The sequence below is a fragment of the Streptomyces sp. NC-S4 genome, assembly GCF_054353315.1.
The window spans coordinates 8158313-8212610 of record NZ_CM135937.1; the positions used below are offsets into that span (position 1 = coordinate 8158313).

The 54298-nt window shown below is 73.0% G+C and carries 57 protein-coding genes and 1 riboswitch (2 of these 58 cut by a window edge); of the genes, 30 read left to right on the forward strand and 27 right to left on the reverse strand.

Annotated features, from left to right (window positions below; genetic code table 11):
* The 12 genes from ACXNSR_RS36480 to ACXNSR_RS36535 all read right to left on the reverse strand — a co-directional run.
* A protein-coding gene (locus ACXNSR_RS36480) for an MAB_1171c family putative transporter (RefSeq protein ID WP_458639616.1) crosses the window boundary here: on the reverse strand, positions 1-187 show its 5' end (the start). Its footprint begins 965 nt before the window's first position; the window shows 187 of its 1152 coding nt (coding positions 1-187); it begins with the start codon at positions 185-187; the stop codon falls past the left edge of the window.
* A gap of 40 nt (positions 188-227) precedes the next feature.
* Complete coding sequence (locus ACXNSR_RS36485) at positions 228-959, reverse strand: TetR-like C-terminal domain-containing protein (protein ID WP_458639617.1); 732 nt, start codon at positions 957-959, stop codon at positions 228-230.
* Between the two features lie 127 nt (positions 960-1086).
* Positions 1087-1806: an LmeA family phospholipid-binding protein gene (locus tag ACXNSR_RS36490; protein WP_458639618.1), complete on the reverse strand. Its 720-nt coding sequence runs from the start codon at positions 1804-1806 to the stop codon at positions 1087-1089.
* Positions 1803-4070 carry an MMPL family transporter gene (locus ACXNSR_RS36495; protein ID WP_458639619.1) on the reverse strand — a complete coding sequence of 756 codons (2268 nt, stop codon included), beginning with the start codon at positions 4068-4070 and terminating at the stop codon, positions 1803-1805. The genes ACXNSR_RS36490 and ACXNSR_RS36495 overlap by 4 nt, the downstream gene beginning before the upstream one ends.
* Before the next feature lie 84 nt (positions 4071-4154).
* Positions 4155-5543: a HAMP domain-containing sensor histidine kinase gene (locus ACXNSR_RS36500; protein WP_458639620.1), complete on the reverse strand. Its 1389-nt coding sequence runs from the start codon at positions 5541-5543 to the stop codon at positions 4155-4157.
* On the reverse strand, positions 5540-6226 hold the full coding sequence (locus ACXNSR_RS36505) for a response regulator transcription factor (protein WP_458639621.1): 687 nt from the start codon (positions 6224-6226) through the stop codon (positions 5540-5542). The genes ACXNSR_RS36500 and ACXNSR_RS36505 overlap by 4 nt, the downstream gene beginning before the upstream one ends.
* 152 nt (positions 6227-6378) lie before the next feature.
* On the reverse strand, positions 6379-7152 hold the full coding sequence (locus ACXNSR_RS36510) for an enoyl-CoA hydratase (RefSeq protein WP_458639622.1): 774 nt from the start codon (positions 7150-7152) through the stop codon (positions 6379-6381).
* On the reverse strand, positions 7149-8051 hold the full coding sequence (gene mmsB / locus ACXNSR_RS36515) for a 3-hydroxyisobutyrate dehydrogenase (protein WP_458639623.1): 903 nt from the start codon (positions 8049-8051) through the stop codon (positions 7149-7151). Before mmsB ends, ACXNSR_RS36510 begins: the two co-directional genes overlap by 4 nt.
* On the reverse strand, positions 8048-9145 hold the full coding sequence (locus ACXNSR_RS36520; RefSeq protein ID WP_458639624.1) for an enoyl-CoA hydratase/isomerase family protein: 1098 nt from the start codon (positions 9143-9145) through the stop codon (positions 8048-8050). The genes mmsB and ACXNSR_RS36520 overlap by 4 nt, the downstream gene beginning before the upstream one ends.
* The gene (locus tag ACXNSR_RS36525; RefSeq protein ID WP_458639625.1) at positions 9142-10296 is read right to left on the reverse strand and encodes an acyl-CoA dehydrogenase family protein; all 1155 of its coding nucleotides are present in this window, start codon (positions 10294-10296) and stop codon (positions 9142-9144) included. Before ACXNSR_RS36525 ends, ACXNSR_RS36520 begins: the two co-directional genes overlap by 4 nt.
* Positions 10293-11792: a CoA-acylating methylmalonate-semialdehyde dehydrogenase gene (locus ACXNSR_RS36530; RefSeq protein WP_458639626.1), complete on the reverse strand. Its 1500-nt coding sequence runs from the start codon at positions 11790-11792 to the stop codon at positions 10293-10295. Before ACXNSR_RS36530 ends, ACXNSR_RS36525 begins: the two co-directional genes overlap by 4 nt.
* Before the next feature lie 205 nt (positions 11793-11997).
* A riboswitch (cobalamin riboswitch) is annotated at positions 11998-12168 on the reverse strand.
* Between the two features lie 101 nt (positions 12169-12269).
* Positions 12270-13685 (reverse strand): short-chain fatty acyl-CoA regulator family protein, encoded by a 1416-nt coding sequence (locus tag ACXNSR_RS36535; protein WP_458639627.1) that lies wholly within the window; start codon positions 13683-13685, stop codon positions 12270-12272.
* Positions 13686-14073: 388 nt separating this feature from the next.
* Between ACXNSR_RS36535 and aceA the strand changes: the two genes are divergently transcribed.
* The 3 genes from aceA (at position 14074) to ACXNSR_RS36550 (ending at position 17938) form a co-directional block, all read left to right on the forward strand.
* On the forward strand, positions 14074-15360 hold the full coding sequence (aceA, locus tag ACXNSR_RS36540; RefSeq protein WP_458639628.1) for an isocitrate lyase: 1287 nt from the start codon (positions 14074-14076) through the stop codon (positions 15358-15360).
* Between the two features lie 101 nt (positions 15361-15461).
* Positions 15462-17054, forward strand: a complete 1593-nt coding sequence (aceB, locus tag ACXNSR_RS36545; RefSeq protein ID WP_458639629.1) for a malate synthase A — start codon at positions 15462-15464, stop codon at positions 17052-17054.
* Positions 17051-17938, forward strand: coding sequence for a 3-hydroxybutyryl-CoA dehydrogenase (locus ACXNSR_RS36550; RefSeq protein ID WP_458639630.1), 888 nt, complete (start codon positions 17051-17053; stop codon positions 17936-17938). The genes aceB and ACXNSR_RS36550 overlap by 4 nt, the downstream gene beginning before the upstream one ends.
* Positions 17939-18063: 125 nt before the next feature.
* Here the strand turns inward: ACXNSR_RS36550 and ACXNSR_RS36555 are convergent, their stop codons facing one another.
* Complete coding sequence (locus tag ACXNSR_RS36555; protein WP_458639631.1) at positions 18064-18996, reverse strand: aminoglycoside phosphotransferase family protein; 933 nt, start codon at positions 18994-18996, stop codon at positions 18064-18066.
* A gap of 90 nt (positions 18997-19086) precedes the next feature.
* Here ACXNSR_RS36555 and ACXNSR_RS36560 point away from each other — a divergent pair, with 90 nt between their 5' ends.
* Positions 19087-20577, forward strand: coding sequence for a S1 RNA-binding domain-containing protein (locus ACXNSR_RS36560; protein WP_458639632.1), 1491 nt, complete (start codon positions 19087-19089; stop codon positions 20575-20577).
* Positions 20578-20598: 21 nt separating this feature from the next.
* Here the strand turns inward: ACXNSR_RS36560 and ACXNSR_RS36565 are convergent, their stop codons facing one another.
* The gene (locus ACXNSR_RS36565) at positions 20599-21318 is read right to left on the reverse strand and encodes a ZIP family metal transporter (protein ID WP_458639633.1); all 720 of its coding nucleotides are present in this window, start codon (positions 21316-21318) and stop codon (positions 20599-20601) included.
* A 180-nt stretch (positions 21319-21498) separates the two neighbouring features.
* On the opposite strand from ACXNSR_RS36565, the gene ACXNSR_RS36570 reads away from it, so the two are divergent.
* From ACXNSR_RS36570 to ACXNSR_RS36580, 3 genes are all read left to right on the forward strand, one after another.
* On the forward strand, positions 21499-24165 hold the full coding sequence (locus ACXNSR_RS36570) for a LuxR C-terminal-related transcriptional regulator (RefSeq protein ID WP_458643489.1): 2667 nt from the start codon (positions 21499-21501) through the stop codon (positions 24163-24165).
* Positions 24166-24358: 193 nt separating this feature from the next.
* Positions 24359-24556: a hypothetical protein gene (locus tag ACXNSR_RS36575; RefSeq protein WP_356791108.1), complete on the forward strand. Its 198-nt coding sequence runs from the start codon at positions 24359-24361 to the stop codon at positions 24554-24556.
* A gap of 180 nt (positions 24557-24736) precedes the next feature.
* Positions 24737-25201: a DUF7144 family membrane protein gene (locus tag ACXNSR_RS36580; protein ID WP_327739411.1), complete on the forward strand. Its 465-nt coding sequence runs from the start codon at positions 24737-24739 to the stop codon at positions 25199-25201.
* Positions 25202-25265: 64 nt separating this feature from the next.
* Here ACXNSR_RS36580 and ACXNSR_RS36585 read toward each other — a convergent pair whose 3' ends face one another.
* The 3 genes from ACXNSR_RS36585 to ACXNSR_RS36595 form a co-directional block, all read right to left on the reverse strand.
* Positions 25266-25997, reverse strand: a complete 732-nt coding sequence (locus ACXNSR_RS36585) for a class F sortase (protein WP_458639634.1) — start codon at positions 25995-25997, stop codon at positions 25266-25268.
* Positions 25994-26818: a hypothetical protein gene (locus ACXNSR_RS36590; RefSeq protein WP_458639635.1), complete on the reverse strand. Its 825-nt coding sequence runs from the start codon at positions 26816-26818 to the stop codon at positions 25994-25996. Before ACXNSR_RS36590 ends, ACXNSR_RS36585 begins: the two co-directional genes overlap by 4 nt.
* Before the next feature lie 687 nt (positions 26819-27505).
* Positions 27506-28102, reverse strand: a complete 597-nt coding sequence (locus ACXNSR_RS36595; protein WP_458639636.1) for an HD domain-containing protein — start codon at positions 28100-28102, stop codon at positions 27506-27508.
* Positions 28103-28287: 185 nt separating this feature from the next.
* Between ACXNSR_RS36595 and ACXNSR_RS36600 the strand changes: the two genes are divergently transcribed.
* From ACXNSR_RS36600 to ACXNSR_RS36620, 5 genes are all read left to right on the forward strand, one after another.
* Positions 28288-28464 carry a hypothetical protein gene (locus ACXNSR_RS36600; protein ID WP_458639637.1) on the forward strand — a complete coding sequence of 59 codons (177 nt, stop codon included), beginning with the start codon at positions 28288-28290 and terminating at the stop codon, positions 28462-28464.
* A 38-nt stretch (positions 28465-28502) separates the two neighbouring features.
* Positions 28503-29102: an SMI1/KNR4 family protein gene (locus ACXNSR_RS36605; protein ID WP_458639638.1), complete on the forward strand. Its 600-nt coding sequence runs from the start codon at positions 28503-28505 to the stop codon at positions 29100-29102.
* An 83-nt stretch (positions 29103-29185) separates the two neighbouring features.
* Positions 29186-29746, forward strand: a complete 561-nt coding sequence (locus ACXNSR_RS36610) for a hypothetical protein (protein WP_458639639.1) — start codon at positions 29186-29188, stop codon at positions 29744-29746.
* 232 nt (positions 29747-29978) lie between these two features.
* Positions 29979-30218: a chaplin gene (locus ACXNSR_RS36615; protein WP_458639640.1), complete on the forward strand. Its 240-nt coding sequence runs from the start codon at positions 29979-29981 to the stop codon at positions 30216-30218.
* 180 nt (positions 30219-30398) lie between these two features.
* Positions 30399-31049, forward strand: coding sequence for a hypothetical protein (locus tag ACXNSR_RS36620; protein WP_458639641.1), 651 nt, complete (start codon positions 30399-30401; stop codon positions 31047-31049).
* Between the two features lie 187 nt (positions 31050-31236).
* Here the strand turns inward: ACXNSR_RS36620 and ACXNSR_RS36625 are convergent, their stop codons facing one another.
* The 5 genes from ACXNSR_RS36625 to ACXNSR_RS36645 form a co-directional block, all read right to left on the reverse strand.
* Positions 31237-32727, reverse strand: coding sequence for a cellulose binding domain-containing protein (locus ACXNSR_RS36625; protein ID WP_458639642.1), 1491 nt, complete (start codon positions 32725-32727; stop codon positions 31237-31239).
* Between the two features lie 151 nt (positions 32728-32878).
* Positions 32879-33319, reverse strand: coding sequence for a hypothetical protein (locus ACXNSR_RS36630; RefSeq protein ID WP_458639643.1), 441 nt, complete (start codon positions 33317-33319; stop codon positions 32879-32881).
* A 117-nt stretch (positions 33320-33436) separates the two neighbouring features.
* Positions 33437-33808: a VOC family protein gene (locus ACXNSR_RS36635; protein WP_458639644.1), complete on the reverse strand. Its 372-nt coding sequence runs from the start codon at positions 33806-33808 to the stop codon at positions 33437-33439.
* 26 nt (positions 33809-33834) lie between these two features.
* A complete protein-coding gene (locus ACXNSR_RS36640) occupies positions 33835-34944 on the reverse strand; it encodes a PP2C family protein-serine/threonine phosphatase (protein ID WP_458639645.1) in 1110 nt (369 codons plus the stop codon).
* A gap of 88 nt (positions 34945-35032) precedes the next feature.
* Complete coding sequence (locus tag ACXNSR_RS36645; RefSeq protein ID WP_458639646.1) at positions 35033-35845, reverse strand: LysR substrate-binding domain-containing protein; 813 nt, start codon at positions 35843-35845, stop codon at positions 35033-35035.
* Between the two features lie 58 nt (positions 35846-35903).
* Here ACXNSR_RS36645 and ACXNSR_RS36650 point away from each other — a divergent pair, with 58 nt between their 5' ends.
* Positions 35904-36344, forward strand: a complete 441-nt coding sequence (locus tag ACXNSR_RS36650; protein WP_458639647.1) for a DUF5997 family protein — start codon at positions 35904-35906, stop codon at positions 36342-36344.
* Positions 36345-36459: 115 nt separating this feature from the next.
* Here the strand turns inward: ACXNSR_RS36650 and ACXNSR_RS36655 are convergent, their stop codons facing one another.
* Positions 36460-37038: a YdeI/OmpD-associated family protein gene (locus tag ACXNSR_RS36655; RefSeq protein WP_458639648.1), complete on the reverse strand. Its 579-nt coding sequence runs from the start codon at positions 37036-37038 to the stop codon at positions 36460-36462.
* Between the two features lie 243 nt (positions 37039-37281).
* Here ACXNSR_RS36655 and ACXNSR_RS36660 point away from each other — a divergent pair, with 243 nt between their 5' ends.
* Both ACXNSR_RS36660 and ACXNSR_RS36665 read left to right on the forward strand, forming a co-directional pair.
* Positions 37282-38499: a sensor histidine kinase gene (locus ACXNSR_RS36660; RefSeq protein ID WP_458639649.1), complete on the forward strand. Its 1218-nt coding sequence runs from the start codon at positions 37282-37284 to the stop codon at positions 38497-38499.
* Positions 38496-39260 carry a response regulator gene (locus ACXNSR_RS36665; RefSeq protein ID WP_458639650.1) on the forward strand — a complete coding sequence of 255 codons (765 nt, stop codon included), beginning with the start codon at positions 38496-38498 and terminating at the stop codon, positions 39258-39260. The genes ACXNSR_RS36660 and ACXNSR_RS36665 overlap by 4 nt, the downstream gene beginning before the upstream one ends.
* 32 nt (positions 39261-39292) lie before the next feature.
* Here ACXNSR_RS36665 and ACXNSR_RS36670 read toward each other — a convergent pair whose 3' ends face one another.
* The gene (locus ACXNSR_RS36670; protein ID WP_458639651.1) at positions 39293-39748 is read right to left on the reverse strand and encodes a DoxX family protein; all 456 of its coding nucleotides are present in this window, start codon (positions 39746-39748) and stop codon (positions 39293-39295) included.
* Positions 39749-40163: 415 nt separating this feature from the next.
* Between ACXNSR_RS36670 and ACXNSR_RS36675 the strand changes: the two genes are divergently transcribed.
* From ACXNSR_RS36675 to ACXNSR_RS36705, 7 genes are all read left to right on the forward strand, one after another.
* The gene (locus tag ACXNSR_RS36675) at positions 40164-41120 is read left to right on the forward strand and encodes a tellurite resistance/C4-dicarboxylate transporter family protein (RefSeq protein WP_458639652.1); all 957 of its coding nucleotides are present in this window, start codon (positions 40164-40166) and stop codon (positions 41118-41120) included.
* 63 nt (positions 41121-41183) lie between these two features.
* On the forward strand, positions 41184-41618 hold the full coding sequence (locus ACXNSR_RS36680) for a VOC family protein (protein ID WP_458639653.1): 435 nt from the start codon (positions 41184-41186) through the stop codon (positions 41616-41618).
* A gap of 100 nt (positions 41619-41718) precedes the next feature.
* Positions 41719-42351, forward strand: coding sequence for a GNAT family N-acetyltransferase (locus ACXNSR_RS36685; RefSeq protein ID WP_458639654.1), 633 nt, complete (start codon positions 41719-41721; stop codon positions 42349-42351).
* A 72-nt stretch (positions 42352-42423) separates the two neighbouring features.
* A complete protein-coding gene (locus ACXNSR_RS36690; RefSeq protein ID WP_458639655.1) occupies positions 42424-43110 on the forward strand; it encodes a Rossmann-fold NAD(P)-binding domain-containing protein in 687 nt (228 codons plus the stop codon).
* A 57-nt stretch (positions 43111-43167) separates the two neighbouring features.
* Positions 43168-44376, forward strand: a complete 1209-nt coding sequence (locus ACXNSR_RS36695) for an RNA ligase (protein ID WP_458639656.1) — start codon at positions 43168-43170, stop codon at positions 44374-44376.
* A 3-nt stretch (positions 44377-44379) separates the two neighbouring features.
* Positions 44380-45390, forward strand: coding sequence for a phosphatase domain-containing protein (locus ACXNSR_RS36700; RefSeq protein WP_458639657.1), 1011 nt, complete (start codon positions 44380-44382; stop codon positions 45388-45390).
* Positions 45391-45412: 22 nt separating this feature from the next.
* Entirely contained in the window at positions 45413-45781 is a 369-nt protein-coding gene (locus ACXNSR_RS36705) for an NTP pyrophosphohydrolase (protein WP_458639658.1), read from the forward strand.
* Positions 45782-45827: 46 nt separating this feature from the next.
* Here ACXNSR_RS36705 and ACXNSR_RS36710 read toward each other — a convergent pair whose 3' ends face one another.
* On the reverse strand, positions 45828-46274 hold the full coding sequence (locus ACXNSR_RS36710) for an SH3 domain-containing protein (protein ID WP_458639659.1): 447 nt from the start codon (positions 46272-46274) through the stop codon (positions 45828-45830).
* Between the two features lie 529 nt (positions 46275-46803).
* On the opposite strand from ACXNSR_RS36710, the gene ACXNSR_RS36715 reads away from it, so the two are divergent.
* Positions 46804-47178 (forward strand): YbjQ family protein, encoded by a 375-nt coding sequence (locus ACXNSR_RS36715; protein WP_150261200.1) that lies wholly within the window; start codon positions 46804-46806, stop codon positions 47176-47178.
* Between the two features lie 49 nt (positions 47179-47227).
* Positions 47228-47761, forward strand: coding sequence for a GNAT family N-acetyltransferase (locus ACXNSR_RS36720; protein ID WP_458639660.1), 534 nt, complete (start codon positions 47228-47230; stop codon positions 47759-47761).
* Here the strand turns inward: ACXNSR_RS36720 and ACXNSR_RS36725 are convergent.
* Positions 47733-49529 (reverse strand): serine/threonine protein kinase, encoded by a 1797-nt coding sequence (locus ACXNSR_RS36725; RefSeq protein WP_458639661.1) that lies wholly within the window; start codon positions 49527-49529, stop codon positions 47733-47735. The genes ACXNSR_RS36720 and ACXNSR_RS36725 overlap by 29 nt on opposite strands.
* Positions 49530-49631: 102 nt before the next feature.
* On the opposite strand from ACXNSR_RS36725, the gene ACXNSR_RS36730 reads away from it, so the two are divergent.
* Together ACXNSR_RS36730 and ACXNSR_RS36735 are read left to right on the forward strand one after the other, a co-directional pair.
* Positions 49632-50261 carry a class I SAM-dependent methyltransferase gene (locus ACXNSR_RS36730; RefSeq protein ID WP_458639662.1) on the forward strand — a complete coding sequence of 210 codons (630 nt, stop codon included), beginning with the start codon at positions 49632-49634 and terminating at the stop codon, positions 50259-50261.
* A 116-nt stretch (positions 50262-50377) separates the two neighbouring features.
* Positions 50378-50536: a hypothetical protein gene (locus ACXNSR_RS36735; RefSeq protein ID WP_458639663.1), complete on the forward strand. Its 159-nt coding sequence runs from the start codon at positions 50378-50380 to the stop codon at positions 50534-50536.
* Between the two features lie 9 nt (positions 50537-50545).
* Here ACXNSR_RS36735 and ACXNSR_RS36740 read toward each other — a convergent pair whose 3' ends face one another.
* Positions 50546-51508, reverse strand: a complete 963-nt coding sequence (locus ACXNSR_RS36740; protein ID WP_458639664.1) for a DMT family transporter — start codon at positions 51506-51508, stop codon at positions 50546-50548.
* A 29-nt stretch (positions 51509-51537) separates the two neighbouring features.
* On the opposite strand from ACXNSR_RS36740, the gene pdxR reads away from it, so the two are divergent.
* The 4 genes in view from pdxR to ACXNSR_RS36760 are tightly spaced (at most 44 nt apart) and all read left to right on the forward strand, a layout consistent with a single transcriptional unit that may run on beyond the window.
* Positions 51538-53067, forward strand: coding sequence for a MocR-like pyridoxine biosynthesis transcription factor PdxR (gene pdxR / locus ACXNSR_RS36745; protein WP_458639665.1), 1530 nt, complete (start codon positions 51538-51540; stop codon positions 53065-53067).
* A 44-nt stretch (positions 53068-53111) separates the two neighbouring features.
* On the forward strand, positions 53112-53564 hold the full coding sequence (locus ACXNSR_RS36750) for an LAETG motif-containing sortase-dependent surface protein (RefSeq protein ID WP_458639666.1): 453 nt from the start codon (positions 53112-53114) through the stop codon (positions 53562-53564).
* 8 nt (positions 53565-53572) lie between these two features.
* Positions 53573-54247, forward strand: a complete 675-nt coding sequence (locus tag ACXNSR_RS36755; RefSeq protein WP_458639667.1) for an RNA polymerase sigma factor — start codon at positions 53573-53575, stop codon at positions 54245-54247.
* Positions 54244-54298 carry the start of a hypothetical protein gene (locus tag ACXNSR_RS36760; protein WP_458639668.1) on the forward strand. It continues 449 nt past the right edge of the window, so the window shows 55 of its 504 coding nt (coding positions 1-55); its start codon is at positions 54244-54246; the stop codon falls past the right edge of the window. The genes ACXNSR_RS36755 and ACXNSR_RS36760 overlap by 4 nt, the downstream gene beginning before the upstream one ends.

Here is a 54298-nt window from a genome sequence, read left to right on the forward strand (position 1 = left end):
GGAGGGGCGCGCCCCCCATGGCCAGGGCCCCCATGGTGAAGGTGAGGCACTGGAGCAGCAGGGTGGCGATCAGCGTGCGGTACGCGCCGTCCTTCCAGCTGCGGCGCGCCTGGAACAGCCGGTAGACGAGCGCCGCGTACGAGGAGAGCGCCGCGATGACGAAGCAGAGGGTTCTGGTGGTGTTCACGTCCTGGTTTCCTGCCGGTGCCGCGCGGGCGGTGGACGGGTCAGTCGGTGCTCTCGGCCGGGGGGACCACCAGGCCGATGCTCTCGGCGGCCACGGCGATGGCGTAGTCGAAGAACGCGGCCTCGTCCCGGACGCTGTCGTGGGTACGGCTGAAGACCTGGAACACCAGGAGGCCGATCAGGCTGCTCCACAGGACGATGCCGCGCTCGACGATGTCCGAGAACGGGGCCCCGGGCGCGCCGCCGAAGAGCTGCAGGGCCTCGGGCCGGAGCAGCGGCGGGCCGGGCACCGGCCGCCGGGGCGGGGTGAGTTCACCGGCCTCGAGCGCGGAGCGCACGATGGCGGCGAGGACCGCGGGGGTGCGCGACGCAGGCGGGACCGTGTCCTGCGGGGCGTGGTAGCCGGGTACGGGAGAGCCGTAGATCAGGGTGAACTCGGCCGGGTTGGCGAAGGACCACCGCCGCAGTGCGCGGGTGACCGCCAGCAGCCGTGCGCCCCCGGACCCGCCGGCCGCCGCGGCGGCGCCGTCGGCCTGCTCCATCGCCTCGCCGGACGCGTCGTAGGCGTCGATGACCAGGGCGGTGAGCAGGTCGTCGCGGTGCGGGAAGGCGGCTTCGACATCGGCGACGGGAAGGCCGCTGTCGCGCGCCACGGCATCCAGGGACAGCCCGGCGGCGCCCGCCTCCACCAGCTGCTGACGCGCGATGTCCTTGATCACCGCAGCCCGGGTGATGTCGTCTTCCTCGGTTGGACTGATTGCGGAAACATCCATGCCGGAACCGTACCCGCCGGCAACTGCGGCCGTGCGTACGGTCTTTCGAACGCCCTGGTCATGCGCTGTGATCCGGCCACCGGGCGGGTACGGAACGTTCCGGGCGAATGCGGCCCGGCGGCGGGCGTCAGCCCTCGGGCAGCGTGCTCGGGCCGCCGGTCAAGGAGACGTGCAGGCCGTCCGGCCGGACCTCGGCGGAGGTGGCGGCGAGCCCGAGCGGGTACTCCTTCGGCTCGCCCGACTGCGGGCCGAAACCGCCGCCGGCGATGCCGAGCCGCTCGGTGGGGACGGAGCGGCCGAAGAGGGTGAGCCCGTCGACGGCGAGCGTGACCTTGCCGTCCGCGAGCACCGGACGCAGCGTCAGCCGCCCGAGGCCGCCCGGGCCGACGTCCGCGAGGACCGTCCCCTTCGCCGGGTCGGTGGTGACCGCGGCCACCGCCACGGCCGGGACGGCGCCGCGGATCGCGGCGGCGAGGGACTGTGTGGAGACCGTCACGTCGGCGCGGGCGGCGCCGACCGTGGTCGTCCCGCCGAGGCGGACGTCGTCCAGCCGGGCCCGGACGCGGACCTGGGAGAGCCGCCCGACCCGGGCGTCGTCGCTGCTGATGTCGAGCCGGGGGATGCTCTCGTGCGCCAGGTCCCACAGGGCGGAGCCGCCCGCGACACCGACCGTCACGTCGTCGCCGAGGCCCGGAGCCGCTTTCGCGACACGGCTCTGGATGTGGTGGCGGACCGTGTACTCGGCCGCGCCGGTGGCGGCGACGGCCGGCAGGAGCACGGCGGCCGTGACCGTGAGGACGGGACGGCGGCGCAGGGCGGCCCGGATCCGTGCCAGGGGGCGCTTCATCGCCGTTCTCCTCGGGCGGGTGCGAGATCGGGGGCGGTGCCGGACGCGGTGGCGGGATCGGCAGCGGGATCCGCTGCCGTATCCGGTGCGGCGGGGGGCCCTTCCGGGTCGAGATGCGGAAGCAACCGGTCCAGCCAGCCGGGAAGCCACCAGTTGGCGCGTCCGAGGAGGTACATGGACGCGGGCACCAGGAGCAGGCGGACCACGGTGGCGTCGATGATGACACTGACGCCGAGGCCCAGCGCGAGCATCTTGACGGCGACGTTCGTGGAGAGCAGGAAGGCCAGGAACACGCTGGTCATGATCAGCGCCGCGCAGGTGATGACGCGGGCGGTGGCGGCGAGGCCGGTCGCGACGGCCAGGTGGTTGTCCTCGTGCTGCAGCCAGGACTCGCGGATCCGGGAGAGCAGGAAGACCTCGTAGTCCATGGAGAGCCCGAAGACGATCGCGAACATCATCATCGGTACGTAGGACTCGACGGGCACCTTCTCGGTGACGCCGAACAGCGCGCCGCCCCAGCCCCACTGGAAGACCGCCACGACCACGCCGTAGGCGGCGGCGATGGAGAAGAGATTGAGCACGGCGGCCTTGAGCGCCACCAGCGGGCTGCGGAAGACGGTGAGCAGCAGCAGGAACGCGGCGGTGACCACCACCGTGATGATGAGGGGCAGTTTGGCGGTGAGGGTGTCGGTGAAGGTCTGGGCGGCGGCGGCCGTACCCGTGACGTAGCCGGTGGTTCCGCTGCCCGACAGCGTTCGCGGCACCGTCTCGTCCTGCAAGGTGTGGATCAGGTCGGCGGTGGCCGCGTCCTGCGGGCCGGTGGTGGGCACGACCGTGGTGATGAGCAGGGCGTGGTCGGGGCTGGGCACCGGGGGAGTGACGGAGGCGACGCCCGGTACGGCGGCCAGCTCGCGCCGGAGCGAGGCCGCGAGGTCCTGGCGCAGGCCCTCGCTCTCGACGTGGCGGCTGTCGAGGTGGGTGACGACGGTGAGCGGGCCGTTGGCACCCGGGCCGAAGCCCTCGGTGATCAGATCGTAGGCGCGGCGGTCGGTCCTGCTGGTGGCCTGGGCGCCGGCGTCGACATGGCCGAGCTGCATGGACGCGACGGGGACCGCGAGCACGCCGAGCACGAGCAGGCCGCCGACCAGGAAGAGCCACGGGCGGCGGCTCACCCGGACGGCCCAGCGGTGCCAGACGTCCGCCTCGCCGGTGGGTTCCGCGACCGGCCGGCGGACGTGGAAGCGGTCGATGCGGCGGCCGAGCAGACCGAGGAGGGCAGGAGTCAGGGTCACGGACGCGGCGGCGGCCACGAGGACGCTGAGTCCGGCGGCGACACCGAGGGCGCCGATGAATCCCACGCCGGAGGCGCACAGCCCGCCCAGCGCCATGGCCACCGTGGCGGCGGCGACCAGCACGGCCCGGCCGCTGGTGGCGACCGTACGGCCGACCGCCTCGGCGGGTTCGGCCCCCGCGTGCAGCAGGGCCCGGTAGCGGGTGGCCAGGAAGAGCGCGTAGTCGATGCCGACGCCGAGGCCCATCATCGCGGCCAGGGTAGGGGCGGCCTGGGCGAAGTCGAACCGCCCGGCGAGCAGTCCGAGCCCGGCCAGGCTCACGGACAGCCCGAGCACGGCCGTCACCAGGGGCAGGCCGGTGGCGGCGACGCTGCCGAAACCGATCAGCAGCACGAGCACGGCGACGGCCAGACCGATCGCCTCCGAGGCGCGGTCGGCGGACTTGGGCGTGGCCAGCTGGCCGAGCGGGGCACCGTACTCGACGGTGACGCCGTCGGCGCGCAGCGGCTCGACGGCGGTGTCCACCCCGGCGAGGTAGGCGGGGTCGAAGCCCGCCGGGTTGCCGTCGAAGCGGACGGTCACCTGGGCGGTCGCGCCGTCCGCCGAGACCGCCCCGGGGGTGGTCAGCGGGTCGCTGACCGACAGGACGTCCGGGAGCCGGCCCAGGTCGGCGACGGCCGCCTCGATCGCCGCCCGGTGCTCGGTGACCGCACCCGCGTCGGAGGTGAGCACGAGGGCGGAGGCCGTGCCGCCGGACCCGGTGGTGTGGGCCGTCAGCAGGTCGGCACCGGTCTGGGTGCTGGTGCCGGGGAGGGAGAAGCTGTCCGCGTAGGTCCCGCCCCAGGTGTGGTTGGCGAGCCCGAGGCCGACCAGTGCCAGTACCCACAGGGCGACGACCCGCCAGGCGTGCCGGGCGCACCAGCGTCCGCTCCGGTGGAGGAGTCCCGGCCGCCGGGCCGATTCAGTGTTCATGGGGCCACTGTGCGCGGTGTGTGTAAGGGAGGCGTGGGCGCATTGTTCGGGGAAGGTAAGGGAGCCGCCGCGGCACCCGGGTGCTCAGGCGGCGGGGGCCGGCGGGAGGGTGACGGTGAAGCAGGCACCGCCTTCCGGGCCGTGTCCCTCGACGCGGATGACGGCGCCGAGCCGGCCGGTCAGGCGGTGGGCGATGGCCAGCCCCAGCCCGCTGCCGACCGGGCGGGTGCCCCGGTAGCGCTCGTGGAGGGCGCCGTGGTCGAAGGCGACGCGTACGTCGTCGTCGGTCAGGCCCGGCCCGCCGTCGCGGACCTGCAGCTCGGCCCCGCCGCCCGCGGCGGCCGGGCGGACGGCGAGGACCAGGGGAGCGCCCCCGGGCGTCACGCGCAGCGCGTTCTGCACCAGGCCGTCGATCAGCTGCCGGACCCGGAAGGCGTCCGTCGCGACGACGACGGGCGCCTGCGGCCGTTCGAGCCGCAGATCGACACCGTGGCGTGCGCACAGGCCGGTCCAGAACGCGGCGGCCTCCGAGACCAGCGCGCGCAGGTCCGCCGGGGCCACGTCGAGGCGGAAGTCGTCGGCCTCCAGCCGGGCCAGGTCCAGCAGGTCCCCCAGGAACCGGTCCAGACGCCGGGTCTCGTCGGCCAGGATGCCGCCGACCTCGGACACCCGGTCCGGTTCGATCAGGCCGTCGGCGAGCGCCTCGGCGTAGCCCTGCAGCGCGGTCAGCGGGGTGCGCAGATCGTGGGAGACCGAGAGCAGGAACTCCCGCTGGCGGTTCTCGCTGTGGGCCAGCGCCGCGTCCAGGACGTTCAGGGCGCGCCCGATGTCGGCGGTCTCCCGGGGCCCGTCGACCGGGGCCGGTACGCCGCGTTCGCCGTCGGCGAGCCGGTGCGCGATCTGCGCGGCCGTCACCAGCGGACGGGCGATCCGGCGGGCGAGGAGCGCTCCGGCCAGGGCCGCGCCGAGCATGCCGAAGACCAGCGGGACGATCACGTTGCGGCGGATCCGGCTCGTGTTCTCGGTGACGACCGCGTACGGCTCGGTCAGCACGACGGCGCCGCCGCGTACGCCGGGCTGCCCCACCAGCAGTACCTCCTGACCGCCGAGGATGCCGGTGGTGGAGACCGGATCCCCGGCCAGCAGGGCCGACCTGGACCTCCGGTCGACGGCCGGGCCGGCGGTTCCGCGCACGGTGCCGTCCGCGGTGATGACCGCGAGCTGCACCTCGTTGGGCCCCGCCAGGACCTGGGCGCCGGTGAACAGCGCCTCGGACACGGCAGGCAGCCGGCTGAGGACCTTCGCCTGCCGGGTCAGCTGGTCGCGTTCGCGCTGTTCGGCGCCGTGCGCGGCGGTCTGCCAGGCGATCAGCCCGGTCAGGGCCACCGCGAGCGCGGCCACCACGGTGGTCAGCACCACGATCTTGCGGGCGAGGGAGCCGCGGTGCGGCCCGGTGCGGGGGGCGCCGTTCACGGGCCGGGGGCCGTCGCGCTGTACCCCACGCCGCGGACCGTACGGATCGGGCTCGCGTCGCCGAGCTTGGCGCGGACCTGCGAGACGAAGACGTCGACCATGCGGGTGTCGCGGTACCCGGCGTACCCCCACACCTGGGCGAGCAGTTGTTCACGGGTGAAGACCTGGCCCGCGTGCCGGAGCAGGTGGGCGAGCAGATTGAACTCGGTCGCGGTGAGCTCGACGGGCTCGCCGTCGCGGCGCACGGTGCGGCTGACCGGGTCCACACTGAGCCGGCCGCCGTTCCCGGGCGGCGGTCCGGGCGGGCCCGCCGCCCGGCGCAGTACGGTCTTGACCCGGGCGACCAGCTCGCGAGGCGAGAACGGCTTCGTCAGGTAGTCGTCCGCGCCGAGTTCGAGGCCGAGGATCCGGTCGGCCTCCTCACCACGGGCGGTGACCAGCAGGACCGGTGTCCAGTCACCGGCGTCCCGCAGGGCGCGGCAGAAGGCGATGCCGTCCATACCGGGCAGGCCGATGTCCAGGACGATCGCCACCGGACGCATGCGCCGCGCGGCCGCGAGACCGGCGGCGCCGTCGGCCTCGACGTGGACACCGAAGCCTTCCCGGGTCAGATAGAGGCGCTGCACGTCGGAGATGTGGCGCTCGTCCTCGACGATCAGCACGAGGCCCCTGGACTCCGTCATCACTGCCCTTCAGCCGCGGTTGGCAGCACCGATGCTAACCGCGCCGCTCCGCCCTTCCGGCGGGCGCGCCGCCATCCGTACATTCCCCGAACAATGCGCCGACCGTGCTCCGGGTACGGCGCGTGCGCGCCTTGCCCGGAGCACGCGCCGCCTCAGCCGTGGCCGAAGCGGGGCGGGCGCTTGTCCACGAAGGCGGACATGCCCTCCTTCTGGTCGGCCGTGGCGAAGACCGCGTGGAACAGCCGGCGCTCGAAGCGGACGCCCTCGGTGAGCGTGGTCTCGAAGGCCCGGTTCACGGCCTCCTTGGCCATCATCGCGACCGGCTTCGACATCCCGGCGACGGTCTCGGCGACCGCGAGGGCCTCGGACAGCAGCTCGTCGGCCGGGACGATCCGGGACACCAGACCCGCCCGTTCGGCCTCGACCGCGTCCATGGTGCGGCCCGTCAGGCACAGTTCCATGGCCTTGGCCTTGCCGACGGCCCGGGTGAGCCGCTGGGATCCGCCGATCCCCGGGATCACCCCGAGCTTGATCTCGGGCTGCCCGAACTTCGCGGTGTCCGCGGCGAGCAGGATGTCGCACATCATGGCGAGCTCGCAGCCGCCGCCCAGGGCGTAGCCCGAGACCGCCGCGAGGGTGGGCGTACGCACCTGGCCGAGCCGGTCCCACGCCGTGAACCAGTCCGAGAGGTACATGTCCATGTAGGTGCGCGGCCGCATCTCCTTGATGTCGGCGCCCGCCGCGAAGGCCTTCGCGGAGCCGGTCACGACGATGCAGCCGACCTCCGGGTCCCGGTCCAGTTCCTCCGCGGCGGCCACCACCTCGGTCATGACCCGGAGGTTGAGGGCGTTGAGGGCCTCCGGCCGGTCGAGGGTGAGGACGGCCACCCGCCCCTTGCGCTCCAGCAGGATGGTTTTGTAGGTCATGCGGGTGTTCCGTTCCGGGGTCGCAGGGTGTGGACGATCGCCGAGAAGTCGAGGCCGGCGCCCTCGCCGGCGGCGAAGTCGGCGTACAGCTCGGCGGCCTTCAGTCCCAGTGGCGCCGCCACCCCGCCGGCCCGCAGGGCGTTCGCCGCCAGGGCGAGGTCCTTGGCCATGAGGGGCGCGGCGAAGCCGGGAACGTAGTCACGATTGGCGGGGCTGCCCGGGACCGGTCCGGGCACCGGGCAGTTGACGGTCAGGGCCCAGCACTGGCCGGAGGCGGTGGAGGCCACGTCGTAGAGCGCCTGGTGGTCCAGGCCGAGGCTCTCGGCGAGGACGAAGGCCTCGCTCACCCCGATCATCGAGACGGCGAGGATCATGTTGTTGCAGATCTTCGCCGCCTGTCCGGCGCCCGCCGTCCCGCAGTGCACGGCCTTCTTGCCCATCGCGCCGAGCACCGGCTCGGCCGCCGCGAACTCCTCGGCGCCGCCGCCCGCCATGAAGGTGAGGCTCGCCGCCTCCGCGCCGACCACCCCGCCCGAGACGGGCGCGTCCAGGGACCGGTGACCGGCCGCCCCGGCGGCCTCGTGGGCCGCCCGCGCGTCGGCCACGTCGATGGTCGAGCAGTCGACGAACAGGGTGCCGGGCCGCGCGGCGGCCAGCAGCCCGCCCTCCCCGTACAGGGCGAGGACGTGTCCGCCCGCCGGGAGCATGGTGATCACCACATCGGCCTCGGCGGCCGCCGCGGCGGCCGACACGGCCGGCTCCACCCCCGTCGCGGCGGCGGTGGCCAGCAGCTCCGGCACCAGGTCGAAGCCGAGGACGCGATGTCCTGCCTTCACCAGGTTGGCCGCCATCGGGCCGCCCATGCGGCCCAGTCCGACGAACGCCACGGTCCTGCTCACCAGGGCACCTCCTGAGTCGAATCCGTCCGGGACAGCTGCAGTTCGCGCGCGCCGAGCGGGGCGAAGAACCGTTCCACGTCCGCCGGACCCACCTCCGCGAGGGAGGGCGGCGACCACCGCGGGCTGCGGTCCTTGTCGATGACCTGCGCGCGGATCCCCTCCACCAGGTCGGGGGAGGACAGCGCCGCGCAGGAGATCCGGTACTCCTGCTCCAGGGCCCGCTCCAGCGGGCCGAGCACGCGCACCCGGCGCAGGGCGGCCAGGGTCACCTTCAGCGCCGTGGGCGACTTGGTCCGCAGCGTGGCGGCGGCCTCCTTCGCCGCCGGGGCGCCGCTGTCGAGCAGGCGCTCCACGATCTCCTCCACCGTGTCCGCCGCGTAGCAGTGGTCGATCCATGCGCGGTCGGCGTCGAGCCCGCCGGCGGGCGCCGGACCGACGTACCGTTCCAGCACCTCGTGCACGGAGGCCCCCGCCAGGTCCGCGGCCAGCCGCGGCAGCAGTTCCGAGGGCACGAAATGGTCGGCGAGCCCGCACAGCAGCGCGTCCGCCGCCCCGGCCTGCGCCCCCGTCAGGGCCAGATGGGTGCCCAGTTCGCCGGGAGCGAGCGCCAGCAGGTACGTGCCGCCGACGTCGGGGACGAAGCCGATGCCGGTCTCGGGCATGGCCACGCGGGAGCGTTCCGTGACGATCCGTACGGTGCCGTGGGCCGAGATTCCGACGCCGCCGCCCATGACGATGCCGTCCATGAGGGCGACGTACGGCTTGGGGTAGCGGGCGATGCGGGCGTTGAGCCGGTACTCGTCGCGCCAGAAGCCGGCCGAGGCCGTACCGCCCGTGCGGGCGTCCTCGTGGATCGCGCGGATGTCGCCGCCCGCGCACAGGCCGCGCTCACCGGCGCCCGCGATGACGACGGCCGAGACGTCCGGGTCGTCCTGCCAGCCGGCGAGCGCCTCGTCGATGCGCAGCACCATGGCGTGGGTGAGGGCGTTCAGGGCCCTGGGGCGGTTGAGGGTGATGTATCCGGTGCGGCCCTCGGTCCGCAGGAGCACGTGGTCCCGGTCGTGGCCGTCGTCCCCGGTGGATCCGTGGTTCATCGCAGGGCCTCCGTGAGCCCGCGGGCGACGATGATGCGCATGACCTCGTTGGTGCCTTCCAGGATCTGGTGGACCCGAAGGTCGCGGACGATCTTCTCGATGCCGTACTCGCTCAGATAGCCGTAGCCCCCGTGGAGCTGCAGGGCCCGGTCGGCCACCGCGTAGCCGGTGTCCGTGGCGAACCGCTTGGCCATCGCGCACAGCTGCGGAGCCAGCGGGTCGCCCCGGTCCAGCGCGTCGGCCGCCTGGCGGACCAGGGCGCGGGCCGCGGCCAGCTCGGTGGCCATGTCGGCGAGCCGGAACTGCAGGGCCTGGGCGTCCAGCAGCCGGGCCCCGAACGCCTCCCGGTCGGCCAGGTACGCGAGGCTGCGGTCCAGCGCGCTCTGCGCACCGCCCAGCGAGCAGGCGGCGATGCCGAGGCGGCCGCCGTTGAGGCCGTTCATGGCGATCCGGAAGCCGTCGCCCTCGGCGCCGAGCCGCCGGCCGGCGGGGACGCAGACCCCGTCGAGGACCACCTGGCGGGTGGGCTGGGCGTTCCAGCCCATCTTCCGCTCGTTCGGGCCGAAGGAGACCCCCGCGTCCGCGCGTTCGACGACGAACGCGGAGATGCCGCCCGGGCCCTCCTCGCCGGTGCGCGCCATGACGATGTAGACCTCGGCGGCGCCGGCGCCGGAGATGAACTGCTTGACCCCGGTCAGGACGTAGCCGTCGTGCGTGCGCTCGGCCCGGGTGCGCAACCGGGCCGCGTCGGATCCGGCGCCCGGTTCGGTGAGGCAGTAGCTGCCCAGCGACCGTGCGGAGCACAGATCGGGCAGCCAGCGGGCCCGCTGGTCCGCGTCCCCGTACCGGTCGATCATCCAGGCGACCATGTTGTGGATGGAGAGGTATCCGGCGATGGAGGGGCAGCCGGTGGCGAGGGTCTCGAAGACGAGGACGCCGTCGCCGCGGCCGAGACCGCTGCCGCCGTGTTCCTCGCGGACGTAGACGCCGCCGAGCCCGAGGTCCGCCGCCTTGCGGATCACGTCCAGCGGGAAGTGCTTGTCCTGGTCCCAGGTGACGGCGTACGGGCCGAGCTGCTCCTGGGCGAAGTCCAGGGTGACCTCGGCGAGGGCGAGCTGATCGGGGCTGAGGGTGAGGGTCACCGGGCTCATCCCATCGTCGGGATGGTGAAGCTCGCGCTCTCCTTGGCTCCGGAGGGCCAGCGCGAGGTGACGGTCTTGGTACGGGTGTAGAAGCGGATCGAGTCCGGGCCGTGCTGGTTCAGGTCGCCGAAGCCGGACCGCTTCCAGCCGCCGAAGGTGTGGTAGGCGACGGGGACGGGGATCGGCACGTTGACGCCGACCATGCCGGCGCCCACCCGGCGGGTGAAGTCGCGCGCCGTGTCGCCGTCGCGCGTGAAGATCGCGACGCCGTTGCCGTACGGGTGCTCGGTGGGCAGGCGCAGGGCCTCCTCGTAGTCGGCGGCCCGCACGACGGACAGCACCGGGCCGAAGATCTCTTCGCGGTAGATCCGCATCTGCGGGGTCACGCGGTCGAAGAGGGTGGGACCGGCGAAGAAGCCGTTCTCGTGTCCGGGCAGGGTGAACCCGCGGCCGTCCACGACGAGTTCGGCGCCCTCCGTGGCCCCGATGCCGACGTAGCGGTTCACCCGGTCGAGGGCCTCCCGGCCGACCAGCGGCCCGAAGTCGGCCTCGGGATCGTCGGAGCGGCCCACGCGCAGGGTGGCGATGCGCTCCGCCAGCTTGGCCACCAGGGCGTTCGCGGTCTCCTCGCCGACGGGGACGGCGACGGCGATGGCCATGCAGCGCTCGCCCGCGGAGCCGTAGCCGGCGCCGATGAGGGCTTCCACGGCCTGGTCGAGGTCGGCGTCGGGCATCACGATCATGTGGTTCTTGGCTCCGCCGAAGCACTGGGCGCGCTTGCCGTGGGCCGCGGCGGTGGCGTAGACGTGCGCGGCGATCGGGGTGGAGCCGACGAAGCCGAGGGCCTGCACGCGCGGGTCCTCGAGGAGGGTGTCGACGGCCTCCTTGCCGCCGTTGACCACATTGAGCACGCCGGGCGGCAGGCCGGCCTCCAGGAACAGTTCGGCGAGCCGCAGCGGTACGGAGGGGTCGCGCTCGGAGGGCTTCAGGACGAAGGAGTTGCCGCAGGCCAGGGCGGGCGCGGCCTGCCACAGGGGGATCATCGCGGGGAAGTTGAAGGGGGTGATCCCGGCGACCACGCCGAGCGGCGAGCGCAGGGAGTGCACGTCGATCCCGGCGCCCGCGTTGTCGGTGAACTCGCCCTTCAGCAGGTGCGGGACACCGGCGGCGAACTCGACCACCTCCAGCCCGCGTTGCAGGTCACCGTGGGCGTCGGCGACGGTCTTGCCGTGTTCGGAGGACAACAGCCGGGCGAGGGAGTCGCGTTCGCCCTCGACCAGCTGGAGGAAACGCAGCAGTACGCGCGAGCGGCGCTGCGGGTTCCACTGCCCCCAATCGGCCTGCGCCTCCTCGGCGTTCGCGATGGCGGCCTCGGTGTCGGCCCGCCCCGCGAGCGGGACGCGGGCCTGGACGGAGCCGGTGTTGGGGTCGTACACGTCGGTGAAGAGGCCGGAGGATCCGGTGGTGTGCTTGCCGCCGATGAAATGGGTGAGTTCACGGACCATGGGTGCCTGCTCTCGTCAGGTTGGATCCGGGGATGGCACGGCCGACCGGCGGGCGGCACCCGATCGGGTGCGCCGCAGGGGAAGGCCGTGGGACTGGGTCGAAAGGGACGACCTACGAGCGTGCGAACGTGTGCGCGCGCTCCGCCGGATCACCAGGGTCGTGGGTACAAACCGGTGCCATGCGTGTCTGCTCCATCCTCGTGGACAACACGGAACATCCGCGGCCGGTATCCTGACTCCCGGATCCCCGCGTGCTGCCCGCCTTCCCGACAGACCTCGTCAGTGGCGTGTGGACGGCAGCACACTCCCCGGTCACAGTGGCGGGACCGTGCCGGTTTCTCACCGGCTTCCCTGCACCGCGGACCTTGTGGCACGAACATATAGTTGGACGTCCTAGTAAGTCCAGGGCCGCCGCCGCGCGCCTTCCGTCCGGCCGCGCCGCCCGTCCGGTCGTGCCGTCCGTGGGCTGACGCCCGCTCAGCCCCGGGCCGGGACGTCGTTCCTGGTCACCGGGTACGGGACGAAGGTGCTGCTGTTCTCGTCGACGGCCAGCGCCCGCCCGAGCGGCGGCACGGCCCGCTGCGGACAGTCGAGCCGTTCGCACAGGCGGCAGCCCATGCCGATGGGGGTGGCGGCCGCCGCGTTGTCGAGGTCCAGCCCGTCGGCGTACACGAGCCGCGAGGCGTGCCGGATCTCGCAGCCGAGCCCGATCGCGAAGGTCTTGCCGGGCTCGCCCCAGCCGCCGCGGTGGCGGGTGACGGCCCGGGCGGTCCACAGGTACCGCTGCCCGTCGGGCATGGCGGCCACCTGGACGTGGATGCGGCCGGGCGCGGCGAACGCCTCGTACACGTTCCACAGCGGGCAGGTACCGCCCGCGCGGGAGAAGTGGAATCCGGTCGCCGACTGCCGCTTGGACATGTTCCCGGCCCGGTCCACCCGGACGAAGGAGAAGGGCACCCCGCGCAGCCTGGGCCGTTGCAGGGTGCTCAGCCGGTGGCAAACCGTCTCGTAGCCGATGCCGAAATGGTCGGTGAGCCGCTCGATGTCGTAGCGGAACTCCTCGGCGGCCGCGTGGAAGGCGCGGTACGGGAGGATCAGCGCGCCCGCGAAGTGGTTGGCGATGCCGATCCGCGCGAGGGCGTGGACGGGGGTGCCGGGCGGGAAGTCCTCGGCGGCCAGCCGGTCCAGTTCGTCCCCGTACTCGATCAGCGCCAGCTGGGTGGCCATCCGGAACGCCTGCTGCCCCGGCCGGAGCCGGTTCGACAGGTGCAGTACCCGGGCGGCGGGGTCGTAGTGGTGCAGCCGGTCGGAGTCCGTGGCCGTCCGGATCCCGTGCCGGTCGGAGAGCCGACGGGCCAGCGCGCCGATGACGTCCCCCGGACGGATGCCGATCGCGGCGGCGAGGTCCTCGGCGGCGACGTCGGTGTCGTGCAGGTAGTTCTGCCGCCGGTAGAAGAACTCGCGGATCTCCTCGTGGGGCGAGCGCGGGCTGTCGGCGGCCAGGTCCCGGCCGTCGGCCGCGTCGGCGAGGCGCTCGGCCAGGAGCTGGCTGCGCCGGCCCAGGTCCAGCAGGACCGAGGCGACCGCGGGCATACGGGTGGCCAGTTCGGCCAGGTCGGAGGGGGAGACGCGGGCCTCGGCCACCTCGTTGGCGAGCGCCTCGCGCAGGTCGGCGACCAGCCGGCTGGTGTCGCGTTCGGAGAAGAAGCCCGGATCCACGCCGAAGGCCTCGGTGAGGCGCAGCAGGACCGGAACGGTGAGCGGCCGGGAGTCGTGCTCCATCTGGTTGAGGTAGCTGGGGGAGATGGCGAGCACCCGCGCCAGGTCGGCCTGGGTCATCCGCCGCTCCTCGCGCAGCCGCCGCAGCCGCGCTCCCGCGTACGTCTTGCCCACCGCACTCCCTCACCGTCTGCCGGACCGGACACGCGCCGCCAGGATACGGCGATCTTCGCGGCCGACGAGCTTCGCAACCTTGGCAATTCCGGGGCCGAAGATTCGCAGAGCTTGGCAGATGTACCTCCTTGATGGCACTCAGTGTCAGTGTCAGAGTCGGTGCTGCGGCCCGCCGGACACGGCGGCCGGGACGAGCCGACTGGCCCGATTCACGCCCTGATTTCGGCCATCCAGGCGGTTCGATCCGGCGGTTCGGCAGCATTGCTCAGCTTCGGCCCATGGTCGGGTTCGGCGGCCGCAGCTCCACATCAGGCACAGAGTGCCAAGACATCGGGTTCATGACCCGGCACATTGGCAAGACCAGCGACGGATGGAAACGGTGACGGTCATGGCAGAGGCGAACACGACGGCGGCGGCCGAGCAGCTGGGGCAGCGGTGGGCCGAAGACCCCCGCTGGGCGGGCATCGAGCGCACCTACACGGCCGAGGACGTGGTGCGGCTCTCGGGCAGCGTCCGCGAGGAGCACACGCTGGCCCGGCGCGGCGCCGAACGGCTGTGGCGACAGCTCCACGAGCAGGACTACATCCACGCCCTCGGCGCGCTCACCGGCGGCCAGGCGGTCCAGCAGGTGCGGGCCGGACTCCAGGCCATCTACCTCTCCGGCTGGCAGGTGGCCGCCGACGCGAACCAGGCCGGGCACACCTACCCGGACCAGAGCCTGTACCCGGTCAACTCGGTCCCGCAGGTGGTGCGCCGCATCAACAACGCGCTGCTGCGCGCCGACCAGATCACCACCGCCGAGGGCGGCACCGACACGACGGACTGGCTCGCGCCGATCGTCGCGGACGCCGAGGCCGGCTTCGGCGGCCCCCTGAACGCCTTCGAGCTCACCAAGGCGATGATCGCGGCGGGTGCGGCCGGCATCCACTACGAGGACCAGCTGGCCTCCGAGAAGAAGTGCGGCCACCTCGGCGGCAAGGTCCTCGTCCCGACCTCGCAGCACGTGCGCACCCTCAACGCGGCCCGCCTGGCGGCCGACATCGCCGACACCCCGACCCTGATCATCGCCCGCACGGACGCCCTCGCGGCCACCCTCCTGACCAGCGACGTCGACGAGCGCGACGCGGAGTTCTGCACGGGCGAGCGCACCGCCGAGGGCTTCTACCACGTACGCAACGGCATGGCCCCGGTCATCGCCCGCGGCCTCGCCTACGCCCCGTACGCCGACCTGATCTGGGTGGAGACCGGCACCCCCGACCTGGAGCAGGCCCGCGAGTTCGCCGAGGCGATCCACGCTCAGTACCCCGACCAGATGCTGGCCTACAACTGCTCGCCGTCCTTCAACTGGAAGGCCGCGCTCGACGACGACCAGATCGCCAAGTTCCAGCGGGAGCTCGGCGCGATGGGATACCGCTTCCAGTTCATCACCCTGGCCGGCTTCCACTCCCTCAACCACGGCATGTTCGACCTTGCCCGCGGCTACGCCGAACACGGCATGACCGCCTACGTCGACCTCCAGGAGCGCGAGTTCGCCGCCCAGGCCCAGGGGTTCACCGCCGTCAAGCACCAGCGCGAGGTCGGCACCGGCTACTTCGACCTCGTCTCCACCGCCGTCAACCCGGCCTCCTCCACCACCGCGCTCTCCGGCTCCACCGAGGAAGAGCAGTTCCACTAGACCGTCCGACCATCCGGCCGTCCCTTCGCCGACTCCTTCCGACGGGTGCCCGGGGGACTTCCCCTCGGGCACCGCCCACCGCCCCCGCTGAGGAGAACCGCATGCCCCTCTCTCCACTGACCCGCAGCGTCCAGGTCCTCGGTGCGCCGGGTGAGCGCTTCGAGGAGATCCTGACCCCCGAGGCCCTGGAGTTCATCGGACGGCTCGACACCGCGTTCGCGGACCGCCGCCTGGAGGTCCTCAAGGAACGCGACCGCCGCTCGGGCCACCTGGCCGGCGGCACCCCGCTCGACTTCCCCCTCGCCACCCGCGCCCTCCGCGAGGACACGCACTGGCGCGTCGCCCCGCCCGCGCCCGGCCTCACCGACCGCCGCGTCGAGATCACCGGACCGCCCGAGCGGCGGATGGCCGTCAACGCCCTCAACTCCGGTGCCAAGGTCTGGATGGCCGACTTCGAGGACGCCACCGCCCCGGCCTGGGCCAACGTCATCGGCGGCCAGCTGACCCTGCTCGACGCCATCGAACGCCGCATCGACTTCACCACCCCGGAGGGCAAGGAATACCGCCTCGGCGAGCGGCTCGCGACCATCATGGTCCGACCGCGCGGCTGGCACCTCCTCGAAGAGCACCTGGAGATCGACGGACGGCCCCTGTCCGCGTCCCTCGTCGACTTCGGCCTGTACTTCTTCCACTGCGCCCAGCGGCAGATCGACGCCGGCCACGGCCCGTACTTCTACCTGCCCAAGCTGGAGAACCGGTACGAGGCGCGCCTGTGGAACGACGTCTTCCTCCTCGCCCAGGAACTTCTCGGCATCCCCCGCGGCACCGTCCGTGCCACCGTCCTCATCGAGACGATCACCGCCGCCTTCGAGATGGAGGAGATCCTCCACGAGCTGCGCGAGCACAGCGCGGGACTGAACGCGGGCCGCTGGGACTACCTCTTCAGCCTGATCAAGACCTTCGGCCACCGCACCGACTTCCAGCTGCCCGACCGGGCCGAGGTCACCATGTCCGCCCCCTTCATGCGGGCCTACACCGAGCTGCTGGTCCGCACCTGCCACCGGCGCGGCGCCCAGGCCATCGGCGGGATGGCCGCCCACGTCCCCAGCCGGGACGCGGAGGCGAACGCCGCCGCCTTCGCCAAGGTGCGCCTCGACAAGGAGCGGGAGGCCGAGGACGGCTTCGACGGCTCCTGGGTGGCCCACCCCGGACTGGTCCCCGTCTGCCGCGAGGTCTTCGACGGAGTCCTGGGGGAGTGGCCGAACCAGCTGGACCGGACCCGCGAGGACGTCGAGATCACGGCGGCCGACCTGCTGTCCGTACGCCGGATCGCCGCGCCCCCCACCCGGGAGGGCATCCGCTCGAACGTCGCCGTGGCCCTGCGCTACTTCGACGCCTGGCTGCGCGGCAGCGGCGCCGTGGCCCTGTACGGCCTGATGGAGGACGCGGCGACCGCCGAGATCGCCCGCGTCCAGATCTGGCAGTGGCTGCGCCACGACCGTATCGACCGGGCGACGGTCCTCGACCTCCTCGACGCCGAATGCGCGGCCCTGGAGGAGGAGAACCCGCGGGCCCGGGTCACCGAGGCCAGGGAGGTCTTCGTGAACAGCGCGCTCACCCCGCGCCTGCCCGCCTTCTTCACCCCCGAGGCCTACACCCGCCACCTCGTCCGCCGGACGGAGAACCACTCATGACCCCGCCGATCGCACCGATCGCGTCGATCCGCCGGGTCGGCATCGTGGGCGGCGGCCAGATGGGCGCCGGCATCGCCGAGGTGTGCGCCCGGGCAGGCCTCGACACCGTCGTCGCCGAGTCCGACGCCACCGCCGCCCGGGTCGCCCGGGAGCGCGTCGCCGTCTCCCTCGAACGGGCCGTGCAGCGCGGCAAACTGGACCGGATCTCCGCCGAGGACGCCCTGGCCCGGCTCGTGTTCACCGGCGACCTGGAGGATCTCGCCGACCGGCAGCTCGTCGTCGAGGCCGTCACCGAGAACCCCGAAGCCAAGATCGAGGTCTTCGCCGGACTCGACAAGATCGTGGCGGACCCGGAGGCGATCCTCGCCACGAACACCTCCGCCATTCCCATCATGCGCCTGGGCATGGCCACCGGCCGCGCCGACCGGGTCGTGGGCCTGCACTTCTTCAACCCCGTCCCCGTCCTGCCTCTGGTCGAGGTCGTCTCCTCCCTCCACACCTCGCGCGACACCCTCGACGCCGTTGAGGCCTTCGCCCGCGACACCCTGGGCAAGACCACCGTCCGCTCCCAGGACCGGGCCGGCTTCGTGGTCAACGCGCTGCTGATCCCCTACCTCCTCTCGGCCATCCGCATGGCCGAATCCGGGTTCGCATCCACCGAGGACGTGGACGCCGGAATGGAACTGGGCTGCGCCCACCCGATGGGCCCGCTCAAACTCGCCGACCTGATCGGCCTGGACACCGTCGCGGCCATCGCGGAATCCCTCTACGAGGAGTTCAAGGAACCCCTGTACGCGCCGCCCCCGCTCCTCCAGCGGATGGTGCAGGCGGGTCTGCTCGGCCGCAAGAGCGGCCGCGGGTTCCACACATACGGCCGGGGCTGAGGGGCCCCGGCGGTCTCCAGGGCAGAGGGTGCGCCGGAGACGTACGGGAGTGGCGCGGGTGGGGCGAGTGGTGTCGCCGCACCCGCGCCGCTCCGCGTACCGGAGTCCGGGACCGCCGGCCGCGATCAGGCGGGCCGGGTCAGCAACTGCGCCAGGTGGTCGGCGAATTCCGTGATCCGGTCGAGCAGCGGGCCGCCGCGGGCGACCCGGAAGCCGTGCCGGCGGGCCCAGAAGGCGGCCTGCACCGCGTGGAGTTGGGCCCAGCGCCGGACGCGTTCGCGTTCGAGCTCCGCGGCCTCGACGAAGAGGTCCAGGGTGCGGTGGACGGCCTTGCCGAGGTCCTCGGCCTCGATGAGCGACAGGGCGCGCGTCTTGAGCAGCGTGCCGCCGTCGTAGGCGGGGTCTCCCGCACAGCCCTTGGGATCGACCGCGAGCCACGGCTCCCTCTCCGCCCGCAGGATGTTCCGGGCGTGCAGGTCGCCGTGGATCAGGACGTCCGGCTGGGTGCGCCCCAGCTCGCGCACGGTCGCCACCGCCGCGTCCACCACGTACCGCGGCAGCGTGTGTGCCAACTCGCTCTCGTCCTGGCGTAGTTGCTCCTCCCAGGAGTCGGCCTGCTCCCGCAGCCGGGGGAGATGGGCCGGCGCCGGGACGGCCAGCCGGCGGCTGAGCCGCCCCGCCACCGTCATCACCTCGTCGCCGTCCCCGACCCCCTCCAGCGTGACCGACCGGACCCGCTCCAGCAGCATCGCGAAACGCTCGTCGTCGCGCTCGTGCAGCAGGACGGCTCCGCGCCCGCCCCACGCCTCGAACGCGTCGGGCTCGTGGACGTTGCCGGGATGCGGGAAGGAGACCTTCAGCACGGCCGGCTCCGCGTCCCGCCGCAGCACGGGAACGATGATCCCGACGCCCCCGTGCATCACCTCGCCGTCCGGTACGCACTCCCAGCGTTCCAGTAACTCGTCGACGATCAGCGGCAGTTCGGCGAGCCATGCGGATCCGGCCGCTCCCTCGCGCTCGACGGTGCAGCGCGTGAACATTTCCGGTGTCTCGATCATCCCGGTACCTTACGCTGGGCCGCATGATCCGGATTCCTGTCCGTCCACGACCGGCCCTCGGGGCAACTTCGAGCCGCCGGGGGCGCTGAGATGCCGCCCGTCACCCACCGACTCACCCCCGCCGCGGCCGTCCCCTTCGCCCTCCGGGAGCAGATGGCCGAGGACTTCGTGGCCGCCGCACGCCGCTTCGCTCTTCAGGCCGGCGCCGACCGGCTGACGATCGACAACCCGATGGCGCGGGGGTTCTTCTCCTTCCGGTCCCGCCCGGCCCCGAGCGCCCCATCGCTGGCGAGGTTGTTCCCTCCCCACCGGCCCGGCTCGTCCGGCCCGCTCCCACCGTCCGGTTACCACGACGGCGCGCGCGTTCCGCTCGACACCGGCCTGGAACTGCTGCGGGCCGTGCTGCTGCGCGAAGGCCCCTGGTGCCGCCTGCACACCGAGGAAGGGTTCTTCCTCCACGTCGGGGAACGGAACGACCTCTACGTCGGGGGTCCTGCCGCGTACGCGGAGGCCGCGGCGCACGCCCGCCGATCGGGCCTGACCGTCGAACCGGTCGAACGCTCCCCGTACGACCCCGCCCTCGATGAGACCGACCCCCAGCCGCCCGCGGACGCGGCCTTCTGGACGGCGCTCCACCGCCTGGTCGCCGAGCACGGCGGGGTGCTGGTCGAGGAGCGGTACGCCGGCGGCGACCACCGCTGGCACCGGCCGACCACGGCCGCCGAGATCTCCGGGGTGAGAGCGCTGCTGACCCCGCGGGCCCGGCTGGCGGTGTGGCCGGACCTTACCGACGACATCGAGGCGGTCCGCGCCGCCGTCCTGCGCTCGGAACGGCTCGAACTCCTGGTCCAGCAGCGTCCCGACGGGATCCCCTGGGCGCGCCTCGCCGAGCCCTGGATGGGCTGCACCGACATCGCCTTCCCGGTGATCGGGAGCGGTCCGGGGTGCCGGGCCGGCCTGGTCCCGCTGGCACCGGCCGATCGCCGCCCCCTGCTCGCCGGAGTGCTGCCGGACGCCGACGGCGTCGTACGGGCCCGCTGGCGCACGAACCGCACCCCGGCCGACGAGCGGCGGGCCCTGCTCGGGTCGCTGCGGACCGGGGACGTGGTGACCGGCACCGTCGTGAGCGGCCTGGACGACGTCGGCGTGCACGTGGACCTGGACCTGGAGCCGGGAGACGAGCAGGGGTGGCCCCTGGGCTTCCTGCGCGTCCCCGAAATGTCCTGGGAGTCCTTCGAGGACGTGGACGAGGTGGCCCCGATCGGCCGGCGGATCCGCGCCGAGGTCCTCCACGTCGACCTGGAGTGGGAGCGCGCGAGCCTGTCCGTCAAGGCACTGCACCCGGACCCCTGGCGCGGCCTCGCCGAAGCCCTCCGGGTCGGCGACACCTTCCCCGGCACCGTCACCAGGACCATTGCGTTCGGTGTGTTCGTGCGCATCGCACCGGGTGTCGAGGGCCTGGTCCACGAGACCGAGTTCGCCGGCAGGACCTTCGAGGCAGGGGACGGCGTACGCGTCACCCTGCGCGCCGTGGACCTGGAGCGGCGCCGGATCGGCCTTTCCCCGGCCCCGGAGGCCTGAGCGGGCGGCCGCCGGTGGTGCTCAATCCAGGAGGGAGAGCGCCCCGGCGGCCGCGAAGCCGAGCACGGTCGACAGGCCCGCGAGTCTGCGGCCCAGCTCGTAGGCCTCCGGCATCATCGAGTTCGCGAGCATGGTCAGGACCGCCCCGGCCGTGAACGCCTGTACCAGCCGGCCCTCGGTGCCGGGGACGAACCCCACCAGCCCGTAGCCCAGCGCGGCGCACGCGCCCGAGATCGCCGTGATGCCCCACCAGATCCGGTACACCACGCCCGGCTGCCGTCCCTCCTCCCGCATGCCCGCGGTGGCGCCGAGGCTCTCCGGGAGGTTCGACAGGAACACCGCCGCCAGGAACGGCACGCTGATCGAGCCGCCGGCGGCCAGGCCCATCCCCAGCACCAGGGATTCGGGTATCCCGTCGAGCAGGGCACCGAGCACGATGGAGCGGTTCGCGTTGTGCGCGCTCCCGGCCGATCGCTGCGTCGTGGCCTTCTGGGCCACGGCTCCGTCGAGGAGGAAGAAGGTGAGGGCGCCGACGCCGACGGCCAGGAAGTCCCACGCGCTCTCGAAGCGCTCCCGGGGCACGAGCTCGTACGCCACGGCCGCGATCAGCGCTCCCGCGCCGAACCCCAGGACCAGTCCGGTCACCCTCGTCGACGGACGCCAGCGCAGCGCCAGCCAGGCGCCGATGACCAGGGAGAATGCCGCCAGAGCACCCCATCCGGCCGCCGCGAGAGCGTTCATCGGACCTCCTGGACGGCCGTCCCGCACGGCGAGGGCGAGCGGTGCCCATGCTCCGGGCCGCCGTGCGCCCCGCCATCCCCCGCACCGGGTGACCGACTGGTGATCACCACCGATCACCGGTTCAGTGGTGAGCGTGGGCCGATCACAGTGCGTATCCCCGCGGGAACCCCGGTGACCTCCATGGAGCACCGCGCCCCGACCGGCGACCCCATGCTCACGGCCAGGTTCGCGCCGCCGGCCGTACCGAAACTGCTGGTCCAGCGGCCCGAACTGCTGAAGCGGCTGACGGCCGGGGCGCAGGGGCCGCTCACCCTCATCAACGGTCCGGCCGGATCGGGCAAGACGGTGCTCACCGCCCACTGGGCGGCCGGCGGACGCGCGTCGCGTCCCCCCATCTGGCTCACCGTCGAACCCGACGACGCCCCCGGTGCCTTCTGGGCGTACGTCCTGGAGGCCCTCCACCGGGGCGGGGTGGCCCTGCCGGCCGCCGTGGGCAGGCCGACCCGCGCCGAAGGGGTGACCCGGTCGTTCCTGGTCCGCCTGGCGGACGGGCTGGCCGCGTCCGCACAGCCCGCCGTCCTCGTCCTCGACCAGTTCGACCCCACCCAACCGCCCGCGACGGCCGAGGGACTGGACTTCGTGCTCCGGCACGCGGCCGGCGGCCTGCGCATCGTGCTCACCAGCCGGTCGGATTCCCTGCTGCCCCTGCACCGCTACCGCGCGGCCGGCGAGATCACGGAGATCCGGCACGCCGACCTCCGGTTCACCGACGCGGACGCCGAGGCGCTGCTGGGCGAGCACCGGCTGGACATCTCACCCGCCGGGATCCGTCTGCTCATGGAGCGGACCGAGGGATGGGCGGCCGGGGTACGGCTGTGCGCCCTCGCGATGCAGCGCAGCGTCGACCCGGAGGCGTTCCTGCGCCAGTTCGCGGCCGACCGGACCACGATCGCCGACTACCTCCTCACCGAGGTGCTCGACGCACAGCCGCCCCCCACCCAGGACCTGCTGCTGCGCGTCTGCGTCACGGACCGCGTCCACCCGGAGCTCGCGGACGCGCTGACCGGCCGGGACGACGGCGCACGGACCCTGGCGCGGCTGGCCCGCGACAACGCGTTCCTGGAGCAGATCGACGCCTCGGCCTGGTACCGGCTGCACCCGCTGTTCGCCGAGGTCCTGCGCGCGCACCTGAGGCAACGCTGCCCCGGGCTGGAACCCCGGTTGCACGGGCGGGCGGCGCGCTGGCTCGCCCGGACCGGACGGCTCACGGAGGCGGCGCTCCAGGGCACTGCCGCCGGGGACTGGCAGTTCGCGGCGGCCCAGCTCGTCGACAACCTGGCGCTCGGCCGCCTCCTCACCGGCCTGGAGGCCGATCCGCTGGGCCGGGCCTTCGCCGGGATGCCGGCCGGGACGGCCGGAGCGGCGCCCGCACTCGTCGGCGCGGCCTGCCGGCTCGCCGGACAGGACCTGCCCGGATGCGAGGCCGCACTGCGCCGGGCCGACGCCTGTCTGGCGGACGGATCCCCCACGGACGCCTCCCTCGTGGACCCCGCCGGTCCGGCGACGCGGTTCGGCCGCGCCTTCCTCGGCGTACTCGCCGGCCGCCCGGCCGACGACGTGACCGGTATCGAACGGGCCGCCGCCGACGCCGAGCGACTGCTGCGGGAGCTGCCTGCGCACCTGGTCGCCGAGCGCCCCGAGCTCCGCGCCCTGCTGCTGGCGCACCTCGGCGCCGTCGAGCTGGGCGCGGGGCGCCTGGACCGGGCCGAATCCACCCTCGCGGCCGCCGTCGCCGCGTGCGGGCGGCCGGGCACGGAGTCCCCGCACTGGGCCGCCCTCGGCTCGCTGGCCCTGACCGAACTGCTGCGCGGCCGGCTGCGGCGGGCGGCCGAGCACGCCCGCGCCTCGCTCGCCCTCGCCGAGCGTTCCGCCCTTCCGCCCGAGCGCCGGGCCGGGATCGAGCACCTCGTCCTGGCGGGCGTGGCCGTCGAGCAGGACGACCTGCCGGCCGCCCGCCACCACTTCGACCTGGCGACCGCCGCACCGGGGCCGCGGTGGGATCCCGCGACCGCCGTCCGGGCCGCCGTCATCGGAGCCCGGATCTCGGCGGCCGAGGGCGACGGGGACGCGGCGCTCGCCGCCCTGCGCGCGGTCGGCCCGGAAGGACTGCCCGCCCGGGCGTTGGACGAGCTGGCCGTGGCCGAGTCGGCCGTGCACCTGGCGCGCGACGACGCCGCCGGGGCCCTGCGGGTCCTCGATGCGTCGGAGGACCCGGACGGCGACCGGCCGGAGCACGCGGTGGCGCGGGCCCGGGCCCTGCTGGCCGCCGGCCGCGGCGCGTGCGCGGCGCAGGCGCTGGCGGGCGTACCGGAAGACGCCGGCGCCACCACCGCGGTACGGGCTCACGCGCACCTGCTCCACGCGCGGATCGCCGCGGCGGACGGAGACCACCCGCAGGCGCACCGGCGCCTCGGCGAGGCGCTGGCGCTCGCCCGCCCCGAGGAACTGCGCCGGATGTTCGCCGAGAGCGGTCCATGGGTGCACCGGACCCTGGGCCGGGACCCGGGACTGGCACGAGCGCACGGCTGGCTGACCCCCCGCGCCGCGGCCCGTACGGCGCGCGCGCCGCGCGGTGAGGGGCAGACGCCGGTGGTGGAGCCGCTGAGCGCGCGGGAGACCGAGGTGCTGCGCAAGGCCGCGGAGCTGTTGTCCACCGAGGAGATCGCGGCCGAGCTGTACGTATCGGCCAACACGGTCAAGACCCACCTGAAGAGCATCTACCGCAAGCTCTGCGTCTCCCGGCGCAGCGAGGCCGTCCACCGGGCGCAGGATCTCGGGATGCTCTGAGCCGGGAGCGGGGCCGCCGTCGACGCGCTTCTCGCCCGCACCGGGCGATGCCGAGCGCGGGGCGGGGGCCGACGATGGCGGGTGGAGGCCGGGAGGGCCCGGGCCCTCGCACCGGTCCGGGCCCGCGCACCGGTCCCGGCCCGCGCAGCGGCCGGGCCCCGAAGCCTTCGTTCCGAGAGGAGTGGGTGCCCTCATGCGCTACGAATTCCGCATCTCGGGGGTCGTACCGGACACGCTCGCCGCGAGCTTTCCCGAGCTCGACCGGACCCCCGTACCGGAGCAGACGCTCCTGTTCGGCAGCGTGGTGGACGAGGCCCACCTGTACGGGCTCCTCACCCGCTTCCAGTCCCTGGGCCTGCGGGTGCTCGAAATGCGCCGGCTGCCCGCCTGAGCGGGAGCCGCACGGCGCGCACGGCGCGTCCGGGCGAAGACCACCCGCTTCGGGTGATCACAGGAACCGGCCCGCCGGACGACACTGCGATGTGGGCACCGAAGCCTGTGACCGACGAGCCGGAGCATGAGCCGGAGCAGGACGGTCCTGCGCTGTACCGCCAACTGTGAGGTGAATTCCATGGGCCAGCCGACACCGACCGGGGGAAACTGGAACACCGGCCCTGCGCCGGGCAGCAACGCACCGTCGTTCCCGAGCGGCGACAGCCAGGGTGCGGGGAACGTGGGCACGATGTTCGCCGCGGTCCTCCTCCTGGTGACCGGGTGCCTCGCGATCTTCCAGGGCATCGCGGCCATCGCCAACGACGACGTCTACGCACGCATCGGAAGCTACGTCTTCGAGTTCGACCTCACGGCGTGGGGCTGGATCCACCTCATCGTCGGGATCATCGTCGTCCTCACAGGCGTCGGCCTGTTCGCCGGGTCGAACCTGGCCAGGGGAGCCGGTATCGCACTGGCCGGCATCAGCGTGATCCTCAACTTCATGTGGCTGCCGTACCAGCCCTGGTGGTCGATCATCATCATCGCGATCGACGTATTCATCATCTGGGCCCTGTGCACGAGCTGGACGCACGCCACCGACTGACGCGTGGCACGCGGAGGCACCCGATCCGGCAACGGGTCGGGTGCCTCCGCGTGGCCTGCCTCGGCTAGGCAGCGCCCGTCATCCGGGCGTACACCACCACGTTGCTGTCGTAGTAGTGCTTCTTGGGGTCGAAGTTGCCGCCGCACGTGACCAGTCGCAGGCCCGCGTGGTCGATGTTCTTGTACACCTCCAGCGTGGGGAACTCGGCCTTCGGGTACTCCGCGACCTTGTCCACCGTGAACGTGACCGTCTTGCCGTCCTGTCGTGTCACCTTGATGGTGTCACCGCCCTTCATCGTCTTCAGCTTCTCGAACACGGCGGATGCGCCGTTCCACGTGACGTGCCCGGCGATCACGGCCGGTCCCTGGGAGCCGGGGGTCGGACCCGGTTCGTACCAGCCCGCGAGCGCGGGGTCCTTCGGGGTCTGCATGGTGCCGTCCGGGTTCTGCCGGAGCGTCTCCAGGGTGCTGGACATGTTGAGGGAGGGGATGGAGATCTTCTGCGGCGCCGACCGGGCCAGGGCCTGTTGGGCCTGCCCCGCGCCCGCGCCCGTGCCCGCACCCGAGTCCGAGCCCGTACCGGCGCCGGCGTCGCCCTTCGATCCCGCCGCGGGCGCGTTCCCGGCGGGCGGGGCACCTGCGGCGGCCGGTGCCCCGCCTTGCGCGTCCTGCCCCGCCGGGGTGGCGGGCTTCGCCGCGTCCTGGCCGCCGCACCCCGAGAGGAGGAGCCCGGCGAGGACGGCGGCCGCCAGCGGGCCCACGGTCCGGCGGCGCAGCCGCCCGGATGCCGGCTTCACGCGCCACCGCCGGTGGTCTCCCGGCGGACGGGGCCGATACCGGACCGCTTCCGCCCGATGATCACGGCACCCGCCACCACCGCGAGTACGGTGATCGCCACGCCGTCGCGCACCGTCACCGGTACCGCCGTGTGTTCTTCGGCGCCGCCGCCGGTCTCGATGCCGCCGACGGGGATCGACCCCACGGCCGCGCCCTTGACCTCTCCGCAGTTGGTCGGAGCGGTGGCCTCCTGGGGCAGCTTCGGGTCGAGTTCGCTCTTGCCGGCCCCCTCGAAGTCGTACTTCTTGTTCTTGTTGCGGTCGATGCCGTGCTGTACGACGTGCAGGTCCTTGATGTGGGTGACCACGTCCTGGCCGACCTCGATCGTCCGCTTGTAGCGGATCGTGCCCTGCGCGTCGGCGACCGGCATGCGCAGCACGTCGAGGCCGCTGGTGGGCTTGGTGTCCCCACCCGTGGTGAGCGAGATGTTGATGTCGCCGTAGTCGTGCGTGGCCTCGGTGTTGCTGAGAACCCCGTCGCCGTCCTTGTCGTCGGTCATGTCCGGGCAGTGGAAGTCGTGCCCCTTCGTCGAGCCGTGCAGGTGCTGGGCCGACGGTTGTCCGGGCACCATGCCCTTGGACTCGATCTGGACGGTGAGCTGGTTGCCCTTGAGGGTGAGCATGACCGTACCGCTGGAGCCCGAGTTGTTCAGCTGCGCCAGGTCGATCTGGTACGCCTTTCCGCCCTCCGCGAGGGCTGGTCCGGAAAGGCCGAGGGTCAGGGCCACGGCAGCGGGTATGGCGGCGAGAACCACGTGGCGACCGGCGCGCTTGACTATCACATTCGCTCCTGTTCCGTGGATCCCCAGTTCGGGAATCGCAGATCGTGCTGGATTACACGAGGCCCTGAAGAGGCTCTCGGTCCTCCTTCGGTGCCCCAACGCCTGCGGATGGGTGCCCATATGAAAAAATTTCGGTGAGTTTTTCGGCTGCTGAAGAGGGGCAGCCTTGCAGAGGCTTTCCGGCAATCGGCGCGATTCTGTATGCGGCGCACATCGGAACACGCTCACGCAGTGACCGGATCAGCGCGTCGCCCAGGACGCGGCCCAAGGTGTGTTCCCTGACAGTGCATGTCAGCGGCCTGCGTCAGGCCGCAGCGGCGCCTTCGCCGAGCAGCAGGGGATCGATCGAAAGAAACGTGCAACCGGATGCGCAGGGAGGAGGCCGAGGAATCCCTCCTCCCTGCGTCCGGGTCTGCAGTGCACCCGCCTATCGGTACTGGCCGAGGCGGGACCGAGCGCGTCAGGTGAAGGAGTCGGAACTCGGTCTCCCAGAAAGTAATCTGACCTCAATCCATTCGATTCTGCCGCATCTACGCACGCGCATACACCGCCTTAGAGATCATTCCGGTGGCCGACGGGTGTTGATCCCCGCCGCCCGGCCGGTCCGGTTCGGTCCCGACCTTTCTAGTCGTCCTGGCGGCGGCGGGACGAATAGTTGACCTCTGATGCTAAGAAATGCCGTCGGGGCTACGCGTGCACCGGGAAGGAGGCCTGGAAGGCGAGCCGGCCGTCGGCGCCGTCGCCGATGCGCGTGAGCAGATCGTCGAACGCGAGGTACTCCGCCCAGTGCTGACCATCCGTCACCCGCGCCAGGCGGGCGATCACGAGGTCTTCGAGCTCCTGGAGGCGCTTGTTCTTCCAGACCTTGTCGGCCGTGCTCACCAGCAGGTCCTCCAGTGTCGTGCCGGGAGCCGTCCACGAGGCGTGGGTTCCGGCGAAGCGGGCCAGGTCCGCCCCGAACCCGCGGGCCAACAGCAGCTCACGGCCCGCCTCTTCGTGCAGGGAGCCGGGCCCGGACAGCTCCGCGGGGTGCACGGTCTTGCCGATGTCATGGGTCGCGGCCCCGAAGAGCACGGCCGAGCGGTCGACGGTGATCCGCGGATGGCGACGGTCCAGCCATTCGACCAGTTCGACCGCCACGTCGTGCACGGCACGCAGATGGGCGGCCAGCCGCGGCGGTGCGTCGAGGGACCGGAGCAGCTCCGCGACCGCGGGCGGGAGCGGCCGGAGCGCCGGATCGGCAGGGGCGTGCAGGGCCTGGGACAGGGCATCGGCAAGGGGCATCGGTGCAGACTACCGACGGGCCACGGGTTGCCGACCGGCCGACGGACAGGGGCACTTTCGTGTTCGTGGCCACGACCGGTTGTCCGTGGCGGCAACTGCCACCGGGCTTCGGCGCGTCACCTGGCTCCGCTCCCGCAACATCACACCGCGCATCTCGCGCCGGGGCATCGAACCCTGCCGGCGCCTTGGCCGGCACCGTCGGACCGTGGACCGTGGAGCGCGCGGTGGCGTGGCTGTCCGTGTGCCGTGGTCTGCACCGTCGCTACGAGCAGAAGGCCGAACACTTCTTGGCCTTCGCCGGCATCGCCGCCGCCTGGATCTGCTACCGCAGCCTGACCGGCGAGACCTCCGAGCTGGAATGATCCTGCTGCAAAGACGACACAGAGCAGCGAGGAACGCCATGACCGACTATCTGGCCGCCGCGACGGCGATGCTCGGCCCAGCACAGAACCGCCACGCGGATTCCGCCTCCTGGGACCGGCTCCACACCGAACTTGGCATCCGGCTGCCGACCGACTACCAGACCCTCGTGGACGCGTACGCTCCCATCCAGCTCAACGGCCACCTGTACCTGCACCACCCCGCGACCGAGCGCTGGAATCTGGGTCAGTACATACGTGACACGGTCCGCGCCTGGTCCGAGGTGTCCTGGGACGACCTCGACCCGGACGAGGACCCTCGCCTGCTGTTCGAACTCGCCGAGTTGAACTTCGGTACGCGCGACGGACTGTGGCCGATCGCCGGCACCGACCGCGGCGAGGTGGTCTTCCTCGCCGCGGCGGATGGCACGGCCCCCTGGCTCCTGGTTGCGGACGGTGACGGCGGCTGGGCACGGTACGAGATGAGCTTCGCCGAATGGCTCTACCGCTACCTCATCGGCGAAGACATGGCCGGCCCCAACACCTCCGCCTTCTACCCCGGTCCGGTACAGCTGCGTCGGCTCCCTTTGACCGCCGGTGAACGGCCAGAGCCGTGGGGCGGGCCAGACCGCGGCATGTAACAGTGCCCCCACGCGCAGTCGCCGACACCCACCGGGGTGCCTGGAGATCCACACGAGACGACCTCTCACTACCCTCTCCCTTCATGATCACATGGCTCGTCACCATCGCCCTGGCGTTCGTCGGCTACACCGTCACCTACCTCAACGGGCTGCGCCTGGCGCAGCGACAGGAGCGCCTCTCGCGCGTCAACCGGCAGCTCGGCGAGCTCTACGGACCGCTGTTCGCCCTCACGGAGGCCAACAGCCGGATTTTCGGCGCGTTCGTGGAGCGCCACGCCCGTGCCGACGGCCGGTCGCCCTTCGCCCATGAGGTGCCGCCCACCGAGGAGGAACTCGCCGAGTGGCGGTTGTGGGTCAAGACCGTCTTCCTTCCGAACATCCAGCGGATGCGCGACCTCGTCATCAAGCACGCCGACCTCCTCGGCGAAGCGGAGATGCCGCCGATCCTGCTCCAGCTCTGCGCCCATGTGTCCGGCTACGAGATCACGGTCGCCCGGTGGGAGCAGGGGAACTACGGCGAGCACCAGTCCGTGGTGCCCTTCCCCAGCGAGGAGATAGCCGCGTATGCGCGGCGCGGGTTCGCCGGACTGAAGCGGGAGCAGGGCCGACTCCTCGGGCGACGGCGCAACAGCGACCCGTCCTGACGGTCGGGAGCGGGCCGTCGACGACCGGTCGGACGGTCCGGCGAACGGGTCGGGTCACCGGGGCCCGACGGTGTTTCCGTACTCCGAACGGAGGCGCGGGTCCACCTATTCGAGGGAACCGGGTGGCCAGAACCAGGCCGGGAGGCCGTCGGCTGCCGAAGGAAAGGACGACGGCCCCGCTCGGGGCCGTGCGGTGCTCCGGCACCGCTGTGCGGTTACAAGGAGATGTCACGTGTCGCGTGTTCTGAAGAGTGCGGGTCTTGCCCTGGTGCTCGGCCTGGCGGTCCTCGGCGGTGCGTCCTCGGCGTCTGCGGACGCCACCGCGGAGGGCATCGCGGCCGGCTCGCCCGGCGTCCTTTCGGGCAACCTGATCCAGATCCCGATCCACGTTCCGATCAACGTGTGCGGCAACAGCATCAACCTGATCGGCGCGCTCAACCCGGCCGCCGGCAACGTCTGCGTCAACGCCTGACGGCTGTGAACCGTGGTCCATCCCGGTCGGAGGCTCGACCGGGATGGACCCGCACACGGCCCCGCCGTCAGGCCGGGGTGCGTGCGCGGTGGGCAGGGCCATGATTCGTAGCGACCCCGGCCGAATCCCACCGGAGACCCGCGTGCGAGGCTTGCCCGGCACCCGGGAGGAGACACCACGATGCACACGCCGAGCCGGCCCGAAGACCTGCAACACCCCGAACTGCTCTGGGCCAGGGCGGTGACCATGGCCATGGTCGACACCGCGTGCTCGACGAGCACCGAGTTCGCCCTCGACGACGACGGCCTGTGGTGCCACTCCACCGGCGCGGACGGCTGGTGGCGCCTGACCCTGTTGGACGGGGACCACGCGGTGTTCTGCGGCCAGGATCCCGACGGCAGCCACACCCACGTCGGTGGAGAGCAGATCGACTTCCTCGCGGGCGGCCCGGACTGGCTGCCGTGGGACCTCCTGCGCGACGACGCCGCCGGCAATCTCTTCGGCTTCGTCTACTGGTGGGAGAACGGCGCCTGGCACCGCATTCCCTACCCGGACGAGGTGCGCGAGGACGGACTGGAGGGAGCTGCGGCCTGGGTGGGCGCGGACGAGGAGGAGTTCCTCGAACTCACCGTGTCCTCCTTCGACGCCCCGTACGCGCTGCACCGCAGCCTGACCGGGGCCGTCACCCGGTTCGCGGCACTGGCGAGGGAACGCAAGGCCGACGCGGACGCCGTGGCGGCGCTGCTGGCAGCGGCCCGGACCGAGGACGGCCCGGCCCCCCGCCTCGAAGCGGCCCTCGACATCGCCACCCGCGCGGGCATCCTCGCCTAGGTCGTCCCTTTCGGATCTTGTCGGCCGGGCCCGCGGCGTCCGGTGCCGTGCACGGCAAGGCGGAGGTGCGCACCGCGTACTGGGCGTACTCGGGCGCCCCGACGACGCGGCCGGGCGCGGCACCGGACGCCGCGGGCCCGGCAAGATCCGGAAGAGACGGCCAAGGGCCGCGGCCAGCCTCGCGCGGTCACTTCAGCGCGGAGAACGCCTTGGTGAAGGCCAGCGGCTGCTGGAGGATCGAACTGCATGTGGCGTCGGCGTGGTTGACGGCGCCGGCCGCGCACTGCTTGTCCCGCGTGGACGACCACATCGCCAGTCGGCCGATGCCCTTCGACGCGGCGAACTGCACGAGCTGCGTCGCGTCCTCCACCGTGAAGATCTCGCTCGCGACGTCGTTCACGCCGATCATCGGCGTGACGGCCACGGCCTTCCACGCCGCCGCCTCGGACAGCCCGAGCACGCCCTTGATCTGCGCCTGCGTGGCGGTGGCGGCCTGGATCGCGTACTGCCCCATGTCCCCGCCGTACGCCGGCCCGTAGTCCATCGCCATGATGTTGACGGCGTCGACGCGCACACCGTTCTTCTTGGCGTCGGCCAGCAGCGCCACACCCGGCTGGGTCAGCCCCTCGGGCATCACGGGCAGGGTGAAGGCCACGTCCAGGCCCGGGTGGGACTTCTGCAGCCGGGCGATGGCCTGCGCACGGCGGGCGTTGGCCGCCGTGTCCGGCAGGGCCGCTCCCTCGATGTCGAAGTCGACCTTGGTGAGCCGGTACTGGTCGACGACCTTGCCGTACGCGGCCGCCAGCTCGTCCACGGTGGCGCAGTTCAGCGCCAGTTCGTGACCTGCGGCCCCGCCGAACGACACCCGGACGTCGCCGCCCTTGGCGCGCAGCGCACCGATCTGGGCGGCGACCTTGTCGTTCGCGAGATCCGTGACGCCGCCCCACAGCGGGGCGCAGCCGCCGCCGGAGGTGATGAAGGCCAGGTGGAACTCCTTCACACCGGTCTTCGTCGCGGTGTCCAGCAGGTCGTATGCCGGGTACAGGGAGGTGTCCACGTACGGGGCGAAGCGTGCGCCGCCGCCCCCGGGAGCGGGAGGGACGGTGGGGGCGGTCGCCGTGGGGGAGGGCGACGCGGTCCTGGTGGGCGTGGCGGACGTGGTGGGCGAGGTCGGGGCCGGGCTCGCGGTGACGGTGGGCCGGGCGGTGGGGCGCCCGCTCGGCTGGGCCGTGGCGCCCTGGTCCACCGAGCACTTCACCCCGTTGATCAGGCACCCGGTGGGGTTGCCGAGGGTGCCGGTCCCGCTCGCGACGAAGCCGACGGTGACGGAGGCCCCGGCGGCCAGCTGCGCGTTCCAGCTCGCGGGCTTCACGGTCACGCGGCGGCCGGAGACCGTGTGGGTGCCGTTCCAGAGCGAGTCGATCTTCGTACCCGCGGGCAGGTCGAACTGCAGGGTCCAGTCCTTCTGCGCCGTGCCGGTCTCATTGGTGATGACGTACTGGCCGGTGTAACCGCCGTTCCAGGAGCTGGACTTCGTGTACACGGCCCCGACGGAGGTCGCCTGCGCGGTCCCGGTGAAGGCGAAGGCCGCCCCGCCGATCACCGCCGCCGTCACGATCGCGCCCGTGACCTTCGCCGTACGGCTCGTCCTGCGCCGGTGCCCGACTGTGCTGCCCATCGCGTGCCTGCCTCTGTATTACTGGGGAGTTGGGGATCCGGCAGCACGCTAGCCGCACCGAAACGGACATTCGTTCGTTTCGGTGCGTCCCCGATGAGTCTTAGGTTCCGCTTAAGGCAGGGGAAAGCGGGACATCAGGAAGGGGGATGTCCTACATGGAGGAGTCGTCGAACGGGTTGTTCATCACGGTGGAGGACTCGCAGCTCGCGATTGCGCCGCTGGTGGCGCCGATCTTGCAGACCTCGAAGTAGGCGTTGTCGATCCAGCCGGCCTCCAGGGACGTGGTCCACGAGGCGGTCGTCTGGCCGCTCGGCACGGTCCGCATCTTCCAGACCCGGTGACCGCTCGCGCCGTTGGTGACGAGGCGGATGCCGATGACGTAGCCGTCGGTCGCGCGGTCCTGGGCGGTGATCTGGATCGGGTCGAGGCGGTAGGGGTTGATCCCCCAGTTGAGGACCATCCGCCCGTAGTACCAGTTGGTCGATACGCTCTGCTCGGTGCGGGACGCCGCGGCCGCGGGGCTGGCGAGGAGCGGAGTGACGATGGTGGCCAGGGCCGCGGCGGTGGCGACCAGGCTGATCTTGGTGCGCAAGGATCCCCCAGGGAATGAGTGTTGGCTGGAAATGCCTACTCTAGCCGGAAAATGATCATGTCTGACCATGCCTCAGTTCCCCTTGTCCGGCGTGCCCTTCGGCCCGCAGGAGCGGTCTCAGCCGTGCGTGGCGTCGATGACGCAGAAGCGGTTGCCCTCCGGATCGGCCAGCACCACGAAATCCGGGTCCTCGGGGTAGGAGTCCCAGTCGACGTGCCGGGCACCCAGCAGGACCAGCCGTTCCACCTCCGCCGCCTGCTCCGCCGCGTCCGCCGCGTACAGGTCGAGGTGGACGCGCGGCCGTTCCTGTACGGGTGTGACGCTGCGGCCGAGCGCGAGGCCCGGCCCGCCGCCGTCGGCCGGGACCAGGACCGTCCAGCCCTCGTCCACCCGGCCGTCACGGGGTCCGTACCCCAGCGCCCGGCTCCAGAATTCCGCGGCCCGCCGCACGTCCGCGGCTCCCATGACGATCGTTCCCAGGGTCAGCATGATCAGATTCTGGCAAACCGGGACGCCTACGGTGCAGCAGGCCGCTCGATCGCGACCATCGCCGCGTCGTCGTCGAGGGTGTGGCCGGCCGCGTGCGCGAGCAGGTCCTGGCACAGCAGGTCCAGCAGTGCCTGCGGGCGCAGTCCCGACCATGCGGTCACGCGCCGCGCCAGCGGGTAGAAGGTGCCCGCCGGGTCGCGCGCCTCCAGGACGCCGTCCGTGTACAGGAGCAGGACGTCACCCTCGGCGAACGCGAAGGTCTGCGCGGTGACCGCCGACGCCACGAGCCCGGCGAGCCCCAGCGGCGGCGCGGGCCGCTCCACCTCCAGCTGCTCGGCGCCGCCGCCGCGCAGCACGAGCAGCGGCGGCGGATGGCCGCAGCTGACGAGATGCACCACCGGCTCGGCGTCGGGGATCTCCAGGACGGCGGCGGTCACGAAGCTCTCGCCCTCGTCACCGGCCCCGTCCAGGTCCCCGGAGACCGCCGCCTCCAGGTAGTCCACCAGGCCCGGCAGTCCGGCCACCTGGTGGGCGGAGGCCCGGAAGGCGCCCAGGACGAGCGCGGCGTCCCCGACCGCCTCCAGCCCCTTGCCCCGGACATCGCCGATGATCAGCCGCGTGCCGGTGGCCGTCCGGGCGGCAGCGTACAGATCACCGCCGATCTGCGCCTCGGCCGCCGCGGCCAGGTACACGGAGGCGACACCGAGCGGGCCGATCCGGTCGGGCAGCGGCCGCAGGACCACCTCCTGGGCGGTCTCCGCCACCGAGCGCAGCTGGGTGACCTCCTTCTCGTGCACCTCGCGCAGGTGGGCGAAGAAGGTCACGAACACCGAGATCATCACGAGCGCGATGATCTGGAAGGTGTGGTTCAGATCGGTCAGGCTGGTGCGCGCCGTCGCGACCACCACCTGGGCCAGTACGGCGACCAGACCGACGAAGGCCGTCATCCGCGGCCCGGCGAACGACGCGGTGACCGCGGGTGCGGCGGCCAGGAACGGCCCGAGGTGCACCTCGGGCGGAGCGAGCACGTCGATCAGCGTCACGAGGGCGATCAGTGCGAACGGGACCGCCAGCTGCGCATGGCTCACCTTGGGGGACCGGTGGTGACGGGGGTGCGACGGCGGCCGGAGATCCATCCCCCCTGCATACACCGCGAGGTGAGCGGGATCCCCGAAGCCCGGCCGTCACGGGCGGTCCTGCCGGTCCTACGGGCGACGGCCGGGTCTACGGGCGACGGCCGGGCCGACCGCCCTTGCCGCCCTTCGCACCCTTGCCGCCCTTGGGGCCGCCGGACGCCCCACGGGGGTTCTTGCCCGCCGGCTTCCCGGACGACGACTTCCCGGCCCCCGACTTCCGCTGCGCGCCGCCACCGCCACCACCCGCGTCCGGGCGCTTGCGCTTCGCCTTGGGCTGCGGCGGGGTCGGTGCGCGCCCCCGCGTGCTGTTCACGGTCCGGCCGCGGACGATCCCGATGAACTCCTCCACCAGGTCGGTGGTCTCCTCCTGCGGCCACGACAGCGCCACCCGCGAGGCGGGCGCGTCGGACACCGGCCGGTAGGTCAGGTCCTTGCGATGGTGCAGGCGGGCGAGTGACTGCGGGACGACGAGTACGCCCACCCCGGCGGCCACCAGCTCGATCGCGTCCCCCGTCGTCTCGGGGCGCTCGATCGCGGGCTTGCCCGGCAGCTGCTCCCAGTCCAGGGTGTCGTCGAGCGGGTGGAACACGATCTCGTCGGCGAGATCCTCGGTGGACACCTCTTCCGCTGCGGCCACGAGGTGATCCTTGGGGATCACGACCACCGTGGTCTCGGTGTAGAGGGGGATCGCGCTGAGGTCGTCACGGTCGACCGGCAGCCGCACGAACCCGGCGTCGGCGCCGCCCGCCCGCAGCACACCGCACGCCTCGATCGGGGACACCGGGACCAGGGTCAGCGGGATGTCGGGCAGCCGCTCGTTCCAGATGCGCACCCACTTGCTGGGTGTGACCCCCGGGACATAAGCGAGCCGGAACGAATGGGGTACTTCCGAGCCTGTCACCCCGCAAGGTTACCGGTCGTGGTCGGAGGTAGCGCACACGCTCGATACTCTTGACACCATGACGTCGCACCAGAACACCCAGACGATGAAGCCCGCGACCGCGGCGAAGAAGCTGGGCGTGTACCTCGAGGCCACACCCGCAGAGTTCCAGGAGGGTGTCGTCTCGCGCAGCGAATTGAGTGCGCTCCAGGCCGATCCGCCCCAGTGGCTGAAGGAGCTGCGCGCCAACGGTCCGCACCCCCGACCGGTGGTGGCGGCCAAGCTCGGCGTGTCCATCGCGGGCCTCGCCCGCGGCGGGGTCACCGAGCCCCTCACCACGGAGCAGATCGAAGCGCTGAAGCAGGAAGCCCCCGAGTGGCTCCAGCGTGAGCGTGCCACCCAGGCCGAGGTCCGCAAGGAAACGGTCCGCATCAAGGAGATGCACGCCGAGAAGGCGGAGAAGGCCGAGAAGGCCAAGAAGGCCCAGGAGACCGAGCAGGCCCGCGGTCAGCGCTCCTGACCTGCGGCTGTGCCTTCCGTCAGGCCTGGCCTCCCCGTGGGGAGGCCAGGCCTGACGCCTTCTCCCGGTCCCGCCGGCCCCTGCGCCGCCCCCGCTCGCGGCGGATGCGCCCGGATCACCCGGCGGCCGCGTCCGCCCCCAGCAGCCGCACCGCCCGCTCGAGCCGTGCCCGCCTGGTCTCCGGCGTGAGCGCCTGCAGCAACGGCAGGATCACCTGGTAGCGCCCGGTCCGGTCGAGCGCCTCGAACGCCTTCGCCGCCGCCGGGTCCGATGCGAAGGCCGCCGCGAGGTCCGGTGGCACCGCCGCCGTCCGCTGGGACTCGTAGGCGTGCGTCCACCGCCCGTCCGCCTGCGCCCTGCGCACCTCGGCGAGCCCGGGCTCACGCATCCGCCCCGCGGCACTCAGCTCCGCGACCTTGTCCACGTTCACCTGCGACCACAGGCTCCTGGGCCGGCGCGGCACGTACTTCTGCAGGTAGTACCGCTCGTCGAGGGCGCGCCGCTGCCCGGAGATCCAGCCGTAGCACAGACCGATGTCGACCAGCTCGTCATCGGTGACGGACGGGATCCCGGACCTCTTCTTGGCCAGCTTGATCCACACGCCCTCGTGACGCGTGTGGTGCTCGGCCAGCCAGCTCTCGAACGCCTCGGCGTCCGCGAAGCCGATGATCTCCACCCCGCCCAGTTCCTCCATGGGTCCAGGCTATCGCCCACCGGCGCGGCCGGACCGGCCCCACGCGGCCGGGGCGCCCTTTCCAACCTCGGCCTACGGGTGCCGAGTTCGAGGATCGCGCCCCCGCCCGGATGCCCTGCGCCCGGGCCGACGTCCCCGGCGTCGCCCCGCGGTCCGGGCGGCGTGTGTCCTGGTGGCCTCGGCCCGGGGGTGTAAGCCCGGGGGCCGATGCCGGGGCCGGGCGCGGCTGGCTACGGTCACGCCATGGACACCCCACCGAACAGCACGAAGACCCCGAAGGCCCGGCAGAGCGGGCGGAGTTCGACACCGGGGGCCGGCGCGGCCCGTGTGGCCTGGGGCGGCGCCGGCCTCTACGTCCTGGTCCTGGGGCTGCTGATCGGCGGTGTGTCCGACGCCGCCGGGCCGGTCCTCGGGATCGTCACCCTGCTGGCCGTGACCCCGCTCGTCCCACTGCTGCGCCTGCGGCCCCTGGCGGCGCTGACGCTGACCCTCCTCGGCGGCACGCTCGTCGCGGCAGCCGCCCGGGACCACAGTCCGGGCCGGTTCCTCGTCTTCCTCGCCTCGGACCTCGTCCTGGGCATCGTCTTCGCCACGCGCCCCCGGCGGGACGCGGTCATCGCTCTCGTCACGGTGGTGGTGGTGGAGCTCCCGGCGGTCGGGCTGGTCTCGGTCGGACCCTACGACCTGATGAGCACGAGCCTGATCGCCTTCCTGTCGCTGGGCGCCGTCTGCATGACCGGCCTGCGCCTCCGTGAACGCCGGGAGCACACGGCCGAACTGCGCACGAAGCAGGTGGCCGAGGCCGTGACCGCCGAACGGCTGCGCATCGCAAGAGAGTTGCACGACATGGTCGCCCACAGCATCGGTGTGATCGCCATCCAGGCCGGTGTCGGCAGCCGGGTCATCGACACCCAGCCGGAGGAGGCACGCGCCGCCCTGCGGGCCATCGAGGCCACCAGCCGCGAGACCCTGTCGGGCCTGCGCCGCACACTGGTCGCGCTGCGCCGGGCCCAGCCGGACGGCCCCCGGGAGCAGGCGCCGCTCGGGCCCGCCCCCGGGCTCGCGGACCTCGACGGGCTGGTGGCCACCACCGCCGACGCCGGTGTGCGGGTCGACGTACGGTGGGCGGGGGAGCGCGGCCAACTGCCTCCCGAGGTGGACCTGTCGGCGTACCGCATCGTGCAGGAGTCGCTGACCAACGTGGTCCGCCACGCGAGCACCGGCCACTGCCGGGTCACCATCGGCTACGGGGAACAGGAGCTGACCGTGGAGGTCGTCGACGACGGGCGCGGCGCGCCCGACGGCATCGGAGGTACCGGATTCGGCATCACGGGCATGCGCGAGCGGGTCAGCCTGCTGCACGGCCGCTTCAGCGCCGGTCCCCGGGCCGGGGGCGGCTTCCGGGTCGAGGCGGCGCTGCCGCTGCCCCTCGCCGCGACGGCCGTGGACGGGCTCCGATGACCGATGCTCCGATCGCCGACGCTCCGATCACCGATGCTCCGATCGCCGACGCTCCGAGGACCGACGCTCCCGCGCGGGCGATCCGCGTCCTGCTCGTGGACGACCAGCCGCTGGTCAGGTCCGGTCTGCGGGTGCTGATGGCCGACGCCGCCGACCTGGAGGTCGTCGGCGAGGCCGGTACGGGCACCGACGGGGTCCGCCTCGCCGCCGAACTGCGCCCCGACGTGGTGGTGATGGACATCCGGATGCCGGGCATGGACGGGATCGAGGCCACCGGGCTGATCACCGCGGAGAGCGAGGCGGTCAAGGTGCTCGTGCTGACCACCTTCGACGAGGACGACCACGTCTACGGGGCGCTGCGCGCCGGCGCGAGCGGATTCGCCGTGAAGGACATGGCCGTGGAGGAGATCCTCGCCGCGATCCGGGTGATCGCCGCGGGTGACGCCCTGATCGCGCCGGGCGTCACCCGCAGGCTGATCGCGGACTTCGTCCGGGCGCCCGGGCCGGCGGCGCCCGCGGTACCCGGGATGCCCGGGGCGGCGGTCCCGCGGCCCGTCGCGGGGATCACGGAACGCGAACGGGAGGTACTGACCCTGGTGGGGCGGGGCCGTTCGAACGGCGAGATAGCCGAGGAGCTGTTCATCTCGACGGCCACGGCCAAATCGCACGTCTCGCGCCTGTTCACCAAGCTCGGTGCCCGGGACCGGGTCCAACTCGTCATCATGGCCTACGAGACGGGCCTGGTCGCACCACCCCGCTGAGGGGCCGGTGCGATCGGCGCCGAACGGATTCCTCAGGCGGTGACGGCCTCCGGGCGGCTCTCGTCCCGCCGTCCGGCGGAGGCCGCCGGACGCGAGGGGAACAGGCCGTCCAGCGCCAGGGCCCCGGGGCCGGTGAACACGAGCAGGAGGAAGGCCCAGCAGAACATCGCCGAGGCCTCGCCACCGTTCTGCAGCGGCCACAGCGCTCCGGGCTGGTGCACGGTGAAGTACGCGTACGCCATCGAACCGGAGGCGACGAAGGCGGCCGCCCGGGTACCCAGACCCAGCAGGACCAGGGCGCCCGCGACGAGCTGGATGGCGGCGGCGTACCAGCCGGGCCAGGTGCCGGTGGCGACGGTTCCGCCACCGTGGGCACCACCGAGGACACCGAAGAGGGAAGCGGCGCCGTGCGAGGCGAAGAGCAGTCCGGTGACGATCCGGAACAGGCCGACGGCGTAGGGCTGGGCATGGTCGAGACGTGCCTTCATGGGGGGAGGCTCCTTCGGTCGGGGACGGGTCCCGAAGTCGTGCCGGCGTTCTCGAGCGTGGGCGAGCCATAGGTTAGGTAGACCTAACCGGGCTGGCAAGCGCGAGTTCCGGCCACCCGGCTTCCGGCTTCCGACTCGCGGCTCCCCTCCCCCTCCTCGGTGGTGGCCTCCCCGGTACCCGGCACGGGTCGGCGTACCCCCGGGGATCGGGGACCTGCCGGTCCGCTCCCCTGTGACGGGCCGGCAGGTCCGCGTCTGGGTCCGAGCCTAGGACCGGCCCGCATCCCCGCCTGTGCGTCGCGCGCAGGTTTGCTTGATCTTGCGTGCAGGAGGTTTCGCGTCCGGCCGTGTGGTTCCCGCGGCGCGTCGGCCCCGTCCGCCGGGAGCCGGCCGACCCGTGGGGTCCGCTGGACGCGTGAGCATCCTCCCCGGCCGTGACTGGTGGACCGGGCTCCCGCCCGCGGCGGGAGCCGCCGTCATGGCCACCGGCATCATCTCCACCGGCCTGCACCTGACCGGGCACGAGGCGGCGTCGCTGGCCGCGCTGGTCGTCGCCGTCGCGCTGTGGCTCGTACTGGCCGCCGACTTCACCGCCCGGCTGCTCGGCGACCGCGGGCGGTTCCGCGCCGAGGCCGACACGCCGGCCGCGCTGACGGCCGTCGCCGCGACCACCGTCATCGGGGCCCGGCTCTCGGAGCAGGGGCTCCAGACCGTGGCCGCCGTGCTGCTCGTGGTGGCGGTCGTGCTCTGGCCCGGGCTGCTGTTCAACGTCCTGCGGCACTGGCGGCGGCGCATGCCGGGAGCGGCCTTCCTCGGCTGCGTGGCGACCCAGGGGCTCTCCCTCCTCGCCGCGTCCCTCGCCGACACCGCTCACCAGGACCTGCTGGCCCGGGCGGCGCTGGCCGCCTTCTGCCTCGGCCTGCTGCTCTACCTGGCGGCCCTCTTCCGCTTCGACCTGCGCGAGGTGGTGGGCGGGGCGGGCGACCACTGGGTGGCGGGCGGTGCGCTCTCCATCTCGGCGCTGGCCGGATCCAGGCTCACGGCGTCACCCGTCTGGACCGGTCCGGCACACACCACCCTGCGTACCGTCACGCTGGCCCTGCTCGCGCTGTCCCTCGGCTGGTACGCCGTCCTCCTCGCCGCCGAACTGCGCCACCCGCGGCCGCGCTACGACATCCGGCGCTGGGCCACCGTCTTCCCGCTCGGCATGACGGCCACCGCCTGCCTCTCCGTGGCGCAGCCGGCCGGCGTCGCCTGGCTGCGCACGCTGGGCGAGGTACTGCTCTGGATCGCCGTCGGCGCCTGGCTGCTGACCTTCGCCGCGCTGGTCGCGGCGCACCTCGCCGCCGGCCGTGGGGGGAGGGGCCGATGACACCCGCGCCCCGTGCCCGCGCACCGTGTGGCGACGGCAGCACCGCCTCAGTAGGGTCCCGGCATGGCATACACATTCCAGGTGACCGTCGATTCGACCGACCCGCACACCCTCGCCGACTGGTGGGCCGAGGCCCTCGGCTGGGAAGTGGAGCCGAGCGACGAGCAGTTCATCCGAGGCCTGATCGAGGCGGGCCACGCGAGCGAGGACGACACCAAGACCCACCGGGGCACCCTCGTCTGGAAGGCGGGCGCCGCGATCCGCCACCCGGAGGGCCTGGAGCGCGCACCCCGCGTCCTCTTCCAGTTCGTCCCCGAACCCAAGACGGTCAAGAACCGGGCCCACTTCGACGTCCGTACCGGCTCCGACGACCCCAAGGCACTGGTCGAACGCCTCATCGCGAACGGCGCCAAGCACCTCCACGAGGGCCGCCAGGGCCCCAGCGTATGGACGACCCTCGCCGATCCGGAGGGCAACGAACTCTGCGTCTCCCACTAGGGAGCGCCCCGGCCGTCTCCGACTCCGGGCAGTCATGCCGTCACCCCGCTTGTGTAACATCCCAATTCGGATCTCAGTCATTACTCGGAGGGGTGTCCGCATGTGGAAGCTCGCGCGCTCGTGGGTCGACGGCTGGGCCGTGTCGCGGCGGGTGCCGAAGCCGGTGGACGCGCCCTGGGGGCTGAGCGTCCAGGTCGGTCTGCCGGCCCAGACGGTCCGGCACGTCCTGCTCGACGCCGACGCCGAGACCGCCCGCGGGCTCATCGGCGCGATCACCGAACCGGCCACCTGGATCAAGGCCTTCCTGGAACCGGACGTCATGGAGCCGTGGTTCCCGCCCGCGTGGGAGCCGACCGACCCCGGCTTCCTGATGGCCGTCGACCTGCGTCCGTCCGTCGTGCGCGCGCCCGACGGTTACACGGCCACCGCCGAGACCGACGGCGACGTCGTCAGCGTGCGCATCCTGGCCGCCGACGGGGAGCTCGCCGCGCGCGGTCAAGCAGGTCTGGCCGGTGCCGCCTGCGTCTTCGACCAGATCATCACCGAGGAGGCGCACCAGCGCCGCGGCCTCGGGACGGTCGTGATGGGCGCACTCACCGGCGCGGCCGTCGAGAACGGTGCGGACACCGGCATCCTGGGCGCGACCGTCCAGGGCCGGGCGCTCTACGAAACGCTCGACTGGAAGGTCCTCGCACCGCTGACCGGCTTCGTCCACAAGCCCGTCGCCCCCTGAGGCGCACCGCGCCCGACGCCGCGCGCCGATCGGCGGGCGCCGGGCGACGGGCGACGGCCTATGCTGCCCTGCGTGAACGTCATCCTCTTCGGCGCGACCGGCATGCTCGGCCGGGGCGTCCTGCGGGAATGCCTGCGCGACGATGCGGTCGAGAGCGTCGTCGCCGTCGGACGCACCCCGCTCGGTGTCAGCCACCCCAAGCTGCGCGAGTGCGTCCAGGGCGATCCGTCCGACCTGGCCGCCGCCGGGATCGATCCGGCCGCGTACGACGCCTGCTTCTACTGCCTCGGGGTCTCCTCCGTCGGCATGAAGGAGGAGGAGTACCGGCACGTCACCTACGACCTGACGCTCGCCGTGGCCCGGCCGCTGGCCGCCGCCAATCCGGGCATGACCTTCGTCTACGTCTCCGGCGAGGGCACGGACAGCACCGGGCGCGGCCGATCCATGTGGGCCCGGGTCAAGGGCAGGACCGAGAACGACCTGCTGGAACTCCCCTTCCGCGCCTACATGTTCCGACCCGGCATCGTCCAGCCGGTGCGCGGAGTGTCCTCCAAGGCCCGACTGTCCCGAGTGTTCTACGCCGTCCTCGGCCCCCTGGTCCCCCTCGTGCGGCGGATCGCGCCGAACCTGGTCATCACCTCCGAGACCTTCGGCCGCGCCATGATCGCCGTCGCCTCACCCGGCACCGAGATCCCCGGGCACGTCCTTCGGCCCGCCGACATCAACCGCCTGGGTGCTGCGCCGACCAGGCATAATTGATTACCGGGCACACCCTCCCGCACGTGAGAATGAGCCATCTCAAACCGGGAGGACCCCATGAGCCAGGAGACCCTGACTCTGCATGACCTGCTGCCCGCACAGGCGCTGGCGGACTCGATCGACGCCGGGTACGTGACCCGCAAGACGCACCCCGAACTGCCGCTGTCCATCTACACCTACACGCGGACGGCCCAGTACGAGCGCGTCTGGAACGACGTCACCACCCGCTGTCGCGGACTCGTCGCCGACGACACCACCGGCGCGATCGTCGCCCTGCCCCTGCCGAAGTTCTTCAACGTCGGCGAGCACGAGTCGGGTCAGCCGTACGCACCCGCCCTCCCCGACGAGCCGTTCGAGGTCTACGACAAGGTCGACGGCAGCCTCGCCGTCGTCTTCCACTACGCGGACCGCTGGCGGGTCGCCTCCAAGGGGTCCTTCATCAGCGCCCAGGCGACCTGGGCGCAGCGTCTGCTCGACGGCCGGGACACCGCGGCCCTGCGCCCCGGCACCACCTACCTCGCCGAGATCCTGTACCCGCAGAACCGGATCGTCGTCGACTACGGCGACCGCCGGGACCTCGTCCTCCTCGCGGCCTTCGGCCGGGACGGCACCGAGGTCCCGCTCGCCGAGGCCGCGTCCCACTGGGAGGGGATCGGCTCCGTCGTCACGGTCTGGCCCGCCATGCCCATCGACGAGCTGATCGCCCTCACCGAGTCCAACACCCTGCCCGGCGGCGCCCCGGCGACCGGCACCCAGGCGGAGGGCTTCGTGCTGCGCTTCGCCTCCGGTGTGCGCGCGAAGGCCAAGCTGGCCGAGTACGTACGGCTCCACCGCCTGCTGACCAAGGCCACCGAGCGGGACATCTGGCGCGCCCACGGCATCCAGCGGTTCGCCGGCCTGCCCCTCAAGCAGCTCGCCCAGGGCCTCGGCACCACGGTCGCCGAGATCGAGGCCACGGGCGGCAAGCCGCTCGACGCACTGCTCGACCAGGTGCCCGACGAGTTCGACGCCTGGGTGAGCGAGGTGATCGAGCGGCTCGAGAGCGAGGCCGCGCGGCGCGAGCGCGCCATCGACGAGGCGTACGCGGGACTCGCGCACCTGGCCGCCGACCGCGGGGCGTTCGCCCGGGCCGTGAAGGCACTGCCCGACCGGGAGGTCCGGGCCGCGATGTTCCTGCGCCTGGACGGCCGGTCCACGGAACTGGCCGTATGGCGCAACGTGCGGCCGGAGACGTCCGACCCCTTCACGAACGACGAGGAGAACTGACCCGTGTCCGAAGACACACCCACGCACACGGACGTGAACACGGACGCGACTGCGACTGAGATTGCGGCCGAGGAGGCCCCGCTGCCCGTCGTGCACGTCATGACGGGCCTGCCGGCCTCCGGCAAGACGACGGCCGCTCGCGCCCTGCAGGCCGAGGCCGGTGGCCGCATGCGCCGCGTCAACCTCGACGACCTGCGGCTGATGCTCGATCTCCCGGACCCCGCGCGGGGTCGTAGCTTCAGGCACGAGCAGACCGTGCTGGCCGTCCAGGACGCGGCGGTCCGCGCGGCGGTCGACGGCGGCTTCGACGTGGTCGTCGACAACACCCACCTGACCAAGAACATCCCCAAGCGGCTCAAGGCGGCGGTCGGCGGTCTCGCGACCTTCGTCGTGCACGACTTCACCGACGTCCCGCTGGAGGAGTGCCTGCGCCGGGACGCCGCGCGCGAGCGCCAGGTCGGCGAGGAGATCATCCGCATCCTGGCCGAGAAGCACGAGAAGGCGCGACGGGGCGGCTGGCGGCTGACGTCGGAGTGGATGAACGGCGGGGCGAGCGGGGTGGCCGCGCCGCCCGTGACGGAGTACGTCCCCGACCCGGCCCTGCCGGCGGCGGTGATGTGCGACATCGACGGCACCCTCGCGCTGACCGGCGACCGGGGCCCGTACGACTTCTCGCGCTGCGAGCTCGACCTGCTCAACGAGCCGGTACGGCACGCGCTCGACGCGTTCCGGCGCGCCGACGGCGACGTGATCGTGCTGCTGTCGGGGCGCGGTGAGGAGTACCGTCAGCAGACGGAGTCCTGGCTGCGGCGCCACGAGGTGCCGTACGACGAGCTCTGGATGCGCGCGGCGGGCGACACGCGCCGCGACGACGTGGTGAAGGCGGAGCTGTTCGACCGGAACGTGCGCCACCGGTACGCGGTACGGGTCTCGCTCGACGACCGGGACCGGGTGGTCGCGATCTGGCGCCGGATGGGTCTGCCCACCTGGCAGGTCAACTACGGCGACTTCTGAGGGTACGGCCGAGGTGAACGCGGTGGATGCCACCGGTCCGGTGCGCAAGGTGCTGATCGTGGACGGCGCGAACGTCGTCGGCTCGGTGCCGGACGGCTGGTGGCGGGACCGGCGGGGCGCGGCCATCCGGCTGCGTGACCGGCTGGCCGGCCGGGGCGGGGACGAGGAGATCGTCCTCGTCGTCGAGGGCGCCGCCCGGGGCGTGGAGTCCGTCCCCGGTGTACGGGTGGACTCGGCGCCCGGGAGCGGTGACGACCGGATCGTGGAGCTGGCCGCCGCCTGCGCGGAGCGCGGCTGCGTCGTGGTCACGGCCGACCGCGAACTGCGGGAACGGGTCCGGGCGTACGGCGTGGAATGCGTGGGGCCGCGTGCCGTACGCCCGGTGGACTGACCGCTGACCCGCCTGCCGGCCTACGCACCGGCCGGCGGGGACGGGGTCAGCGGCAGTACTTCACCTCGGAGAGGTTCTTGACGTAGCGGGCCGAGACCCAGCGCTCCTTGTCGTACGCACGCTTGGGCGCCTGGGCGTCGTTCTCCCAGCTCTCCTTCTTGTCGGCCAGGCGGTACCAGATGCGGTTGCCGTCGACCTTCTCACCGTACTGCTTGCACTCGATCTCGACCTTGCTGTGCGGGTACACGTGGCCGAGGGACTGCGAGCGGGTGGTCGGCTTGCTGCGGACCGTCAGCGGGCCCTTCGACACGACCTTGCCGGTGACGTACTTCTCGGGATACACACCGGGCTCCGCGGACCCTCCGCCGACGACGATCTCCCGCGGGGGCAGGTTCTCCGGACCGTCGTCGGCGACGGCGGCGCCCGCTCCGACCAGACCGAGAACCAGGCTGCCGGTGGCGAGAGCGAGGGTGGTTCTGGTGGGCTTCAGCATGAGCCGGCTCCTCTACGAAGACATCCACCCGGCCGCGTCGCGCGGCACGGGGCGGCAACCAGGCGGTTGCCAGGGACGACTATGACGAGGGCGGGACGTGTAGCCCCGGTGGCTCACCGCCCTTTAACCCGATATGACCAATTTGCCCTATCGGAGTGCGCGGCCGTGCCCGCCCCCGAACGGGCACGGCCGCGCAACGCGGCCCCGGGGGGAGAGGACGGTGCCGGCCGGTGGGCCGGCGGAGGAAAATCTACGGGCCGCAATGTCCCCGCCGCGCCCGTCCAGGGGATGAGACCGGAGTACCGCGCTGGGGGCGGAGCCGTACAACCTGAGTAGTACGCGAGGGGGTTGACGTGCACCCACGCAGCCCTGCGGCGGCGGTCCGGGACCCTGCCGGGCTTCCGCTCCCCGGGCGGGACCTGCGGCCCGGCGGCCCTCCGACGAGGACGTCCCGCCCGAGCGCCCGCCCGTACCCCTTCTCGCGCGGCCCGGGGTGCGGGCGGCGGCGGCCCGCGCGAGAGTGGGTGCCATGGGTATCGATGACTACGGCGGCGGCGCCGGCGCGCACGAGAGCGGCGTCCTCGTCGTGACGACCAACGACGTCCCCGGCTACCGGGTCGAGCGCGTCATCGGCGAGGTCTTCGGCCTCACCGTCCGCTCCCGCCACCTGGGCAGCCAGATCGGCGCGGGCCTGAAGTCGATGATCGGCGGCGAGCTGAAGGGCCTCACCAAGACCCTGGTGGAGACCCGGAACCAGGCCATGGACCGGCTCATCGAACAGGCGAAGGCGCGCGGCGGCAACGCCGTGCTGATGATGCGCTTCGACGTCACCGACGCCCAGGACGTCGGGACCGAGGTGTGCGCGTACGGGACGGCCGTCGTCCTCGTCCCCGCCTCCGCCTGACCCCGCCCCCGCCCGCCGGGGGCGCGCGCCGGGGTGCGATGCTCCCCGGATGACCGAACCACGTGAGGTTGTCGTCGTCCGCCGGACGGGCAGGGCCCTTTCCGCTCCGGACGGGCTGTCCGGGCTGCTGGCCGCCTACCATCTGCGCACGCAGGAGGAGAAGGGCGAGGCCGTCGCCGGCGTCGACGGGCTGCCGGGCCGCTACCGCGCGGAGATCACCGATCCGCAGGTGGCGTTCGCCCGCGACGAGGTGCTGCTGGCGTCGATCGGGGACACCGCGGTGGGCTGCCTGGTGGTGGCCGCCCCCGTGGACGGCAGCTCCGAGGTGAAGAGGCTCTGGACGGCCCCGGAGTTCCGCGGGCTGGGCATCGCGGGCCGTCTCGTCGGCGCCGCGCTGACACATGCCGAGGAAAGCGGTCTGCGTGCGGTCCGGCTCTCCGTGTGGCAGTGGCGGACGGGCGCGATCGCACTGTACGAACGGCTCGGATTCACCGTCACCGGGTCGTGGGACGAGCGGGACCGACTGGTCTGCATGGAACGTTCCACGGGAGGGCCTACCGCTTCCAGAGCGTCACTTCGGTGAGGTACGTCGGGACCTTGTAGAGCCTGTCCGTCGAGGGCTCGACCCCGACGATCTTGACCATGGCGAGGTTGCCCTTGCTGGTGACGGTGCACAGCAGGTCGCCCTGGACGATGGCACTGTCCGCCCCGCCGAGGTCCGACTGCGGCAGCTTGTCGGGAATCGGATCGGTGGCGGCCCCGGTCTCGCACTGCTCGGGGGTGGCGCCCCTGCTCTTGCCGAACGGGGTCACGCTCTCGACGCTGTCGTAGCCCATGGCCAGCTCCCGGTCGCTGTAGCCGATGTCGCCGAACGGAGCCACCTTCGGAAAGTCGAGGTCGACCGCGTTGACCTTGCCGAACTCCCTGGGCGCGAGGAACTTCACGGGCTTGTCCTTGAACACCGCGGTGTAGGTGCGGCCGGACGCCTGGGGCGCGGGGGCCGAGCCGCTGCTCTGCGCCGCCGGCGCCGCATCCTTCGGTGCCTCCGCCGTCTTGTCCTTGCTGTCGCCCGCCGTCTGCCGGGCGCCGCCCTTGTCGTCGTTGTGCGTGAAGTACCAGGTGCCACCCGCGGCGAGGGCGACCACCAGGACTCCGGCGCCGACCACCAGGGGCACGCGGCTGCGGCCTGCGGGGGCGGGGGCCACCTGCGCGGAGGGCGCGGAGTAGGAGGGCGGGGCGTAGGCGGGGGCGGTGGACGCGCCGTACCCCGGGTGCCCCGGGCCCTGGGTCGGTGCGTACGCCGGGGGGACCGGCCCGGGCGCCTGCGTGGGCATGTACGCGGGCCGGACGGGCTCGGGGCCCACGGTCGGCCTGTACGCCGGCGGGGGAGGGGTCTGCGCCGGTACCTGTGAGGGCGCCGACGCCTGGGCCCGGGCCTGGGCCGACCGCTCGCGGCGGGCTATCTCCGCGGTCAGCGGCCCGGGCAGCCAGCCGTCGAAGTCACGCAGGTCCCGGCCCGCGGCGCGGCCGCACCACTCGGCGAGCTCGGCCGGAACGGGCCGCTGCGCGGCATCGGAGTGCAGGCAGCGCTCCAGCAACTGGCGCAGGGGCTCCGGGTAGCCGCTCAGGTCCGGGGCCTGCTGCGGGGTGTTGGCTATCGCGGCGGCGATCGAAAGGCCCGCGCCGTCGCCGTACGGGTGGCGGCCGGTGGCCACGACCGCAGCGATCAGACCCAGCGCGAAGACGTCGGTCGCCGCGGTGACCGTCCGGCCGAGCGCGTGCTCGGGGGACATGTACTGAGGCGTTCCGATGAACCCGCCGCTGCGCGTCAGCTGGGTGGTGTCGGTGGCCCGCGCGATACCGAAGTCGATCACCCAGGGGCCGTTCGAACCGAGCAGGATGTTGCTCGGCTTGAGGTCGCGGTGCACCACCGAGGCGGCGTGGACGGAGTGCAGGGCCTGCGCCGTGCAGCCGATCAGCTGGAACACCGCGGGCAGCGGCAGCGGGCCGTGGGCGGCGAGGGCGTCGTCGAGCGCCAGGCCCGGTACGAACGCGGTGGCCAGCCAGGGCTGTTCACCACTGGTGTCGTGGTCGAGCACCGGCACGATGTGGTAGCCTTGCACGCGGCGGGCCGCCTGCACCTCGCGTTCGAAGCGGACCCGGAAGTCCTGCTCCTGGGCGAACTCGCGGCGGATGACCTTCAGGGCCACCGGCTGGTTCCCGCGGGTCCGTGAGAGGTAGACGGAGCCCATACCGCCTTCGCCGATCTTCGCGAGCAGCCGGTATCCGGAGATCTCCTGCGGATCCTCCGGGCCCAGCGGTCTCAGTACGGCGTCGTCGGTGTTGGACATGGCTCCCCCTTGATGATCACTGGACTCAGATCCTAACGGGGGTGTCGCCCGCCCCCGCGCCGCGCCGGTACGGTGGTGCTCCGGAGACGAAGGGGCGCCCCGATGAGTCAACGCAAGTCCGCGGCAGAGGTGTTCGACGACCTGGGGGAGCGCTACGAGGAGGTGTTCGGGCGGATTCCCGGCCAACTCGCGGCCCTTGACTGGCTCACCGGCCGACTTCCTTCCGGAGCCCGGGTGTTGGACGTCGGAAGCGGAACGGGACGGCCCACTGCCGAGACGCTGGTCCGGGTCGGCTGCGCCGTCACCGGCATCGACGTCTCGGCGGCCATGGTCGAGCTGGCCCGCACCAGAGTGCCGCAGGCCCGCTTCGAGCAGGCCGACGTACGGACCTACACGCCGGAGCGGGCCGGCTTCGACGCGGTGTGCTCCTTCTTCCCGCTGCTGGTGATGGACCAGCCGGAGGTCGCGGGGGCACTGGACCGCATGGCGTCCTGGGTCGCACCGGGCGGGTACTTCGTGATGGCCACGGTGCCGGGGGACATCCGGGGCCTGGACATCGAGTGGATGGGCCACGAGGTCACCGTCAGCAGCCTCTCCACGGCGGACCACCTGGCCCGGCTCGCCGACCTGGGCCTGGAGGTGCTGCACCATCACACCGCGCACTTCCGGCCCGCCGACGCCCGGGCGGTCCCGGAGGAACACCTCTTCTGCTACGCGCGCCGCACCGCGTGACCAGTGGGCGGATCGGGCCGGCGAGCGTGCCGCCGCCCCGGGCGGGCGACGGCCGTTCGGGCGGGCCGCGCCCGTGGACGGGTCCGGTCGCGCGCGATGGTGGTCACACTCGGCTCATGACGGAGACGGAACGCGAGTGGGACGAACGCATCCGGTGCGCGCGCCATACCGACGGCCGGATCCGGTCCGCCAACTCCTGGGTACCGCCGGTCGAGGACCTGCTGTGGCGCACGGCGCGGGCCAGTACGCCGCTGTGCGCGAGCTGGAGCGGCTGACCGCGGACTTCACACCGGCGGCGTAGGCGCGGACCGCGGGGCACGGTCGGGGCGCAGCCCCGCGCCCAGCCCCACGATCACCACCAGCAGGCCCAGCCACACGGCCGGGCCCGGGACCCCGCTGCCGGTGAGGACCCCCGCACCGGCAGCCGCCAGGGGCGCGATCCCCGTCAGCAGGCCGGCGCGACCGGCGCCCACGGCGGCCACCGTGCGGTACCAGAGCAGGAAGGCCACCGCCGTCACCATGACGGCGAGGTAGCCGGTGGCCGCCCACTGGGCCCGCCCCAGCGACGACAGCGCGGCGGGGCTCTCGAAGACGGCCGTGAGCCCCGCCAGCATCAGCGCGCCCAGCCACACCGCGTGCACGGACACCCCCCACGCCCCGTGCCGGCGCAGCACCGGTACCGCGAGCAGGGTGAAGCCGGCCTCGCAGCCCAGCGCGAGGGCCGCCCAGGCCACCCCCGCGGCGTCCGTCCGGCCCGTGCCCTCGACCAGCACCGCCCCGGCCACCACCACCGGAGCCGCCAGCAGCACCCGGCGGCTGGGCCGCCGCCCTTCCAGCAGGGGGCCCAGCAGACCGAGCAGGATCGGTACGGAGGCCACCGCGACGGCGATGACGGCCGGTTCGGCGTGCGCGACCCCACGGACCACGGCCACGTTGAACAGCACCAGCCCGGTCGCCGCGATGCCCGCCAGCCACAGCCACTCCCGTCCCCGCGGCAGATGGATCCGCACCCGGGCGGTCCGGGCCAGGCCGAACAGCAGCAGCGCGGCGGCCGCGTACCGGACGGCCTGGGTCGCGAACAGCGGGGCTTCGACGAGCGCCCGCGAGACGGTGACGCTGCTCCCGACCAGCGCCATCCCCACGATCCCCGGAACCAGGGGACGGAACGCGGTGGTGGAGTCGACGGACAGGGTGGAGGCGGCCGGGGCGGCCGAAGGGGCGGTGGCTGAGTCGGGAGGTGTCTGCATGGGATCCAGCGTGGGCGCACAATGGCCCCATGAGCAGGTCCAATGAAGGCACCTCCCAGGGGTCCAAAAGTCCGGGCGGTTCGGACTTCCTCCAGCTCGACGTCGGCCAGGCCCCACCGGGCGGCCGTACCGAATGGCTGGCGGGCCGGCTCCGCGCGGCCATCGCCGACGGCACCCTCCCGGTCGGCAGCAGGCTCCCGGCCAGCCGTGTCCTCGCCGCCGAACTGCGCGTCTCCCGGGGGCTCGTCACCGAGGCCTACCAACGCCTCGCCGAGACCGGTCAGGTCAGCGGCCGCGGCCGGGGCGGCACCGTGGTCGTCGCCGCCCCGCCACCGGTGGCCACCGCCGCCCGCCCGCCGGACCGCGGCGGACCCGTCGACGCCCTGCGCGCCGTGCCGTGCCGGATCGACCTGTCACCCGGGGTCCCCGACCTCACCGCGTTCCCGCGTACGGCCTGGCTGCAGGCCGAGCGCCGGGTCCTCGCCTCGCTCACCCCGGCCGACTTCGGCTACGGGAACCCCCAGGGCGCGCCCGCACTGCGCGAGGCGGTCGTGGGCTGGCTGGCCCGGAACCGGGGGATCCGGGCCGACCCCGACGAGGTGGTCGTCGTCGGGGGCGTCGCCCAGGCGCTGGCGCTGCTGGGGCACGTCCTGCGGGAGGAAGGCGTCCACCGGATCGCGGTGGAGGACCCGGGCTCGCTCGGGGCCCGGCAGCAACTGGAGTACGGGCGGATGGAGACGGTCCCCGTACCGGTGGACGAAGCCGGGCTGGACGTGGCCGCGCTGCGGGCGAGCGGGGCCGGGGCCGTCCTGCTCACCCCGGCGCACCAGTTCCCGACCGGCGTCGTCCTCGACGGCGAGCGCCGCCGCGACCTGCTCGGCTGGGCGGCCGCCGGGGGACTGGTCGTCGAGGACGACTACGACGCCGAGCACCGCTACGACCGGGCCCCCGTCCCCGCCCTGCGCGCCCTGCTGCCCGAGGCGGTCTGCTACGCCGGCAGCGTGTCCAAGCTCCTCGCGCCCGCCCTGCGCCTGGGCTGGCTGCTGGTCCCGCCGCGTCTGCGCGACGCCGTGACCGCCGCCAAGCGCTACGCCGACCTCGGCAATCCCGTGCTCGCCCAGCTGGTCCTCGCCCGGCTGATGGACTCCGGCGAACTCGAACGGCACCTGCGCTTCGTCCGGCGCCGTCACCGGCGCCGCCGCGACGCCATGCTCCGGGCCGTCGCCGAGCAGCTGCCCGGCGCCCGGGTGCACGGCGCGGCGGCCGGGCTGCACCTGATGGTGACCTTCGACGGCGCCGGCTTCGACGACACGGCCCTGGCCTCGGCGGCCCTCGACCTGGGGGTCAAGACCCATCCGCTGTCCTGGCACCGGGTCCGGCCCGGCCCGCCGGGCCTGATCCTCGGCTACGCGGCGGGTTCGGCCGGGGAGATCGAGGAAGGCGTCGCCACCCTGGCCACGGCCCTGAGGAAGGTCCTGGACGGGCCCCCGGAAACCGCGTGGAAAGTTTTTCCGGATCGGCGGCAACCTCCCGGGGGGTCGCGCGTCGTGCGGGGGTGAAGGGCGCAAGTCCCGCGTCCTCGACCCGACCGTGGAGAACCACCGTGAAGAACCTGAAGCGTGTCCCCCCGGCCTTCCGCCGGACGGCCGTCACCGCTGCCGCCGCCGCGGCGGTCGTGGCCCTCGCCGGTCCCGCCTTCGCCGCGAGCGGCAGCTCGGCCGCGCCCTCCCCGTCGGTCAGCGTGCCGGCCGGCGCGTCGCCCACCGCGGGCGGCCCCAGGCCCTCCCCGTCGGTGAGCACCCCGCCGAGCGCGGGTTCGCAGACGCCGAGCGCGTCCCCGAGCGCCGCGCCCGGCGTCCGTCCGTCGGCCTCCTCGGACGCCCGGCCCAGCGCTTCTCCCTCCGAGCCCGGCGCCGCACCTGCCGCACCCGGCGGGGCGGAGCTCGCGCATACTGGCTCCTCGGCGACCACGATCGCCATGGGGGCGGGGGCCACGGTGCTGGTCCTCGCCGGCGCGGGAGCCCTGTACGCCGTGCGGCGCCGCGCGAACAGCTGAGGAACCCCGTGCTCCAACTCGCTTCACCCGTCGGCCCCCTCACGCCCGGCTTCGGCCGGGCGTGGCGGGGCCTTTGGTCGTTGCTGCGCCGGGAACGATCCGCCCCGCCGGTCTCCCCGCGTGCGTACGACGCCTCGTACGGGTCCCCGTACGGCTCCCCGTCCCCCTACGACGCCATGGGCCTCGGCGACCAGCGGCCGCCCACCGTCACCGAGCTCTACCACGCGCACCGGCTGCGGATGGTCCGGCTCGCGGTGCTGCTCGTCGATGACCTGGCCACCGCCGAGGACGTGGTCCAGGACGCCTTCACCGCCCTCTACCGGCGGCACGGGGAGCAGATCACCGAGGTGGACAACGCGCTGGGATACCTGCGCACCGCCGTGGTCAACACCTCGCGCTCGGTACTGCGCCGCCGGCGCACCGTCCGGGCCTGGACCCCGCCCGCGGCGGCCGACATACCGTCCGCCGAGGACCACGTGGTCCTGGACGAGGCGCACCGCGAGGTGCTCGCCGCGCTCGGCCGTCTCACGCCGCGCCGCCGCCAGGTGCTGGTGCTGCGGTACTGGGCCGAGCTCAGCGAGGCGGAGATCGCGGCCACCCTCGGGATCAGCCGGGGAGCGGTGAAGTCCAACGCGAGCCGCGGACTGGACGCCCTGGAACGGATTCTGGAGGGACGGATATGACGCGAGACGGCGAACGGCTCGCCGAGCGCCCCGTCGAGCGCCGGCTGCGGC

What these genes read in the sequence shown, in the direction of transcription:
- aceA (WP_458639628.1), top strand. Translation starts at nt 14,074, where the DNA reads ATGGCAGAGGCGAACACGACGGCGGCGGCCGAGCAGCTGGGGCAGCGG.
- ACXNSR_RS36660 (WP_458639649.1), top strand. Translation starts at nt 37,282, where the DNA reads ATGGACACCCCACCGAACAGCACGAAGACCCCGAAGGCCCGGCAGAGC.
- ACXNSR_RS36650 (WP_458639647.1), top strand. Translation starts at nt 35,904, where the DNA reads ATGACGTCGCACCAGAACACCCAGACGATGAAGCCCGCGACCGCGGCG.
- ACXNSR_RS36550 (WP_458639630.1), top strand. Translation starts at nt 17,051, where the DNA reads ATGACCCCGCCGATCGCACCGATCGCGTCGATCCGCCGGGTCGGCATC.
- ACXNSR_RS36635 (WP_458639644.1), bottom strand. Translation starts at nt 33,808, where the DNA reads ATGCTGACCCTGGGAACGATCGTCATGGGAGCCGCGGACGTGCGGCGG.
- ACXNSR_RS36555 (WP_458639631.1), bottom strand. Translation starts at nt 18,996, where the DNA reads ATGATCGAGACACCGGAAATGTTCACGCGCTGCACCGTCGAGCGCGAG.
- ACXNSR_RS36620 (WP_458639641.1), top strand. Translation starts at nt 30,399, where the DNA reads ATGCACACGCCGAGCCGGCCCGAAGACCTGCAACACCCCGAACTGCTC.
- ACXNSR_RS36565 (WP_458639633.1), bottom strand. Translation starts at nt 21,318, where the DNA reads ATGAACGCTCTCGCGGCGGCCGGATGGGGTGCTCTGGCGGCATTCTCC.
- ACXNSR_RS36655 (WP_458639648.1), bottom strand. Translation starts at nt 37,038, where the DNA reads ATGGAGGAACTGGGCGGGGTGGAGATCATCGGCTTCGCGGACGCCGAG.
- ACXNSR_RS36520 (WP_458639624.1), bottom strand. Translation starts at nt 9,145, where the DNA reads ATGAACCACGGATCCACCGGGGACGACGGCCACGACCGGGACCACGTG.
- ACXNSR_RS36685 (WP_458639654.1), top strand. Translation starts at nt 41,719, where the DNA reads ATGTGGAAGCTCGCGCGCTCGTGGGTCGACGGCTGGGCCGTGTCGCGG.
- ACXNSR_RS36670 (WP_458639651.1), bottom strand. Translation starts at nt 39,748, where the DNA reads ATGAAGGCACGTCTCGACCATGCCCAGCCCTACGCCGTCGGCCTGTTC.
- ACXNSR_RS36695 (WP_458639656.1), top strand. Translation starts at nt 43,168, where the DNA reads ATGAGCCAGGAGACCCTGACTCTGCATGACCTGCTGCCCGCACAGGCG.
- ACXNSR_RS36505 (WP_458639621.1), bottom strand. Translation starts at nt 6,226, where the DNA reads ATGACGGAGTCCAGGGGCCTCGTGCTGATCGTCGAGGACGAGCGCCAC.
- ACXNSR_RS36580 (WP_327739411.1), top strand. Translation starts at nt 24,737, where the DNA reads ATGGGCCAGCCGACACCGACCGGGGGAAACTGGAACACCGGCCCTGCG.
- ACXNSR_RS36530 (WP_458639626.1), bottom strand. Translation starts at nt 11,792, where the DNA reads ATGGTCCGTGAACTCACCCATTTCATCGGCGGCAAGCACACCACCGGA.
- ACXNSR_RS36595 (WP_458639636.1), bottom strand. Translation starts at nt 28,102, where the DNA reads ATGCCCCTTGCCGATGCCCTGTCCCAGGCCCTGCACGCCCCTGCCGAT.
- ACXNSR_RS36640 (WP_458639645.1), bottom strand. Translation starts at nt 34,944, where the DNA reads ATGGATCTCCGGCCGCCGTCGCACCCCCGTCACCACCGGTCCCCCAAG.
- ACXNSR_RS36710 (WP_458639659.1), bottom strand. Translation starts at nt 46,274, where the DNA reads ATGCTGAAGCCCACCAGAACCACCCTCGCTCTCGCCACCGGCAGCCTG.
- ACXNSR_RS36495 (WP_458639619.1), bottom strand. Translation starts at nt 4,070, where the DNA reads ATGAACACTGAATCGGCCCGGCGGCCGGGACTCCTCCACCGGAGCGGA.
- ACXNSR_RS36625 (WP_458639642.1), bottom strand. Translation starts at nt 32,727, where the DNA reads ATGGGCAGCACAGTCGGGCACCGGCGCAGGACGAGCCGTACGGCGAAG.
- ACXNSR_RS36720 (WP_458639660.1), top strand. Translation starts at nt 47,228, where the DNA reads ATGACCGAACCACGTGAGGTTGTCGTCGTCCGCCGGACGGGCAGGGCC.
- ACXNSR_RS36525 (WP_458639625.1), bottom strand. Translation starts at nt 10,296, where the DNA reads ATGAGCCCGGTGACCCTCACCCTCAGCCCCGATCAGCTCGCCCTCGCC.
- ACXNSR_RS36510 (WP_458639622.1), bottom strand. Translation starts at nt 7,152, where the DNA reads ATGACCTACAAAACCATCCTGCTGGAGCGCAAGGGGCGGGTGGCCGTC.
- ACXNSR_RS36735 (WP_458639663.1), top strand. Translation starts at nt 50,378, where the DNA reads ATGACGGAGACGGAACGCGAGTGGGACGAACGCATCCGGTGCGCGCGC.
- ACXNSR_RS36740 (WP_458639664.1), bottom strand. Translation starts at nt 51,508, where the DNA reads ATGCAGACACCTCCCGACTCAGCCACCGCCCCTTCGGCCGCCCCGGCC.
- ACXNSR_RS36610 (WP_458639639.1), top strand. Translation starts at nt 29,186, where the DNA reads ATGATCACATGGCTCGTCACCATCGCCCTGGCGTTCGTCGGCTACACC.
- ACXNSR_RS36715 (WP_150261200.1), top strand. Translation starts at nt 46,804, where the DNA reads ATGGGTATCGATGACTACGGCGGCGGCGCCGGCGCGCACGAGAGCGGC.
- ACXNSR_RS36680 (WP_458639653.1), top strand. Translation starts at nt 41,184, where the DNA reads ATGGCATACACATTCCAGGTGACCGTCGATTCGACCGACCCGCACACC.
- ACXNSR_RS36490 (WP_458639618.1), bottom strand. Translation starts at nt 1,806, where the DNA reads ATGAAGCGCCCCCTGGCACGGATCCGGGCCGCCCTGCGCCGCCGTCCC.
- ACXNSR_RS36605 (WP_458639638.1), top strand. Translation starts at nt 28,503, where the DNA reads ATGACCGACTATCTGGCCGCCGCGACGGCGATGCTCGGCCCAGCACAG.
- ACXNSR_RS36665 (WP_458639650.1), top strand. Translation starts at nt 38,496, where the DNA reads ATGACCGATGCTCCGATCGCCGACGCTCCGATCACCGATGCTCCGATC.
- ACXNSR_RS36485 (WP_458639617.1), bottom strand. Translation starts at nt 959, where the DNA reads ATGGATGTTTCCGCAATCAGTCCAACCGAGGAAGACGACATCACCCGG.
- ACXNSR_RS36725 (WP_458639661.1), bottom strand. Translation starts at nt 49,529, where the DNA reads ATGTCCAACACCGACGACGCCGTACTGAGACCGCTGGGCCCGGAGGAT.
- pdxR (WP_458639665.1), top strand. Translation starts at nt 51,538, where the DNA reads ATGAGCAGGTCCAATGAAGGCACCTCCCAGGGGTCCAAAAGTCCGGGC.
- aceB (WP_458639629.1), top strand. Translation starts at nt 15,462, where the DNA reads ATGCCCCTCTCTCCACTGACCCGCAGCGTCCAGGTCCTCGGTGCGCCG.
- ACXNSR_RS36575 (WP_356791108.1), top strand. Translation starts at nt 24,359, where the DNA reads ATGCGCTACGAATTCCGCATCTCGGGGGTCGTACCGGACACGCTCGCC.
- ACXNSR_RS36560 (WP_458639632.1), top strand. Translation starts at nt 19,087, where the DNA reads ATGCCGCCCGTCACCCACCGACTCACCCCCGCCGCGGCCGTCCCCTTC.
- ACXNSR_RS36570 (WP_458643489.1), top strand. Translation starts at nt 21,499, where the DNA reads ATGGAGCACCGCGCCCCGACCGGCGACCCCATGCTCACGGCCAGGTTC.
- ACXNSR_RS36730 (WP_458639662.1), top strand. Translation starts at nt 49,632, where the DNA reads ATGAGTCAACGCAAGTCCGCGGCAGAGGTGTTCGACGACCTGGGGGAG.